The sequence below is a fragment of the Staphylococcus sp. NAM3COL9 genome (genome assembly GCF_001431205.1).
Lineage (GTDB): Bacteria > Bacillota > Bacilli > Staphylococcales > Staphylococcaceae > Staphylococcus.
This window is the reverse complement of record NZ_LGPC01000010.1, coordinates 1-57,671: the sequence shown is the minus strand read 5'-3', so window position 1 is coordinate 57,671 and position 57,671 is coordinate 1. Positions and strand designations below refer to the sequence as shown.

Annotated in this window: 57 protein-coding genes and 1 riboswitch (1 of these 58 running past the window's edge); of the genes, 19 read left to right on the top strand and 38 right to left on the bottom strand. The window is 33.4% G+C overall.

Annotated elements, in window-relative coordinates:
- From ACA31_RS02790 to ACA31_RS02780, 3 genes are all read right to left on the bottom strand, one after another.
- A protein-coding gene (locus tag ACA31_RS02790) for a pyruvate carboxylase (protein WP_057511859.1) crosses the window boundary here: on the bottom strand, nt 1-1,223 show its 5' end (the start). 2,233 nt of this gene lie to the left of the window's left edge; 1,223 of the gene's 3,456 nt are visible here — the first part of the coding sequence; it begins with the start codon at nt 1,221-1,223; its stop codon lies beyond the left edge, outside the window.
- Nucleotides 1,224-1,583: 360 nt separating this feature from the next.
- Nucleotides 1,584-2,819 (bottom strand): cell division peptidoglycan polymerase FtsW, encoded by a 1,236-nt coding sequence (gene ftsW / locus ACA31_RS02785; protein ID WP_057511858.1) that lies wholly within the window; start codon nt 2,817-2,819, stop codon nt 1,584-1,586.
- Nucleotides 2,820-3,207: 388 nt separating this feature from the next.
- On the bottom strand, nt 3,208-3,483 hold the full coding sequence (locus ACA31_RS02780; RefSeq protein ID WP_057511857.1) for a YlaN family protein: 276 nt from the start codon (nt 3,481-3,483) through the stop codon (nt 3,208-3,210).
- A gap of 322 nt (nt 3,484-3,805) precedes the next feature.
- Between ACA31_RS02780 and ACA31_RS02775 the strand changes: the two genes are divergently transcribed.
- Nucleotides 3,806-4,288 (top strand): hypothetical protein, encoded by a 483-nt coding sequence (locus tag ACA31_RS02775; RefSeq protein ID WP_057511856.1) that lies wholly within the window; start codon nt 3,806-3,808, stop codon nt 4,286-4,288.
- A gap of 2 nt (nt 4,289-4,290) precedes the next feature.
- Nucleotides 4,291-4,464 (top strand): DUF2197 domain-containing protein, encoded by a 174-nt coding sequence (locus tag ACA31_RS13055; RefSeq protein WP_081325282.1) that lies wholly within the window; start codon nt 4,291-4,293, stop codon nt 4,462-4,464.
- 267 nt (nt 4,465-4,731) lie between these two features.
- Here the strand turns inward: ACA31_RS13055 and typA are convergent, their stop codons facing one another.
- On the bottom strand, nt 4,732-6,579 hold the full coding sequence (gene typA, locus ACA31_RS02770; protein WP_057511855.1) for a translational GTPase TypA: 1,848 nt from the start codon (nt 6,577-6,579) through the stop codon (nt 4,732-4,734).
- A 98-nt stretch (nt 6,580-6,677) separates the two neighbouring features.
- Between typA and ACA31_RS02765 the strand changes: the two genes are divergently transcribed.
- Entirely contained in the window at nt 6,678-6,869 is a 192-nt protein-coding gene (locus ACA31_RS02765) for a DUF5325 family protein (RefSeq protein ID WP_057511854.1), read from the top strand.
- Between the two features lie 101 nt (nt 6,870-6,970).
- Here the strand turns inward: ACA31_RS02765 and ACA31_RS02760 are convergent, their stop codons facing one another.
- A complete protein-coding gene (locus ACA31_RS02760) occupies nt 6,971-7,789 on the bottom strand; it encodes an inositol monophosphatase family protein (protein WP_057511853.1) in 819 nt (272 codons plus the stop codon).
- A gap of 270 nt (nt 7,790-8,059) precedes the next feature.
- Between ACA31_RS02760 and ACA31_RS02755 the strand changes: the two genes are divergently transcribed.
- Nucleotides 8,060-8,671: a YktB family protein gene (locus tag ACA31_RS02755; RefSeq protein WP_057511852.1), complete on the top strand. Its 612-nt coding sequence runs from the start codon at nt 8,060-8,062 to the stop codon at nt 8,669-8,671.
- Between the two features lie 102 nt (nt 8,672-8,773).
- On the opposite strand, the gene ACA31_RS02750 is transcribed toward ACA31_RS02755, so the two are convergent.
- Nucleotides 8,774-9,289 (bottom strand): DUF4064 domain-containing protein, encoded by a 516-nt coding sequence (locus ACA31_RS02750; protein WP_057511851.1) that lies wholly within the window; start codon nt 9,287-9,289, stop codon nt 8,774-8,776.
- 212 nt (nt 9,290-9,501) lie between these two features.
- Here ACA31_RS02750 and ACA31_RS02745 point away from each other — a divergent pair, with 212 nt between their 5' ends.
- A complete protein-coding gene (locus ACA31_RS02745; RefSeq protein WP_057511850.1) occupies nt 9,502-10,854 on the top strand; it encodes an Nramp family divalent metal transporter in 1,353 nt (450 codons plus the stop codon).
- Between the two features lie 89 nt (nt 10,855-10,943).
- On the opposite strand, the gene auxB is transcribed toward ACA31_RS02745, so the two are convergent.
- The 12 genes from auxB to ACA31_RS02685 form a co-directional block, all read right to left on the bottom strand.
- Entirely contained in the window at nt 10,944-12,173 is a 1,230-nt protein-coding gene (gene auxB / locus ACA31_RS02740; protein ID WP_057511849.1) for a lipoteichoic acid stability factor AuxB, read from the bottom strand.
- Nucleotides 12,174-12,246: 73 nt separating this feature from the next.
- Nucleotides 12,247-13,320: an ABC transporter substrate-binding protein gene (locus ACA31_RS02735; RefSeq protein WP_057511848.1), complete on the bottom strand. Its 1,074-nt coding sequence runs from the start codon at nt 13,318-13,320 to the stop codon at nt 12,247-12,249.
- On the bottom strand, nt 13,320-14,129 hold the full coding sequence (locus ACA31_RS02730; protein ID WP_057511847.1) for an ABC transporter permease: 810 nt from the start codon (nt 14,127-14,129) through the stop codon (nt 13,320-13,322). The genes ACA31_RS02735 and ACA31_RS02730 overlap by 1 nt, the downstream gene beginning before the upstream one ends.
- A gap of 5 nt (nt 14,130-14,134) precedes the next feature.
- Entirely contained in the window at nt 14,135-14,938 is an 804-nt protein-coding gene (locus ACA31_RS02725; RefSeq protein WP_057511846.1) for an ABC transporter permease, read from the bottom strand.
- Nucleotides 14,925-16,025, bottom strand: coding sequence for an ABC transporter ATP-binding protein (locus ACA31_RS02720; protein WP_057511845.1), 1,101 nt, complete (start codon nt 16,023-16,025; stop codon nt 14,925-14,927). The genes ACA31_RS02725 and ACA31_RS02720 overlap by 14 nt, the downstream gene beginning before the upstream one ends.
- 12 nt (nt 16,026-16,037) lie before the next feature.
- Nucleotides 16,038-16,577 carry a helix-turn-helix domain-containing protein gene (locus ACA31_RS02715; protein WP_057511844.1) on the bottom strand — a complete coding sequence of 180 codons (540 nt, stop codon included), beginning with the start codon at nt 16,575-16,577 and terminating at the stop codon, nt 16,038-16,040.
- Between the two features lie 165 nt (nt 16,578-16,742).
- Nucleotides 16,743-17,021 (bottom strand): UPF0223 family protein, encoded by a 279-nt coding sequence (locus tag ACA31_RS02710; protein ID WP_057511843.1) that lies wholly within the window; start codon nt 17,019-17,021, stop codon nt 16,743-16,745.
- A gap of 157 nt (nt 17,022-17,178) precedes the next feature.
- Complete coding sequence (lpdA, locus tag ACA31_RS02705) at nt 17,179-18,585, bottom strand: dihydrolipoyl dehydrogenase (RefSeq protein ID WP_057511842.1); 1,407 nt, start codon at nt 18,583-18,585, stop codon at nt 17,179-17,181.
- Between the two features lie 3 nt (nt 18,586-18,588).
- Nucleotides 18,589-19,884 (bottom strand): dihydrolipoamide acetyltransferase family protein, encoded by a 1,296-nt coding sequence (locus ACA31_RS02700; protein WP_057511841.1) that lies wholly within the window; start codon nt 19,882-19,884, stop codon nt 18,589-18,591.
- A 148-nt stretch (nt 19,885-20,032) separates the two neighbouring features.
- Nucleotides 20,033-21,010 (bottom strand): alpha-ketoacid dehydrogenase subunit beta, encoded by a 978-nt coding sequence (locus ACA31_RS02695; protein ID WP_057511840.1) that lies wholly within the window; start codon nt 21,008-21,010, stop codon nt 20,033-20,035.
- Nucleotides 21,011-21,013: 3 nt separating this feature from the next.
- On the bottom strand, nt 21,014-22,126 hold the full coding sequence (pdhA, locus tag ACA31_RS02690) for a pyruvate dehydrogenase (acetyl-transferring) E1 component subunit alpha (RefSeq protein ID WP_057511839.1): 1,113 nt from the start codon (nt 22,124-22,126) through the stop codon (nt 21,014-21,016).
- Nucleotides 22,127-22,390: 264 nt separating this feature from the next.
- Nucleotides 22,391-23,017 carry a YkyA family protein gene (locus tag ACA31_RS02685; protein WP_057511838.1) on the bottom strand — a complete coding sequence of 209 codons (627 nt, stop codon included), beginning with the start codon at nt 23,015-23,017 and terminating at the stop codon, nt 22,391-22,393.
- A gap of 126 nt (nt 23,018-23,143) precedes the next feature.
- On the opposite strand from ACA31_RS02685, the gene def reads away from it, so the two are divergent.
- Nucleotides 23,144-23,695: a peptide deformylase gene (def, locus tag ACA31_RS02680; RefSeq protein WP_057511837.1), complete on the top strand. Its 552-nt coding sequence runs from the start codon at nt 23,144-23,146 to the stop codon at nt 23,693-23,695.
- Nucleotides 23,696-23,754: 59 nt separating this feature from the next.
- Here the strand turns inward: def and ACA31_RS02675 are convergent, their stop codons facing one another.
- The gene (locus tag ACA31_RS02675; protein ID WP_057511836.1) at nt 23,755-24,027 is read right to left on the bottom strand and encodes a hypothetical protein; all 273 of its coding nucleotides are present in this window, start codon (nt 24,025-24,027) and stop codon (nt 23,755-23,757) included.
- Between the two features lie 504 nt (nt 24,028-24,531).
- Between ACA31_RS02675 and ACA31_RS02670 the strand changes: the two genes are divergently transcribed.
- Entirely contained in the window at nt 24,532-24,747 is a 216-nt protein-coding gene (locus tag ACA31_RS02670; RefSeq protein ID WP_002508008.1) for a DNA-dependent RNA polymerase subunit epsilon, read from the top strand.
- A complete protein-coding gene (gene rnjA / locus ACA31_RS02665; RefSeq protein WP_057511835.1) occupies nt 24,747-26,597 on the top strand; it encodes a ribonuclease J1 in 1,851 nt (616 codons plus the stop codon). Before ACA31_RS02670 ends, rnjA begins: the two co-directional genes overlap by 1 nt.
- A 447-nt stretch (nt 26,598-27,044) precedes the next feature.
- On the opposite strand, the gene ACA31_RS02660 is transcribed toward rnjA, so the two are convergent.
- From ACA31_RS02660 to ACA31_RS02650, 3 genes are all read right to left on the bottom strand, one after another.
- Entirely contained in the window at nt 27,045-27,704 is a 660-nt protein-coding gene (locus ACA31_RS02660) for a potassium channel family protein (protein ID WP_002508010.1), read from the bottom strand.
- 98 nt (nt 27,705-27,802) lie between these two features.
- The gene (locus ACA31_RS02655; RefSeq protein WP_057511834.1) at nt 27,803-28,819 is read right to left on the bottom strand and encodes a cytochrome d ubiquinol oxidase subunit II; all 1,017 of its coding nucleotides are present in this window, start codon (nt 28,817-28,819) and stop codon (nt 27,803-27,805) included.
- Nucleotides 28,819-30,171 (bottom strand): cytochrome ubiquinol oxidase subunit I, encoded by a 1,353-nt coding sequence (locus ACA31_RS02650; RefSeq protein WP_057511833.1) that lies wholly within the window; start codon nt 30,169-30,171, stop codon nt 28,819-28,821. Before ACA31_RS02650 ends, ACA31_RS02655 begins: the two co-directional genes overlap by 1 nt.
- 202 nt (nt 30,172-30,373) lie before the next feature.
- On the opposite strand from ACA31_RS02650, the gene ACA31_RS02645 reads away from it, so the two are divergent.
- Nucleotides 30,374-30,604 carry a glutaredoxin family protein gene (locus tag ACA31_RS02645; protein WP_057511832.1) on the top strand — a complete coding sequence of 77 codons (231 nt, stop codon included), beginning with the start codon at nt 30,374-30,376 and terminating at the stop codon, nt 30,602-30,604.
- A gap of 221 nt (nt 30,605-30,825) precedes the next feature.
- Here the strand turns inward: ACA31_RS02645 and ptsP are convergent, their stop codons facing one another.
- The 5 genes from ptsP to auxA form a co-directional block, all read right to left on the bottom strand.
- Nucleotides 30,826-32,541: a phosphoenolpyruvate--protein phosphotransferase gene (gene ptsP, locus ACA31_RS02640; RefSeq protein WP_057511831.1), complete on the bottom strand. Its 1,716-nt coding sequence runs from the start codon at nt 32,539-32,541 to the stop codon at nt 30,826-30,828.
- Between the two features lies 1 nt (nt 32,542).
- Nucleotides 32,543-32,809: a phosphocarrier protein HPr gene (locus ACA31_RS02635; protein ID WP_002508015.1), complete on the bottom strand. Its 267-nt coding sequence runs from the start codon at nt 32,807-32,809 to the stop codon at nt 32,543-32,545.
- Nucleotides 32,810-32,972: 163 nt separating this feature from the next.
- On the bottom strand, nt 32,973-33,515 hold the full coding sequence (locus tag ACA31_RS02630) for a hypothetical protein (protein ID WP_057511830.1): 543 nt from the start codon (nt 33,513-33,515) through the stop codon (nt 32,973-32,975).
- A 57-nt stretch (nt 33,516-33,572) separates the two neighbouring features.
- Nucleotides 33,573-34,742, bottom strand: a complete 1,170-nt coding sequence (locus tag ACA31_RS02625; RefSeq protein ID WP_057511829.1) for a class I SAM-dependent rRNA methyltransferase — start codon at nt 34,740-34,742, stop codon at nt 33,573-33,575.
- A 203-nt stretch (nt 34,743-34,945) separates the two neighbouring features.
- Nucleotides 34,946-36,247, bottom strand: a complete 1,302-nt coding sequence (gene auxA, locus ACA31_RS02620) for a lipoteichoic acid stability factor AuxA (RefSeq protein ID WP_057511828.1) — start codon at nt 36,245-36,247, stop codon at nt 34,946-34,948.
- A 258-nt stretch (nt 36,248-36,505) separates the two neighbouring features.
- Between auxA and graF the strand changes: the two genes are divergently transcribed.
- From graF to ACA31_RS02605, 4 genes are all read left to right on the top strand, one after another.
- Nucleotides 36,506-36,640 (top strand): glycopeptide resistance-associated protein GraF, encoded by a 135-nt coding sequence (graF, locus tag ACA31_RS13415; RefSeq protein ID WP_216634268.1) that lies wholly within the window; start codon nt 36,506-36,508, stop codon nt 36,638-36,640.
- 300 nt (nt 36,641-36,940) lie between these two features.
- A riboswitch (TPP riboswitch) is annotated at nt 36,941-37,042 on the top strand.
- An 83-nt stretch (nt 37,043-37,125) separates the two neighbouring features.
- Nucleotides 37,126-37,701: an ECF transporter S component gene (locus tag ACA31_RS02615; RefSeq protein WP_057511827.1), complete on the top strand. Its 576-nt coding sequence runs from the start codon at nt 37,126-37,128 to the stop codon at nt 37,699-37,701.
- 12 nt (nt 37,702-37,713) lie between these two features.
- A complete protein-coding gene (locus ACA31_RS02610) occupies nt 37,714-39,135 on the top strand; it encodes an ABC transporter ATP-binding protein (RefSeq protein ID WP_057511826.1) in 1,422 nt (473 codons plus the stop codon).
- Nucleotides 39,128-39,934 carry an energy-coupling factor transporter transmembrane component T family protein gene (locus ACA31_RS02605; protein ID WP_057511825.1) on the top strand — a complete coding sequence of 269 codons (807 nt, stop codon included), beginning with the start codon at nt 39,128-39,130 and terminating at the stop codon, nt 39,932-39,934. Before ACA31_RS02610 ends, ACA31_RS02605 begins: the two co-directional genes overlap by 8 nt.
- 123 nt (nt 39,935-40,057) lie before the next feature.
- Here ACA31_RS02605 and purD read toward each other — a convergent pair whose 3' ends face one another.
- Genes purD through purE form a run of 11 tightly spaced genes read right to left on the bottom strand, consistent with a single transcriptional unit; the run spans nt 40,058 to nt 51,291 of the window.
- Nucleotides 40,058-41,296, bottom strand: a complete 1,239-nt coding sequence (gene purD / locus ACA31_RS02600) for a phosphoribosylamine--glycine ligase (RefSeq protein ID WP_057511824.1) — start codon at nt 41,294-41,296, stop codon at nt 40,058-40,060.
- 23 nt (nt 41,297-41,319) lie between these two features.
- On the bottom strand, nt 41,320-42,798 hold the full coding sequence (gene purH, locus ACA31_RS02595; RefSeq protein WP_057511823.1) for a bifunctional phosphoribosylaminoimidazolecarboxamide formyltransferase/IMP cyclohydrolase: 1,479 nt from the start codon (nt 42,796-42,798) through the stop codon (nt 41,320-41,322).
- Between the two features lie 16 nt (nt 42,799-42,814).
- Complete coding sequence (gene purN / locus ACA31_RS02590) at nt 42,815-43,381, bottom strand: phosphoribosylglycinamide formyltransferase (RefSeq protein WP_057511822.1); 567 nt, start codon at nt 43,379-43,381, stop codon at nt 42,815-42,817.
- 2 nt (nt 43,382-43,383) lie between these two features.
- Complete coding sequence (gene purM / locus ACA31_RS02585) at nt 43,384-44,412, bottom strand: phosphoribosylformylglycinamidine cyclo-ligase (RefSeq protein ID WP_057511821.1); 1,029 nt, start codon at nt 44,410-44,412, stop codon at nt 43,384-43,386.
- Complete coding sequence (gene purF, locus ACA31_RS02580) at nt 44,405-45,892, bottom strand: amidophosphoribosyltransferase (RefSeq protein ID WP_057511820.1); 1,488 nt, start codon at nt 45,890-45,892, stop codon at nt 44,405-44,407. Before purF ends, purM begins: the two co-directional genes overlap by 8 nt.
- On the bottom strand, nt 45,871-48,060 hold the full coding sequence (gene purL / locus ACA31_RS02575; protein WP_057511819.1) for a phosphoribosylformylglycinamidine synthase subunit PurL: 2,190 nt from the start codon (nt 48,058-48,060) through the stop codon (nt 45,871-45,873). The genes purF and purL overlap by 22 nt, the downstream gene beginning before the upstream one ends.
- Nucleotides 48,053-48,724, bottom strand: a complete 672-nt coding sequence (gene purQ / locus ACA31_RS02570; protein WP_057511818.1) for a phosphoribosylformylglycinamidine synthase subunit PurQ — start codon at nt 48,722-48,724, stop codon at nt 48,053-48,055. Before purQ ends, purL begins: the two co-directional genes overlap by 8 nt.
- Nucleotides 48,724-48,984, bottom strand: a complete 261-nt coding sequence (gene purS / locus ACA31_RS02565; protein WP_057511817.1) for a phosphoribosylformylglycinamidine synthase subunit PurS — start codon at nt 48,982-48,984, stop codon at nt 48,724-48,726. Before purS ends, purQ begins: the two co-directional genes overlap by 1 nt.
- Before the next feature lie 3 nt (nt 48,985-48,987).
- Nucleotides 48,988-49,689, bottom strand: a complete 702-nt coding sequence (gene purC / locus ACA31_RS02560) for a phosphoribosylaminoimidazolesuccinocarboxamide synthase (RefSeq protein WP_057511816.1) — start codon at nt 49,687-49,689, stop codon at nt 48,988-48,990.
- On the bottom strand, nt 49,689-50,822 hold the full coding sequence (gene purK / locus ACA31_RS02555) for a 5-(carboxyamino)imidazole ribonucleotide synthase (RefSeq protein WP_057511815.1): 1,134 nt from the start codon (nt 50,820-50,822) through the stop codon (nt 49,689-49,691). Before purK ends, purC begins: the two co-directional genes overlap by 1 nt.
- Nucleotides 50,809-51,291 carry a 5-(carboxyamino)imidazole ribonucleotide mutase gene (gene purE / locus ACA31_RS02550; protein ID WP_057511814.1) on the bottom strand — a complete coding sequence of 161 codons (483 nt, stop codon included), beginning with the start codon at nt 51,289-51,291 and terminating at the stop codon, nt 50,809-50,811. Before purE ends, purK begins: the two co-directional genes overlap by 14 nt.
- Before the next feature lie 204 nt (nt 51,292-51,495).
- On the opposite strand from purE, the gene folD reads away from it, so the two are divergent.
- The 6 genes from folD to qoxD form a co-directional block, all read left to right on the top strand.
- Nucleotides 51,496-52,353, top strand: a complete 858-nt coding sequence (folD, locus tag ACA31_RS02545) for a bifunctional methylenetetrahydrofolate dehydrogenase/methenyltetrahydrofolate cyclohydrolase FolD (RefSeq protein ID WP_057511813.1) — start codon at nt 51,496-51,498, stop codon at nt 52,351-52,353.
- 762 nt (nt 52,354-53,115) lie between these two features.
- Nucleotides 53,116-53,433, top strand: coding sequence for a DUF5011 domain-containing protein (locus ACA31_RS02540; protein ID WP_057511812.1), 318 nt, complete (start codon nt 53,116-53,118; stop codon nt 53,431-53,433).
- Between the two features lie 271 nt (nt 53,434-53,704).
- Complete coding sequence (qoxA, locus tag ACA31_RS02535) at nt 53,705-54,826, top strand: cytochrome aa3 quinol oxidase subunit II (protein ID WP_057511557.1); 1,122 nt, start codon at nt 53,705-53,707, stop codon at nt 54,824-54,826.
- Nucleotides 54,826-56,814: a cytochrome aa3 quinol oxidase subunit I gene (gene qoxB, locus ACA31_RS02530; RefSeq protein WP_057511558.1), complete on the top strand. Its 1,989-nt coding sequence runs from the start codon at nt 54,826-54,828 to the stop codon at nt 56,812-56,814. The genes qoxA and qoxB overlap by 1 nt, the downstream gene beginning before the upstream one ends.
- A complete protein-coding gene (qoxC, locus tag ACA31_RS02525; protein WP_057511559.1) occupies nt 56,804-57,409 on the top strand; it encodes a cytochrome aa3 quinol oxidase subunit III in 606 nt (201 codons plus the stop codon). Before qoxB ends, qoxC begins: the two co-directional genes overlap by 11 nt.
- Nucleotides 57,406-57,671, top strand: a 266-nt coding sequence (gene qoxD / locus ACA31_RS02520; RefSeq protein ID WP_057511560.1) for a cytochrome aa3 quinol oxidase subunit IV, incomplete at its 3' end; no start/stop codon positions are given. The genes qoxC and qoxD, both read left to right, overlap by 4 nt.

The window sequence follows — 57,671 nt, the reverse complement described above, 5'->3', positions numbered from 1 at the left end:
GCTTGCTTAAATGACATCGCATGAGTTGATAGTTTCACGAGTAATGAATCATAATAAGGTGAAATTTCCGCGCCTTGGAAACCATCACCAGCGTCTAATCTAACCCCAAAACCACCACTTGAACGGTAAGCTATGATTCTCCCCGTATCAGGCATGAAATCATTTGTAGGATCTTCAGTCGTAATACGACATTGTATAGCGTATCCTAACGTTTGAATATCTTCTTGTTTTGGCATACTAATTTCATCATCAAATAATACTTCTCCGTCTGCTATAAGTATCTGTGTTTTAACAATATCCACACCTGTAACCATTTCAGTAATTGTATGTTCAACTTGCACACGTGGGTTCACTTCTATGAAATAGAATTCGTCTCCTGATACTAAGAATTCTACAGTACCTGCGTTAACGTATTTTATATTTTCCATGAGTTGGATTGCAGCATCAGAAATACGTTCTCTTAAATCATCAGACAACGCAACTGAAGGCGCTACTTCCACTACTTTTTGGTGACGACGTTGCACAGAGCAATCACGTTCATATAAGTGTACGATATTACCATGTTCATCACCCATAATTTGAACTTCTATATGTTTTGGGTTATCGATGTATTTTTCAATATATACTTCACTGTTACCGAATGATTTTTCAGCTTCAGACTTAGCACGGTGGAATGCATCTTCTAATTCATCTTCTGCATGAACAATACGCATGCCTTTACCACCGCCACCACTTGTTGCTTTAATCATAAGTGGATAGCCTGCTTCGTTTGCAAAAGCTATAGCATCTTTTTGATTATCAATAGGTCCATCAGTACCTGGTATAACTGTTAAATCTGCTTTAATTGCTGTTGATCTTGCTTTAACTTTGTCCCCAAACATATCTAAATGCTCAACACGTGGCCCAATAAACTTGATGCCTTCTTCCTGACATCTGCGTGCAAATGTTTCATTTTCACTTAAAAAACCATAACCAGGGTGAATTGCATCTACATCGGCATGTTTTGCCACTTCTAAAATGCGCTCAATATCTAAATATGATTCTGCAGGACCTAAATCTTCGCCTACTAAGTATGACTCATCTGCTTTATATCTATGTAAAGACCCTTTATCTTCATTTGAATAAATCGCAACTGTTTGTACATTTAACTCAGTTGCTGCTCTAAAAATCCTTATTGCTATTTCTCCACGATTGGCTACCATAAGTTTATTTATTTTTTTCAAAACATGGTCCCCCTTAAAATTTGAATTTTCTAAAAAGTTTGATATAGGAACCATTATAGCAAAATACGAACAATGTATACAAATAAAAGTTTATTCGCTTATTCAAGAAACACTACTTAAACTGTTGAATTGTGATCGCTGTTAGATAAATTTTTATTTGTATGCAGTAGTCTCTAAACATTGTATTATACTCGCATTTCTAAGATTTTATATCATAGCTATAGTATAATAAAAACACTAAGTTTTTCAAAATTAAGATGCCTGTTTATAAAAATAAGCAAACGTTTTCAACATTTTACTGTTGTAACGTTTGCTTTTACAAATTACACTTTCATATTATAGATACCATAATTAATTAACCTATGTTCTTCTAGAAACCCCTACATCATTATTAATTTTTTTTGCTTTTTTCTTTCTTAATTCTTCGATTTTAATTTGCTTCGCTGTAATTAGCAATAGACCCATGGCAATACTTAAACTTATCATTGAAGAACCACCAAAACTTATGAATGGTAATGGTACACCTGTTAACGGTATTGTACCTGAAATACCACCTAAGTTAACGAATGTTTGACTACCAATATAGCTTGCAATACCTACACAGACCAACTTGTAAAAGTAAGAGTTAGTCTTATTTGCAAGTTCAAATGCTCTATAAACTATAAAGAATAGTAAGCATATCACGACGACACAGCCTACCAAACCTAGCTCTTCAGCAATAATCGAAAAGATAAAATCAGTGTGTGGTTCTGGTAAGTATCCTAATTTCATAATACTATTACCTAACCCTCGCCCAAATAGTCCACCATTTCCGATTGCAATCAAGGAGTTAGAAATATGATACCCAGTACCTTCTTCATTACTAAATGGATTTGTTAATGTACTAAAACGGGCAGTCAAGTAATCTGGAACTAATCCTAATAGTAGAAATAGTGAGCCTATAATAAATACACCGATTAAAATCATCAAACCATATTTGAGTGATTTTTGAACACCTATTCCTGCATAAAACAAGATTGAAAAGAAGATAATTAAAATTAATAACGTTTGTCCTACATCTCTTTGTAAAAGGACAAGTGCTATACAAAATGAAGCCAAAATAATCGGTGATGCTAATAGTCTAGGTTCTTTAAAAACTTTTGGTCGCTTCTTTTCTATCATATAAGGTAAATATACAAGTATTGCAATTTTCAGTAGTTCCGAAGCTTGTAGATTCATAAAACCTAAATTGATCCAACTTTTTGAACCATTAATATTACTTCCTACAAGTAAAGTGGCTACAAGTAAACCAACCACTATCATCATCATCCATTTCTGAAATTTGATGGTTTCGAGGAATTTGACATTCATAAAGAATGCCATGAAAAAGACAAGAATTAAACTCATGATTACATACATTAATTGTCTTGTATAAAAGTAAGTCCCAGTCACTGGAACGCCACCTGTCAATGAACCTTTTGTAGCTGCAACCATACTTGCACTATATACCATTACTAAGCCTATTAGACATAATAAAATATATGTAATTACTAACGGATAATCAATATATTTGGCATTTCTACCAATATATCGAAAAAATTGTTTTATGTTATTCATTTGACATATCATCCAATTCTAATTATTAATATCATTTATCATTACCAGCTCAAATTCGTAACATTAAAACGATATTTATTGTTGTAAATCGCCTTAAGATATTGGGTCTGTTTCATAAAAAATAAATTACACTTTTAACATTATATCAAACATCACTATAATATTCCGAACAAATATAACACTAAACACCACTATTTTAACTATTAATTTTGTCATTTGTCTATTTTTAAAAAAAGAAAATGGCTGCGATGCAATCAACAATATATTGATGTCCCAGCCACTCCGAAATATGTTATGTAGTTTTAAAGATACTACTTATACAAGTTGTGTGTAATTTTAAAACTGGTTAAAATCTTCCCAGTCAAAAAAATATATTTATTTAACCATATTAAACATTAGTAAATGCGTCATGCAATTTAGAAAGTTCTTTTTCTAATCGTAGCATTAAATCTTTGCCCACTTCTCTATCGACTAAACCAAGTTGAACAGCAAAATCTACTTCTTTTTGCAATCCAAACATTTGAGTATCGAGTACTTCTTCATATAACGGGCATTGAGGTAACGTCAGATTATCCATTTGTACTTTTATAAGTTGGAGAATCCTATCAGCATCATTATTCAACTGGTCATATGCCGCATTGCTTATTTTTTGATTTTTTACCAAGACATACTCCCCCTATCAATTGTAACTTTATATGTAGAAGTGTATCTTACTGATTCATAAAATGCAAGTGAATTCCTTAATATACTAAACCGTGTTATTTGTGATAATATTGATATTAAAGAAATCTTTATCTCAAATATATTTATTTACGGAATGATTAGCCTGCTGGCATCTATTTTGAAAACGTTTTATTTCAATGTAAATTTTATAGTACAATGCGTATATGAAATGTTCACTTACAAATGAGAAACATTCACAAAATATTCATTTTTATATATTTTTGTTATAAAGATAGATAAGATATACAAATAGGAGTGGGACTATGATTCAAATTAAGGGCGCAGTTAAATTTCCAATATCATTAGATAGTACAACTTGGATTTTTGATGATAGAAAAGTACAAATTGAAGATTTAGAAAAAGGTGTATTCGACGGTACAAAGCCAATCAATTTTGACGATAACCGTGAATGGAATCGTGCAATTTTGGAAGGTCAAACCAATCCACCAACATTAAATTCTGAAATAAAATATAAAAGACGTGCAGTATTGGAACAATCATTTGTTATCAATATGACACCTTTTTTCAAAAATGCTGAACCAAATGATTCTGCAAAAGCAATCCGTTTATATAATGAAAATGATGCCATCGAGGTTCCAATTGATTTATTACCTTACCTTTTTTTCCAATTCGCTAAAGATGGTAAAAGATTATATGATGATTATAGTGTAGATAGCTTTGTTTACATTCCAAAAGAAGGTTATTCTTACCAATTTGCATATGTTACTCATATCGAGGTGATCTAAGCATGAAAAAAGTTCAATGTATTATTTGTGATATGGAAGTATTTATCGATCAAAATACATTAGAAGCGAAAAGACTCAGAAATGATCCGATGCACACATTTATGTGTGACGAGTGTAAAAGTAGACTTGATACACCTAAACAGCGCAATCAAGTAACGACTTATAATCATCTTTAACACAAAGTTTTATATCTCATCAATTTAACAAACTAATTTTATAATTATAATAGCTAATTGTTTAATAATTATGAGCCGTAACTAAAATGCAGCTCAAATTGTTAAAGGATTAGCTATTTTTATATGTTTTAAAACATAATGTACATATGCTGTTAATAACAATATATTTAATTTTCTTAACCACGTTATCTTAAATCCTAATTCTAAAATAAAAAACCAAACTAGACAATGTAATCTAGTTTGGTTCTCACATTAAATCCTATTTAATTATTCACTATCTTGCATCATTTGTTTGACACGTTTAGCTTCTTTTTCACGTGCTGATTTTTCTAAAACTGTTTTTCTAATACGGATACTCTCTGGTGTAACTTCTACAAGTTCATCGTCATTGATGAATTGCAACGCTTCTTCTAAAGTTAAAATTCTTGGACGTTTCATACTTACAGTTTGATCTTTATTAGCAGAACGTACGTTTGTTTGGTTCTTTTCTTTCGTAACGTTAACTGTTAAGTCGTTATCACGATTATGTTCACCAACAACCATACCTTCGTATACGTCTGTACCAGGTTCCATAAAGTTTGTACCACGGTCTTCTAAGCCCATAATTGCATAAGCACTAGCTTTACCTTGATCCATTGATACAAGCGCACCATTTCTTCTGCCACCGATACGACCTTTAACACGTGGTCTGAATTCTTCAAATGTATGGTTAATAATACCGTAACCACGAGTTTGAGACATAAATTCTGTAGTATAACCAATTAAACCACGAGCAGGAACCATAAAGAGAATACGAGTTAAGCCATTATCTGTTGTAACCATGTCAAGCATTTCACCTTTACGTTGGCCTAATGACTCAATTACAGAACCTGTATATTCTTGCGGTACTTCACATTGTACACGTTCAAATGGTTCACATTTCACACCATCAATATCTTTTAAAATAACTTGAGGTTTAGATACTTGTAATTCAAAGCCTTCACGTCTCATGTTTTCTATTAGGACTGATAAATGTAATTCTCCACGACCTGCAACGATCCATTTATCTGGAGTCTCAGTAGGCGTAACTTTTAGTGAAACGTCTGTTTCTAATTGTTGGTCAAGACGTTCTTGAATTTGACGAGACGTTACATAATCACCTTCACGACCTGCAAATGGTGAATTGTTAACTCTAAATGTCATTTCAAGGGTTGGTTCATCAATTCTTAATACAGGAAGTGCATCTTGGTGATCACTTGGAGTTACTGTTTCACCAACGTTAATATCTTCCATTCCTGATACGGCAATTAAATCGCCAGCATATGCTTCGTTAACTTCTTCACGTTTTAAACCGAAGAAACCGAAGATTTTTGTTACGCGGAAGTTTTTAACAGTTCCGTCTAATTTAATTAAAGATACACTGTCACCTACACGCATTGTTCCTCGGAACACACGTCCTACACCAATACGTCCTAGATAATCACTATAGTCTAATAGCGCAATCTGGAATTGTAATGGTTCGTCTCTGTTATCAACTGGTGCTGGTACATAATCGATAATTGTTTCATATAGAGATTGCATATTTTCATCTTGTGCTTCTGCATCTAAACTTGCAGTACCATTAACAGCTGACGCGTAAACGACTGGGAAATCTAATTGTTCGTCAGAAGCTTCTAACTCGATAAATAAATCTAATACTTCATCTACTACGCCTTCTGGACGTGCTTCTGGTTTATCAATTTTATTTACAACTACAACTGGTTTTAAGTTTTGCTCTAATGCTTTTTTCAATACGAAACGTGTTTGTGGCATCGTTCCTTCATAAGCATCTACTACAAGTACAACACCGTCAACCATTTTCATGATACGCTCTACTTCTCCACCGAAGTCAGCATGTCCTGGTGTATCTAAAATATTAATTCGGTTGTCTTTATAATTAACTGCTGTATTTTTAGCAAGGATTGTGATACCACGTTCTCTCTCAATATCGTTAGAATCCATTGCTCTTTCATCTACTTGTTCATTTTCACGGAATATTCCTGATTGTTTTAATAACTCATCTACTAGTGTTGTTTTACCATGGTCAACGTGAGCGATGATAGCTATATTACGAACGTCTTCTCTTCTATTAGTCATTTATACAAATTCCTTTCTCGAGTAAATTCCCACTTTTCTTTGCAACTTTTTTATTATATCATATAATTGGTTAAAGAAAACTATAAAGGTGTGGTAGTATGCAACAAAAAAAATCGAAAGCAATATTTTGGGTACTTGCTATAGTAGCTGTAATATTCTTGCTTTTATTTAGCTTTAGTTTAGCTGCAACAAATGTTCCATTGATGATTTTAACACTTATATTATTCATTGCAACATTTGGTTACGGTTTCACTTTAAAAAAGAAATACCGCGAAAACGATTGGCTATAATCGAGTCAAATTTTATATACAATCTATAAAAGCGTCTCAATTCTAAAAATAGGATTGAGGCGCTTTTCATAGGTTGTTTTTTCTTCTAAAATGATTTTTTATTATTTACTTTTTAAACGTTGTTGCAATAATCCAATGATTTCATTATTTTTTTGAAAATGTTGTTCAATGAGTTCGGCATGCAATTGTTTATTCGCCATAACAATCGAACTAGGTTCATAAATTGATAATGTATTTCCCATTAAATCTGTACCTTTCCCCCCCACTTCATTTAAGACAATGAGACCACCTGCAAAATCCCAAGGTTGTAACCTAGGTGTAATATACCCAGCTAATTTACCAGTTGCGACATGAATGATTTCTAAAGCAGCTGATCCATAAGCTCTGGCACTCCTAGATTCTTCTACTATAGGTTTAAATAATTCACCTAAACGTGGTTTGGTTAGCCAATTAGGATTGATACCAATGATACTTGTGCTTAAAGGTGTCGATTTTATTTCAGGAAGTCGATTTTCATTTTCGAACGCCCCTTCGCCAGCCTTAGCGTGATATAGTGCATCGTTCATCACATCGTATACAAATCCTGCATAAGGTTGCCCATCATTATAAATACCAATAGAAATTGCGAAATTATCTTTTTGATGTACAAAATTCAATGTGCCATCAATAGGATCCACTACCCATACAACACCTGTTACATCATTTAGATCATGACCATGACCTTCTTCACCAATAACATGGTGGTTAGGATATGTCTGTAAAATATTTTCAAAAATATAGTTTTCTGTAGCTTTATCTACATTCGTCACTAAATCATTAGGATTTGATTTTGTTTCTATTTCTATATCTTCTTTCATTATCTTTTTTACATTATTCCCTGCCTCTAATATGAGACCTTTAGCAAACTCGTAAACAGTCATTGTATCAGCTCCTTATTCACTTTCCATTATACAGTAATTAATACTCAAAAAGTTAATGCATAACTTTTCTATTATCTAATATCTAAAAATAATATGTATAAACTTATATTTTGAATATTTTATGGTTTCTTACATATATACCCTATTTTTTCTTTTCTACACGCCCACTATAAAGTTATGTTTTCAGGTACGCATAATAGTCAAAGACACTGTTATTCCAATTTTATTATGCTACAATACAAACGTATATAATATTTACAGGAGGCCCCAATGACTAAGTACATATTTAAACCTAGAGATTTCAAAGCATTCACAGTTGATGGTCTTGACGCAAGAATGGAAGCGTTAAATGAACGTATCCGACCCCAGCTTAATGAATTAGGTGATTATTTCGCACAATATTTAGAAACAGTAACCGGTGAAAAATTTTACCCACACGTAGCTAAACATGCGCGCCGAAAAGTTAATCCACCAAAAGATACGTGGGTCGCTTTCGCTACAAACAAACGCGGTTATAAAATGCAACCACACTTTCAAATAGGTCTATTTGAAAATCAATTATTTGTCATGTATGGTATCATGCATGAAACAAAAGACAAAGCACAACAAATAAAAGCTTTCGAAGACCAATTTGAAATACTTAAAAATTTACCAAACGACTATAGCATTAGTCCTGATCATATGAGCCAAGAAAAATTTTACATTCATGAAATGTCAGATGAAGACCTAAATAAAGCGCTCAATCGTGTTAAAGAAGTTAAAAAAGGTGAGTTTTTTGTAGCTCGTACATTGTCACCAAATGCCGAACAATTACAAAGCGATAAAGTCTTTTTAAACTTCCTTGAAGAAACCTTCGAACAATTACTCAAATTCTATAAATAATCCATCTGAAATATCTAAAAAGCACGCTACTTAAATTCATTTTAAGTAGCGTGCTTTTTCTGTTGTCACTTATTTATCTTTATAAATGATTGCCAGATACATTTAATAAATGTACGGGTCATCATCTTTTTTTCGTTTCATTTCTGCCTCAGGATCCATATCTTGTTGCTGGGGCTTTTGTTTTTCTTTTTCATTATTATAAATATTATAATTTGGCATCTGATTAATTTGATTCCCTTGATTATTGTTATCTTTTTTCACAAATAACATAATACCTACAATTAACCATAAAATCATTGCTATAAAGTTGCCACCAGATATACCAATAATAGACGAAACAATAAATAAACATCCTGCTAATATTCGATTACCTTTAATAGTAAAGACCGCAATAATAGCTAAAATCGTTGAAACAAGTGTAAAAATACCTTGAAGTAGAATAGTAGCTTTAAAGGCTTCAGGGTTCATTTCTGTTCCTTGTCCTTGGTTTAGTTCATTAAAAACTTCTTTAAATTCTGGTACGTTGATGAAAGTATAAACAATCACCATAAATAATAAGTAAATTAAACTAAGACTAATTGCTATCCATGCTAGAATACGTTCTGTTTTCCTACTCATACTCTTCCTCCTATAAATTCATTAATTATATCATAGCAAATTTATAAATAATTAAAAATAATCACGACCTTTCGCTAAATAAACCTAACTTAGAACAATAAAATTAAATTAATTCTGTAAAAGCCTTGGAAAAAAAGGCGTTTTTAGGTTGACCTAATATTTTTTTTAGAGTAATCTATAAAATGTCAAAAGATATTTTGGAGGTGTGGTTAATGAATAAACAAGTTACAAACAAACAAAAAAATAAAAATAAAAGTTTAGATGAAATTAATAATACTGTTACTGTAAATACTAATGGTAAATTTAGCCAAAAACTTTTTTCCTTTTTAGGCCCCGGATTATTGGTAGCTGTTGGTTACATGGATCCAGGCAACTGGATAACATCAATGCAAGGAGGCGCGCAATTCGGTTACATTTTACTATTCGTAATTTTACTTTCTAGTTTGTCAGCAATGTTATTACAAAGCATGACAGTAAAATTAGGAATAGCAACAGGTATGGACTTAGCGCAAGCAACGAGACATTTTTTGAATAAACCAATTGCCTTTATCTTTTGGATTATAGCTGAACTTGCCATTATAGCTACAGATATAGCTGAAGTTATTGGTAGCGCAATTGCGTTGAATCTATTGTTCGACATTCCATTACTCGTAGGTGCTTTAATAACTATATTCGATGTGTTTCTATTATTATTTATCATGCGTTTTGGTTTTAGAAAAATTGAAGCTATCGTTGGAACATTAATCTTCACAGTGCTCTTTATTTTTATATTTGAAGTATTTATCGCATCACCACAAGTCACTGATGTTTTAAACGGATTTGTTCCTAATAGCACAATTGTTACTGATAATAGTGCACTATTTATTGCTTTGGGTATTATTGGAGCGACCATCATGCCACATAATCTATATTTACATTCTTCAATTGTTCAATCTAGGATGTATGATAGAAATGATATTCATTCAAAAGCACATGCCATTAAATATGCAACAATAGATTCTAATATCCAATTAACTATTGCATTTGTTGTAAATTGCTTACTACTCGTACTAGGCTCTGCATTATTTTATGGTGCTAATACAGAACAACTTGGAGGCTTTTATGATTTGTATCAAGCTTTACAGCAAGAACCTATACTCGGCGCCTCAATGGGAGCGATAATGAGTACATTATTTGCTGTAGCATTGCTTGCATCTGGACAAAATTCTACGATTACCGGTACTTTGGCAGGACAAATTGTTATGGAAGGCTTTATTAATCTTAAAATACCTAACTGGTTACGTAGACTTATCACAAGATTGGTTGCAATATTGCCTATTATATTTTGTTTAATTATCTTTAAAAGTAATGAAGAAAAAATGGAACAATTGCTTATATTTTCACAAGTTTTTTTAAGTTTAGCCTTACCTTTTTCATTGATACCTTTGCAGCTCGCTACAAATAATCATCATTTAATGGGTCAGTTTAAAAATAGAACTTGGGTAAATATGATTTCATGGTGCTTAATCATTATTTTAAGTATTTTAAATATTTACTTGATCATACAAACGTTTCAAGAATTATAAACAAACCCGATTGCATCACATACTGTGAGCAATCGGGTTTTATTTGTCGAATACCAAATTGAGTTGTTATAAAAATAATACAATTTTTATTATGATTTGTCTTTTGTTTCAGAATCATTTTGTTCTTTAGATTTTGTATCTTCTGATTCTTCGACATCTTGTGAAGTGATTTTCTTACGTTCTTCGAAATTCTTTCTACGCTGATTTGCTGCACTCGGTTGTTGTTTACGTTTTTCTCTTTCACGTTTTCTGCGTTCTTTTTTCTCTTGTTTAATACGTTCTTTTTCTTCAGCTTTTTCTTGCTTCAATCTTGCCGCTTCTTCTGCCTCTTCTTGTTTACGGCGTTGTTGTTCTTCTTGCTCAGCTTGTTTTCTTTGTTCCGCTTCATATGCTTCTTGTTTACGACGTTGTTCTTCTTCCGCCACACGCTGGTTCTCTAATTCTGTTTCTTTATCTTGTTGTTCTTGTTGCTCATTCGTTATTGCATCTTTATTACTTTGGTCTTCGTTGGCAACTGCTTCACCGTTTTCATTATATACATTGCTAACTTGACCGAATTCATCTTCAGTACTTTGACTGTCATCTTTAACATTATTATGTTTTCTTTGCTTATAATTATATTTTGCTTGTCTAGAAAGTACTTGTGGTTCCTCATCAGATGCATTATTTTCAGAATTTACTTTTTCTGCAACTTCAGAGCTATAACCGCCTCTTCTTAATTGATTATCATTACTTTGTTGTTGTTCTACGTCAGAAGTTTGTTTCTTTTCAATATATTGAGGTGAGTTCGGTTCTGAGTGTTGCTCATAATCTGAATAACGGCCTTGGTATCCTTCTGCATAATATGCAGGCACTGTTTCTACCTTTTCTTTTCGTGCAAACATCATGATTGCCACGATTAAAAATAGAATAGGAATAATTAGCGGTACAAATAGCAACACTAATGGTAACGTCACTATTGTTGCGACTAAGAATAAGAATCCTGATAAAATTCTTATATTCATTGAAATTAAGGCTAAAAATGATAAAAGTAAACAAATGATGAAATATACTATAATCGCCCACACGCCGTTTTGTAGCCATATCACAAATTGAATTGTGTTTAATCCATTGTTCGCTAATATTTGTTGAATAAAATCATTACCATTCAATGAAGTCTCTAAATTTTGTATTGATGCTTCACTACTAAAAGATACTAGTGCAATAAACATCGTAATAATGGTTAGTAATAATAAGAATATCCAACTCAACCAACCTAATACTTTTTCTGCTAGTCGACTCACCGGACGTCTAACTTGAGTATATTGCTCTCCTGACATTTTTTTACAACTCCTTATATTGCTTGTCAAACTATTATATCGAATTAACACTAAAATAACTACTAACTGTGTCTTATTTTAAAGACATTTTAAAATTTAAAAATCTTTCATTATATTCACTTAACGTCTTTTTCCCTAAATCTTTATAAACTTCTAAATTGGATTGTTCTTTCTTTGAAGGATAAAAGCGTTCATCATTTTTTATGCTTGTAGGCAATTGTGCTCTTGCTGCCTTATTAGGCGTCGCATAGCCCACCCATTCTGTATTTTGTTTACTATGCTCTGCATCTAATAAAAAATTCATAAACTTATAAGCACCTGCTTTATTTTGTGTTGTCTTAGGTATAACCATATTATCAAACCACAAATTTGAACCTTTTTTAGGAACTACATAATCAAATTCTTCATTTTGTTGTACAATTGGAGCTGCAACACCGCTCCACACCACTGCAATATTTGCTTCATGCTGTTCTAACATCATTGAAATTTCATCACCTACCACACCTTTAACGTTAGGGCCTAAACGCGTTAAATCTTTTTCAGCTTCTGCTAAATATGGCGAATGTGTCTCATTTAAACTATAACCTAATTTATTTAAAGCTACACCTATCATTTCTCTTGCACCATCTACTAATAATATATCATTTTTATATTTCGCTTTATAAAGCTGATCCCACGACTCAAAGTTATCATTTGGGTATACGTTTTTATTGTAAATAATACCTACAGTGCCAAAAAAATAAGGTATTGAATATGTATTATCTTTATCAAATGGCATATCAAGATAATCTGAATCAAGATTTTTTATATTAGGTAGTTTCTCATGATTTAAAGGTAATAACAATTTTTGTTTTTTTAATTTTTGCACTGTATAGTCACTCGGAAAAGCAACATCATAATGAGTGCCACCATTTTTTATTTTGGCTTCCATCGCTTCATTTGAATCAAATGTTTCATAAACGACTTCAATTCCTGTTTCTTTTTGGAATTGTTGTAATAAACTAGGATCAATATATTCTCCCCAATTATAAACATAAATTTTTTCACCAGTGCCAGAATGATGCTTTGAAGTGAATTTTTGACTGATGAATAAACATATCAAACCAACGACGATAGAAATTATAATTAACTGTAAAAAACGTTTCATTATAACATACCCCGTTTCACTAGTTTTTTATGCTTAAGCATATTTTTAATTAAATAATACCCAAGTATACCTAACATAATTCCAACAAATAAAATGGTAGATATTGCATTTATTTCCATGCTAATACCTTTTCTTGCCATTGCATAAACTTCCACAGAAAGCACACTAAACCCATTACCAGTAACAAAAAAACTGACAGTAAAATCATCTAATGAATAGGTTAAGGCCATAAAAAAACCACCAATAATCGCTGGCATTAGATGAGGCAACATAACCTTATTCAATACTTGAAACTCCGTTGCACCTAAATCACGAGCGGCGTTTAAAGTATGGTTATTCATTTCATACAATTTTGGTAACACAATGATGACCACAATAGGTATACAAAAAGCAATGTGTGAAATAAGCACCGTTGTGAATCCGAGACCCATACCAGTAAAATGCCCAATGGCAGTAAACATAATCAAAAATGAAGCACCAATAACAACATCAGAAGATACCATCAATACATTATTTAATGTAAGTAGTGAAACTTTCAATTTTTTGTTTTTTAAATGATATAATCCAATCGCACCGAACGTCCCTATCACAGTAGCAAATGCAGCAGCTAATAACGCTACCGCAATTGTATTAAAAATAACTGACATTAATCGATCATTACTAAATAACGATTGATAGTGGTCCAAAGTAAATCCATCAAATTGAATCATATTACCAGCAGCGTTAAATGAATAAACCATTAAAAATAAAATTGGGGCATATAAAATAGCAATTAATATGCCGATATATATTTTGCCATACCATTTCATATGATTCACCTTTTCCCATTTGTAGCTTTAGTATTTGTAATAATTAAGATGAGCGCCATAAAAAAGATTAAAAACAAAGCAATCGTCGAACCCATTCCATAGTTTTGTATCACTAGGAATTGTTCTTCTATGGCCGTCCCAATATTAATCACTTTATTTCCTGAAATTAGTCTCGTAATCATAAAAAGCGACAATGCCGGTATAAATGTGATTTGAATTCCTGTCAATACACCTTGCTTCGTGAGTGGTACAATAATCTTTCTAAATGTTGTTAGCGGGCTCGCGCCTAAATCACTTGAAGCTTGTAAAATATTATTAGGAATATCCTTCATACTATTGAAAATAGGTAAAATCATAAATGGAATGTAAATATAACTTGCTACTATTAAAAAAGCAGGAACAGTAAATAACAATTCCGTTTTAGGCAAATGTAAAAAATTCAGTATTTGATTGATAATACCATCATGACTGAATATACCTATAAATGCATAGGTCTTCAGTAGTAAATTGATCCAAGTTGGTACAATCAGTATAAGTAACCATACATTTTTATGCTTAGATGAATTTATAAAGTATGCAGCAGGGTAGCTTATTAATAGCGTTATACATGTAATCGCTATAGCAAAACATACCGATTCACAAATCATTATGAAATATTTCAATGAAATCATCAGTTTATAATTTTCTAATCCAAAATGTCCTTTTATATCAATGAGCGAAAAATAAAAAAGAAGTATCACAGGAACAATGATAAATAAAATCATCCACAATATGTAAGGTATAAAGAGCAATGCATTAATCTTGCGCATGATCTATTTCCTCATAACTTTCAATACGCTTATCAAATTCAGCTTCACTCTCACCTGGCACCATAATATGAATTGCTTCTGGTTCAAAGTATAAACCAACTTTACTATCAACTTTGGCTTTTTTAGTAGAATGAATCAGCCACTCATAACCTTTACTGTCAATGCAATTGATTTCATAATGCACACCTCTGAAAAGCATAGAAGTAACTGTCACTTCAAATAAACCTTGCTCCGCTTGAATCAATGATATATCTTCTGGCCTAATCACTACTTCTACCTGTTGTTGTGATGGAATACCCCTATCTACACATTCTAAATCTTGATCATAGATGTTCACCACATAATCCTCAATCATAGTAGCTACAATAATATTTGATTCTCCAATAAAATCGGCAACAAAGCGATTGACTGGTTCGTCATATATATCAGTGGGTGTTCCAAATTGTTGGATTTCACCATTTTTCATTACAAATATATAGTCACTTAGCGCTAAAGCTTCTTCTTGATCATGTGTAACAAAAATAAATGTTATACCTAATCTAGACTGTATTTCTCTTAATTCATATTGCATTTGCGTTCTTAATTTTAAATCCAGTGCTGATAAAGACTCATCTAATAATAATATTTCTGGTTCATTCACAATCGCACGTGCAATTGCAATACGCTGTTTTTGTCCCCCACTCATACCTTCAATTGTTCTATATTCATAGCCAGTGAGTTTAACAAGATTTAATGCTTCTTTCACTTTTTTATTAATGGCGCTTTTGTTCATTTTCTTTAGTTTTAATCCAAAAGCAATATTATCATAAACATTTAAGTGCGGAAATAATGCATAGTCTTGAAATACTGTATTCACCCTACGTTTGCTCGCTGTTATATGATTAATTGACTGATTTCGATATATAATATCGCCTTCATCGACTTGTTCAAATCCTGCGATAAGTTTTAAAATTGTTGTTTTACCACAACCAGAAGGTCCAAGTAATGTATAAAAATGACCTGACTCAATATCTATATTGATTTTATCTAATATTGGTATGTCATCATAGATTTTACTCACTTTGTTAAAAGATAATAATGAATCCATTTATTCTTCCTCCTATAAATATGATGCGGTTGCAACAATCATAACTCGAGTTTCATTTGGTGTAGGATTAATTAATTTATGTTCTTGCTTTGCTTTAAAATAAAGCGCATCTCCCATTTCAGCATGAAATACGTTATCACCTAAAATGAGTGTAACTTCCCCCGCTAAACAATATATAAATGTGTCCGAATTCGAAGGTTCAAAATTTTTATATGAAGTATTTCCATTTAAAGTAATTATAAGTGGTTCCATTTCAAACTCGTTAGATTGTGAAACTGGCCAATGAAGTATATAACCTTTTTCATATTCATCATAAGTAACTTGTGATGCCTTTTTATATAATACTTTCGGTTCTTCAGGCTCTTTGAAAAAATCACTTGCTGTTGTACCTAAAACATCTAAAATATTCAAAAATGTTTCCATACTAGGTGAAGCATATTGGTTCTCAATTTGAGAAATATAGCCTTTTGATAAATCTGTGCGTTCACCTAACTCTCCTTGAGTTAAATTTTTAATTTGTCTTAGTGTTTTAATCTTCTTACCTATATCCATCATGACATCCTTTATATAAATTAACTTTGTAGGATTCTGTGAAATTTTATGACGTGCGCTACAATAAAATTTCACAAAAAGAAAAAGCTATATACTGTTTACTTTTATCAAACATTTTGTTTAATGCTTAATAAAAATATCAGAATATAGCTTATATGACAATAGTTATTTTTTAGTTGCACTAAAAAATTTTTGATTATTGTCAGTTTGGACTATTTTTACAGCTTGGTAACTATTATATCCACTACTTTTTTCAAATTCTTTAAAAATCTGTTTTTCTTCTGCTTTCCCAGGAACGATTGTTTTGAATTGTCTGTAACGATTTAATAATAAACTACCTTCTACTTTTGATTCATAAAAAGATTCTACAGCATTGAAAAACGATACAACTTGCATCATTTCATCATTTGACCAATCAAGATCTATCGGATATTGATACTCCATATAAACATGCCTCCTACCTTTTCATTGAATATTTATAATTTAGCTTCTTTTAGATATAACATTTTAATATAAAAAAGGGAGCGGGACAGAAATCAAAATTTGATTTCGTATTCCCGCCCCCTACAAGGCTATCGTTATATCTGTTACAACAATGAAATTACATTGTGTGTACTGGTAAACCTATAGCTTTTTCAGCTGCTTCCATAGACATTTCACCTAATGTCGGGTGAGCATGTACAGTTAATGCTAAATCTTCAGCATTCATACCAGCTTCGATTGCTAATCCTAGCTCAGAAATAATATCAGAAGCACCAGTACCAACTACTTGGGCACCTACTAATGTATTATCTTCTTTAAGCGTAATAAGTTTAACAAATCCAGTAGTGTCATCTAATGATAACGCACGACCATTAGCTGCATAAGGGAATTTAGAAGCAGTGATTTTTAATCCTTCTTCTTTAGCTTGAGCTTCTGTATAACCTACTTGAGCAAGTTCTGGCTCAGTGAAACATACAGCAGGCATACCGATGTAATCTACTTCTGATGCTTCACCAGAGATTACTTCAGCTGCAACTTTAGCTTCATAGCTTGCTTTATGCGCAAGTGGTAAACCAGGAACGATATCACCAATTGCAAATATGTTTTCAATTGAAGTACGGCTTTGTTTGTCTACTTCGATTAATCCACGTTCTGCAAATTTAAGACCTAATTCTTCTAAGCCTAATTCATCAGTGTTAGGACGACGACCTACAGTAACTAACACATAATCAGCATCGATTGTTTGTTCTTCACCTTTTACTTCGTAAGTTACTTTAACGCCGTTTTCAGTTTCTTCAGCAGATTTAGCCATAGCTTCAGTTACAATGTCAACGCCTTTTTCTTTCATACCTTTTTTAACAGGTTGTGTCATTTGTTTTTCAAAACCACCTAAGATATCTTTAGCACCTTCTAAAATAGTAACTTCAGAACCAAAGTTTGCAAAAGCAGTTCCAAGTTCAGAACCAATATAACCGCCACCAACAACTACTAATTTACCAGGAACTTCTTGTAAATTTAGAGCGCCAGATGAATCAATTACACGATTTCCAAACTCAAAATTAGGGATTTCAATTGGTCTTGAACCAGTTGCAATAATCGCGTTTTTATAGTTATATGTTTGAGCACTTTTCTCATCCATAACACGTAAGCTATTGTTATCAACAAAGTAAGCTTCGCCCTTAACGATTTCTACTTTGTTACCTTTTAACAATCCTTCAACGCCACCAGTTAATTTTTCAACTACTGATTGTTTGAATTCTTGAACTTTATTAAAATTAAGTGAAACACTTTCAGCAATAACACCTAAATTTTCTGAGTTCTTAGTTTCGTCATAACGGTGTGAAGCGTGTAGCAATGCTTTAGAAGGAATACAACCAACGTTAAGACATACGCCACCTAATGTACCTTTTTCAACGATTGTTACTTTTTGACCTAACTGTGCTGCACGAATTGCTGCAACATAGCCTCCTGGTCCTGCTCCGATTACAATAGTGTCTGTTTCAATTGGGAAATCTCCAACTACCATATTTTACCCCTCCATTAATAATAATTCTGGATTATTCAATAAACGTTTGATATGATTCATAGCATTTTGTCCAGTAGCACCATCAATTTGTCTGTGGTCAAAGCTTAATGATAATGATAATACTGGCGCAGCTACTATTTCTCCATCTTTAACAATTGGTTTTTGTGCAATACGGCCAATACCTAAGATAGCTACTTCTGGGTGATTGATTACTGGAGTGAACCATTGTCCACCAGCTGAACCGATATTACTAATTGTACATGTAGCATGTTTCATTTCATCTGCCGCTAATTTTCCGTCACGTGCTTTAACAGCAAGTTCGTTAATTTCGTCTGAGATGCTGAACATTGATTTACGGTCTGCATGTTTAACAACAGGAACTAATAGTCCTCTGTCAGTATCAGCAGCAATACCAATGTTCCAGTAGTGTTTGTGTACGATTTCACCAGCATCTTCGTTAAATGAAGTGTTAAGCGCTGGATATTTTTTAAGTGCAGAAACAAGTGCTTTAACAACATAAGGTAAGAAAGTTAATTTAGTACCTTGTTCAGCTGCCACTTCTTTGAATTTTTTACGGTGATCCCATAACTCTTGAACATCAATTTCATCCATTAATGTTACATGAGGTGCAGTTTGTTTTGAATTAACCATTGCTTTAGCAATTGCTTTACGCATTGCAGGTATTTTCTCAGTTGTTTCTGGGAATTCGCCTTCTGCAGAAACTGGTGCTGATTGTGTTGCACTTGAAGTTTCTTCAGTTGCTGTAGCTGCACTTTCATTTGAAGCTGCTTCTCCGCCACCATTTAAGTATGCGTCCACATCTTCTTTAGTTGTACGACCATTTTTACCTGAACCTGAAACAGCTTTAATATTAACGCCATTATCACGAGCATATTTACGAACTGAAGGCATCGCTTTAACACGTTTACTTTCATCTACTTCTTCGTCTTTAGATCCTTGTGTAGATGCTTCTTCTTTAGTGCTTTCTTCAGCAGGTGCTTCTGCTTCTTCACTAGATGAATCGTCACTTTCACTACCTTTGAATTGCATTTCTTCTGCATCTGGTGAATCGATTTTTACGATTGTGTCACCAACAACTGCTACAGTACCTTCATCTACTAGTACTTCTTCAATAGTACCTGAAACAGGTGATGGAATTTCAACAACTGATTTGTCGTTTTGTACCTCAGCTAAAATATCGTCCTCTTCAATTGTATCTCCAGATTTAATAAACCATTTTACAATTTCACCTTCGTGGATACCTTCACCAATGTCGGGTAATTTAAATTCAAATGCCACGTTATTATCCTCCTAAAAATTCATATTAAGTCAAAAATTAGAAATTGAGCAATGGACAATTAAGTCACTATCTCATGCTATAAATATAAATTTGGATGAAGTAGGTGTATCAACTAAACTGATATCATCCTACTTCATTAAATATATATTAAAATTCTAAAGTTTCTTTCGCTTTTTCAATGATGTCATTTTTGTTTGGTAACCAAACATTTTCAGCTTGTGTAAACGGATAAACTGTATCTGCCGCTGCAACACGAGCGATTGGCGCTTCTAATGAAAGAATAGAACGTTCTGCTAATTCAGAAACAACTTGTGCTCCAACACCAGCTTGACGTTGCGCCTCTTGTATTACTACAGCACGTCCTGTTTTTTCTACTGAAGCAACAAGTGTTTCGATATCAATTGGTTGAACTGTACGTAAGTCAATAACTTCTACTGAATAACCATCTTTTTCTAACTCTTCTGCCGCTTTTAATGACTCTTGTACCATTGCACCATATGCAATAAGCGTAATGTCATTACCTTCTTGTTTCACACTTGCTTTACCAATTTCGATTGTGTACTCTTCTTCAGGTACTTCATCACGGAATGAGCGGTATAATTTCATATGTTCTAAATATACAACTGGGTCATTACTTCTGATTGCTGAGATTAATAATCCTTTAGCATCATATGGATTAGACGGAATTACAACGTGTAAACCTGGTGATTGAGCTAAAAGACCTTCTAAGTTGTCAGCATGCAATTCTGGTGTATGAACGCCGCCACCAAATGGTGCACGAACAGTAACAGGTGATTGTTTAGAGTTACCAGAACGGAAACGCGTACGCGCAATTTGTCCTGCTATAGAGTCGAATACTTCAAATACAAATCCTAAGAATTGTACTTCCATTACTGGACGGTATCCTTGAGTAGATAGGCCTAAAGCTAGACCACCAATACCAGATTCAGCTAAAGGTGTATCAAATACACGGTCTTCACCGAATTCTTTTTGTAAACCTTCAGTTACACGGAAAACACCACCGTTAACACCGACGTCTTCACCGAAAAGTAAAACATTTTCATCGTTTTGTAATTCGGTTTTAAGCGCGTTGTTAATCGCTTGAACCATTGTCATTTGTGCCATCGGTTACTTCGACTCCTTCTCTTTATAGATTTCATATTGCTCTGCTAAATGTTGAGGCATTTCTTCATACATGTTTTCCATCAAGTCAGTAACTTTTTGTTTTTCAGTATTATCTGCCTCTTTAATAGCAACTTTAATTTCAGCTTTTGCACGGTCGATAACTTCATTTTCTTTATCGCCAGTCCATAAGCCTTTATTTTCAACATATTTTCTAAAACGAACTAATGGATCCTTTTTCTCCCATTCAGAATCTTCATCAGATGTTCTGTATTTCGTTGGGTCATCTCCAGCCATAGTATGTGGACCATAACGATAAGTAATTGTTTCAATTAACGTTGGGCCTTCACCATTAACAGCACGATCACGCGCTTCTTTAGTTGCTTGGTATACTGCTAAAGCATCCATACCATCAACTTGAATACCTGGGATACCAACTGCAATAGCTTTTTGAGCTAATGTAGTAGCAGCAGTTTGCTTGCTACGTGGCGTTGAAATCGCATAGTTGTTATTTTGTATAACGAAAATTGCAGGTGCTTTATATGCAGAAGCAAAGTTAATACCTTCGTAGAAATCACCTTGTGACGAACCACCATCACCAGTATAAGTAATTGCTACAGCACTTTTACCACGTTTTTTAATACCAAGCGCTACACCAGCAGTTTGAACATACTGTGCACCGATAATAATTTGTGGGCTTAATGCGTTAACGCCTTCAGGCATTTGGTTACCTTTATAGTGACCTCTTGAGAATAAGAAGGCTTCAGTTAAAGGTAAACCTTGCCAGATTAATTGTGGAACATCACGGTAACCTGGTAATATAAAATCTTCTTGCTCTAAAGCGTATTGTGAAGCTAATTGTGAAGCTTCTTGTCCTGCTGTAGGAGCATAGAAACCTAATCTCCCTTGTCTATTTAATGAAATAGAACGTTGGTCAAGAATACGTGTCCAAACCATTCTCTCCATTAATTCAACTAATTGCTCGTCTGATAAATCTGGTACTAGATCTTCATTAACGATGTTACCATCTTCATCCAAGATTTGGATCATTTCAAATTGAGATTCAGTATCTTTCAATACTTTCTCTGCATCGAATTGGGCTTTCAATTTCGGAGCCATTCAATTCACCATACCTTTCCCGTATAATAGAAACTTATTTTATCCTTCAATATTATACCACAAAACTGTTACACTGTTAAATAATTTGAAAAAGTTCTGTAATACTTAAGATAAGTACAGTTTTCAATCTGTACCACTGTTTTTCATAGCACTGTATTACTCAAAAATCGAGTCGCTATAAAGTAATCCTCTTGAAATTGTAAGCGCCATCATATCTTATGCTATAACGTAGCTATTTAAAATTCAAATTTACCGCTTTTAAATTTAAGAAAGATTCTCTACATCTTCTTTTTCCTTATTCACTTTATTCATTGCATCAGAGTATTTTTCAAATGCTTGATTCATGTTTTTATATGATTTCGAAACCGCTTCTGCTTTATTGTCTATTTGATCTTGATTCACTTGGTCACCGGAAGTATATCCAAACATATCTTTTTCCTTATTCAAAATATTTTTATATGCTTTGGCATATTCATCATGTGCTTTGTATTTGTCTTTAAGCGCTTGATTCAATTGTGTTACTTCTTTTTTCTTATCTTTATCGCTTATATTATCAACATGCTTTTCAGCTTTTTTAAATTCTTTTTCTGAGTTATCTATAGCTTTTACTTCCTTTTTAAATGCTTTTTCTCTTTCTTCAACATTTTCCACGACTTTTTTCGAAGTATCTTTCACTTCTTCTTGGTCTTTACCATTAATTTTCTTAACTAATTTTTGCTTGTCTTGTTCAAGGCTATTTAATTTCTTCCCTACTGAAGACATAGGCTTCTCTTCATCAAATGCTTTTTGTACTTTCTCATTATAATCATCTATTTCACCTTTGTCTGTTGTACACCCCGCTATTAACATTGTAGAAGCGAGTATCGCACCGATGCTATACTTTAATTTCATTTTTTGAGAAATCCTCCTTTATTTGTGTGTTATATTATATAATATTTTATAAGAAATCAAATGTATCACTGTATTTTAAACATTGAACTTTGGTATATTTTATATTAAGGAAGGTGTATGAATAAAATGATAACAATGAAAGATATTATCCGAGATGGTCACCCCACACTTCGTGAAAAAGCAAAAGATGTAACAATACCGCTTTCTGACGAAGATCGTGAAACTTTAAAAGCTATGCGTGAATTTCTAATTAATAGCCAGGATGAAGAAACAGCTAATAAGTATGGACTTCGCTCAGGAGTAGGACTTGCTGCTCCACAAATCAACATTGCAAAAAAAATGATAGCAGTTTATTTACCAGATGATGGTGATGGCAAAAGTTATGATTTAGCATTAGTTAACCCTAAAATCATGAGTCACAGTGTTCAAGAAGCTTATTTACCAACTGGCGAGGGTTGTTTAAGCGTAGATGAAAATATTCCAGGACTTGTCCACCGTAAATATCGAATCACAGTAAAAGCAACAGATATAGATGGTAATGACGTGAAATTACGTTTGAAAGGTTATCCTGCTGTTGTTGTTCAACATGAGATAGACCATATTAATGGCGTAATGTTTTATGATCATATTGATCCAAACAATCCACTTACGCCACATGAAGATGCAGTAGAAGTTTAAGCTATTAAAAATATTATGCCGTTAGCACATTGAGAATTTCTCAAAGCTAACGGCATATTTTACATAAAGTCATCTCTTCGTTCAGTAAACAGAATGTCTAATTTTTTAAGTTCTGTTTTTAAGTCGTTTAATTCTTTAATGTCTATAAATTCTGGATCATGATTATGTTTTACGTAATTTTGATCACCATTTACAGTATCAATTATTTCATAATAATTAAAAAACATGATTACTTGTTCTGTGCGGATTTCAAAAGTGATATCTTGAAATATTTTATCGTTTCGATTTTTTTCTTTTTTAACATCTTCTATAATTCTTTTCACTTGATCCATTTCTATCACCCTTACCCATCTATCGTTTCTATAACTTAATATATCACTTTATTAAATATTTAATAATCTTCTTTCATCATAATTAACTTTCAACGCGCACTCAAGTTTTATGATGATTTGTTGCGGTTTTTTACATAACTTAAGATTTGAATTTGTAGATTAAATAATAATTATAATAAAAATCGATATTATTTGTACTTATTAAAAGAGGTACTAAAGATAAAACTGCTTTATTTATTCTACTACATCATGTAAAATGAGAAGTAACTGAAAATATATGAAACATTGTGTTTGTAGTTTTCTAAACGAACGAACTGAAGATCTCCCTAGAAACATACTGGGCAAAAACTAGTATGTTCTATTTATATACAGTATCAGTGTCCATGCATAATTAGAAATGCAGTTAATTTTAAATAACCAGTGGATACTTTAATCTTTTATATTACTAGGGTTTTACTATACAAAATTAAAAATCATACATGATTTTAGGAGGAAATATATAAAATGGCAGTATTTAAAGTCTTTTTTCAAAAAACCAAAGAAGAAGTAATTGTACGTGAACACACACAAACAATTTACGTTGAAGGACAAACAGAAGAACAAGTAAGAAGATATTTAAAAGATCGTAACTTTAACATTGAATTTATCACTAAATTAGAGGGCGCACATTTAGAATACGAAAAACAATCAGATCACTTCAATGTGGAGCAAGCTGAATAATGAAACAAATTCATAAAAATGAAGTCGCGGTTTATGCGCTTGGTGGCTTAGGTGAAATTGGTAAAAATACTTATGCCGTTGAATATCAGGACGAAATCGTTATTATCGATGCAGGTATCAAATTCCCTGATGATAATTTATTAGGTATTGACTATGTCATTCCTGATATTACTTATTTAGAACAGAACCAAGATAAAATTGTTGGCCTGTTTATCACTCACGGACATGAGGACCATATAGGTGGTGTGCCCTACCTATTAAAGCAAATTAATGTGCCTATATATGGTGGACCATTAGCTTTAGGTTTGATCAGAAATAAATTAGAAGAACATCATTTATTAAGAACTGCAAAACTTATCGAAATTGATGAAAGCAGTGTCATAAAATCTAAGCATTTTGAAGTTTCATTCTATCTAACTACACACAGTATTCCAGAAGCATATGGTGTTATCGTTAACACACCAGAAGGAAATATTGTTCATACAGGTGACTTCAAATTTGATTTTACACCAGTTGGTGAACCTGCAAATATTGCTAAAATGGCTAAATTAGGGGAAGAAGGCGTACTTTGTTTGCTTTCTGACTCTACCAATTCACTCGTGTCAGACTTTACTTTAAGTGAACGTGAAGTCGGTCAAAATGTTGAAAAGATATTCCATGATTGTAATGGACGAATCATATTTGCTACATTTGCATCAAACATTTACCGTGTGCAACAAGCAGTTGAAGCTGCAATTAAACACAATCGTAAAATTGTTACGTTTGGTCGTTCAATGGAAAACAATATTAAAATTGGTATGGAATTAGGCTATATCAAAGCACCACCAGAAACGTTTGTTGAACCAAATAAAATCAATACCGTGCCTAAGCATGAATTATTAATTCTGTGTACAGGTTCTCAAGGTGAACCAATGGCAGCTTTATCTAGAATTGCTAACGGTACACATAAACAAATTAAAATCATTCCTGAAGATACAGTTGTGTTTAGTTCTTCACCTATTCCAGGTAATACGAAAAGTATTAATCGCACAATAAATTCACTTTATCGTGCAGGTGCAGAAGTTATTCATAATAAAGTATCTAACATTCATACCTCTGGTCATGGTTCTAAAGGCGACCAACAATTAATGTTACGTCTGTTACGGCCTAAGTTCTTTTTACCAATCCATGGTGAATACCGTATGCTAAAAGCGCACGGTCAATCAGGTGTTGAGTGTGGTGTTGAACCAGATAATGTATTTATCTTTGATATCGGTGATGTCTTAGCACTGACACATGACTCTGCTAGAAAAGCTGGAAGAATTCCATCAGGCAATGTATTAGTAGATGGTAGTGGTATTGGTGATATCGGTAATGTAGTCATTCGTGATCGTAAATTATTATCAGAAGAAGGTTTAGTGATTGTCGTTGTAAGTATAGACTTCAAAACAAACAAACTACTTTCTGGACCCGATCTTATCTCTCGTGGTTTCGTATACATGCGTGAATCTGGCCAATTAATTTATGATGCACAACGTAGAATCAAAACGGATGTTATTTCAAAATTAAATCAAAATCCAGAGATTCAATGGCATCAAATTAAATCATCAATCATTGAAACGTTACAGCCTTATCTATTTGAAAAGACTGCACGTAAACCAATGATTTTACCAGTTATTATGAAAGTAAATGAAGATAACAACCAATCATTTGCTAAAAAATCTATCCCTAAAAATGATAAACCTAAAAACAACAACACAAAGGGACCAGTAAAAAATCAAAAACCTAACGATAAAGACAAGAAAAAAGCAAACACCACTCCAAAACCTAAACCTAAAAAAGATGAAACAAATCAATCATCTGAATCATAAGAATTAAAAACAGGAAATGGGATAGAAACCTAATTTTACAAACAAGATTTCTTCATCCCACCCCGGCAAAGCTGACTAGAAAATGGATTACAAGAGCTGAAACTCTTGCATAAGAACTACTTTTCTTCATAAACGAAGTAGTAGTTCTTTAATAGCTTGATATAAGCGCATTTTCAATTCAGTCAGCCATTTCCAATAACAAATAGAGGCTAAGACATGTATTTATGTCTTAGCCTCTATTTGTTATGACTACTCTATTTTAGGCCAATAATACTTCTACTATGTAAATATAGTTTTATAATTTTTTACTTATCATTGCACTTTTCAAGTCTTAAATCATTTATTAATATTTCCTCGTTTATGTAGAAGTATTTTAATGATTTAACAATCGACTTAGATATAATAAAGAAGCCACCAGTTTTTGGAGACTTCTTCAATATCGTACTTTTATCGAACGACTTTTTTCTCAAAACGATTTAAGTCATTATCATGCCCTATCATAATTAATATATCACCAATTTCAATACTAATATTAGGGTCAGGAGAAACTAAGATTTCTTTCCCCCTTTTTATAGCAATAATACTTATCCCGAATTGCGCTCGAATATCTAATTCTATAATGGTTTGACCAGCCATTTTTTCACTCGCTTTAATCTCTACAATTGAATGTTCATCTGCAAGTTCTAAATAATCTAACACACTTGCACTTGCGACATTGTGAGCGATTCTTCTCCCCATGTCTCTTTCAGGATGAACAACCGTGTCCGCGCCGATTTTATTTAAAATTTTTGCATGATAATCATTTTGCGCTTTAGCTGTTACTTTTTTTACACCTAACTCTTTTAAAATTAACGTTGTTAAAGTACTTGATTGTATATTTTCACCTATTGCTACGATGACATGATCAAAATTTCTGATACCCAAACTTTTCATAACAGCTTCATCTGTTGTGTCAGCAATGACAGCATGTGTAGCGATATCGCTATATTCGTTTACACGTGCTTCATTCATATCAATTGCCATAACGTCCATATCTAATGCGTTAAGTTCTCTTACTATACTGCCACCGAATCGACCTAAGCCGATAACCACATACTCTTTGTCCATATGCGTCCTCCAATTTAAAAAATCTCAGATAAGGTAGCTATTCATCAGTTTAGACGAACTAATGAATAACTATCAATACCTCTTTTTAAAAAATTAATTTATTTTTTTCCTTCAACATAATCTTTGTCGAAAACAAATAATCTTAATAATAATATTAACGATGGAATGAGTAAAAGTAAACCTAAAACAAATGCAATAATTAAAGCAATGGCCATGCTGCTATTAACAATACCTTCATCTATACGAACATATGGGTATAAGATGTATGGCATTTTGCTGGCACCATATCCGAAAAATGCAAATGCCATTTGTAAGATAACAAGGATAAATGCAAATCCGTGCCATTTTTTCATCAATGTAAGTACCATGACACCCATAAAACATATAAAGCTTAGTAGGAACATCCACCAGTAATCGGTTACTGCGCTTAAGAAATGTACTTCGTTTTGTAGTCTTAATGATACAAATACGAATAATGAAATTGCGATCATCGGTGGTCCCCAGAACAAGAACCAATATCTTAATAAATCATATGCTGGTTTGTCTTTAGCTTTTGAAGCATAGTACGTAAGGAAGCCTGAAGAAATGTATAGCACTGATATAACAGCTAAGAATACAACAGACCATGAATAAGGACTCAAGGCTAATTCAAGCCAATCCAAATCTATATTATCACCTGAACCTGTAATAAAGCCCCCTTCTGATATTGTTAGCGTTGTAGCAAGCGCCGCTGGGATAAACAATCCTGACAAGCCGTACATTGCTAACCAAATGAGTTTTGAATCAGGGCCATAATTTTCAAATGCATAAAAACTACCTCTAATTGTTAGTAATATTAATGCTATTGAAGCCGGTACGAGTAGTACCGTACCAAAGTATTTTGCCGCATCAGGGAAAAAACCTACGATGCCAACGAAAAAGAACACAAAGAATACGTTTGTTACTTCCCACACAGGGTTTAAATAACGACCTATTAAATGGTTAATTTGTTTATCTTGTTTAGTCACTTTTGCGTGAAGTGTAAAGAAACCAGCACCAAAATCAATGGAGGCAATAATAATATAAGAGAATAAGAATATTCCAAGCACTGTAATACCTATATAAGCAAATATCATTACTCATCACCTCTTTCTGGTGTATTTTCTTCTACATCTTTATATGCTGGTTTATTTTTGAACATACGAATTAACACATATGCTGTAGTCACGATTAATATCATATATAAGATACCGAATAATATGGTCACGAGTGTTAAACCGCCTGCTTGAGTTGCAGCATCAGCTACTTTAAGGTAACCACGAACTAACCATGGTTGACGACCTTGTTCAGTTAAGAACCACCCAGCTTCTATTGCAATCATTGCTGCTGGTCCAGTTAACAATGCACCGTACAACATTGATTTTGAATAAGTGAATTTGCGTAACTTCTTAAATATAAGCGTTAATATAAACGCACCTGATATAATCAAACAGAATACACCCATAGAAACCATAATATCAAAGTAATAGTGTACAATCATCGGTGGATGCAGTTCTTCTGGAAAATCATTTAATCCTTTTACTTCAGTGTCTATATTATTATCAGCCAAGAAGCTGAGTATGCTAGGGATTTTTATGGCACCTGATACTTCTTGTGTTTTTTCATCTAAAGTACCAAAGAATATTAAGTCTGCATTAGACTCTGTTTCAAAGTGCCATTCGTAAGCAGCAAGTTTTTCTGGTTGTTCTTGATGTAGAAACTTAGCTGATAAATCTCCAGCTAGCATAGATCCTAAAGTAAATACTACTCCAAGAATCATTGTTAGTTTTAATGCTTTTTTATGATATTCTGTGTCTTTCTTGAACTTATTTTTCAATAATTTGAATGCAGCAATTGCAGCAAGTACGAATGCCATCGTCATAAGCGCTGTGGCAACAACGTGGAATGATCTAATTAAGAACGATTCATTAAACATTGCTACCCACGGTTGGACGTTAACCATTTTACCATCTTTCATTTCAAAGCCGGCTGGCGTATTCATAAATGAATTAACCGCTGTAATGAAGAATGCTGAGAAAGTACCACCTATAATGACGGGAATACTAATAAGAAAATGTGTCCATTTACTCTTAAATCTATCCCATGTATATAAATAAATACTTAAGAAAATTGCTTCAAAGAAGAAAGCAAATGTTTCCATAAATAATGGTAATGCAATCACATGACCACCCATTTGCATAAATGTTGGCCATAATAGTGATAATTGCAATCCAATAATTGTACCTGTCACAACACCAACAGCTACCGTAATGGTATATCCTTTAGACCATCTTTTGGCTAATGTTATATATTTTGGATCATTTCTTTTTATACCTAAAAATTCAGCAACAGCAAACATTAATGGCACGCCCACACCAATCGTTGCGAATATGATATGAACCGCGAGTGTCATCGCAGTTAAAAAACGGGCTAATTCAACTGAATCCATAATATCACCTTTTTTATTTATTTGTGACAAAAATCACAACGTTCATTCATTATAAACTGCTTTACGTTGTATTGAAATAAGTTGTGTTCAAAATATAGTGACAAATTAATGACCACTTGCATGTAAGTCAAAGATTTGTAATAATTTAAAAAGTTTCTTATATTAAAGTATAAAGTATTTAAAATAGGAAGGATGAGTTGTAATGAATAAAATAATAATTTATACACAAAATGATTGCCCACCTTGTACTTTCATTAAAAACTACTTGTCAGACAAAGGTGTGTCATATAGCGAAAAAAACATTTCAAATTCCCAATATAGAAATGAAATGATAGACTATGATGCTTTCGCTACACCTTTTATCTTGTTGAATAACGAACCGATGTACCAAATTGACATTGATAAACTCAATCATACTTTAAATTTAAAATAATCATTAAGCAATGTAGTTCTCCCACATTTGAATTAGTAAATCTTTCACTTCCTAATCTATATGATTTTCAGTATTACTACAAAGATACTGTTTAACAACATGAAGTGATCTGCTACGTTAATTCTTAATATTTTTTAACTCATAGCAAAATAAAAAAGCTGATAGCCCCACTATAAATGGTCTATCAGCTTTTTCGAACTCAAATATTCAATTAATATTTATTATTTAGCATATTGCTCAACTAATTCTTTTACTTCTTCAGAAGTTGCACAATTAATTGCTCTTTGTGACAATTCTTCCATTTCATTTTGGCTTAAACCTTTGATTTGACGACGCGCTTTAAGTACTGATGTAGCACTCATTGAGAATTCATCTAATCCTAAGCCTAATAGTAATGGAATAGCGATTTCGTCGCCTGCCATTTCGCCACACATACCAGTCCATTTACCTTCTTTATGTGATGCTTCAATCACTTGTTTTACTAAACGTAAAATTGAAGGATTGTATGGTTGATACAAGTATGAAACGCGTTCAGACATACGGTCAGCCGCCATCGTATATTGAATTAAATCATTCGTTCCAATACTGAAGAAATCAACTTCTTTTGCGAAGACATCTGCTAATGCAGCCGTTGAAGGAATTTCAACCATGATACCTAATTCAATATCATCAGAAACTTCTGTACCTTCTTGTTTTAAGTTTTCTTTTTCTTCAAGTAATAATGCTTTAGCATCACGGAACTCATTGATTGTTGCAACCATTGGGAACATGATATTTAATTTACCGTAAACAGATGCACGTAATAATGCACGAAGTTGTGGTCTGAAAATATCAGGTTGGTCTAAACATAAACGAATCGCACGATAACCTAAGAATGGATTCATTTCTTCAGGTAAATTTAAATATGGTAACTCTTTATCGCCACCAATATCTAATGTACGTACAACAACACGTTTATCTTCCATCGTTTCTAGAACTTTTTTATAGGCCTCGAATTGTTCATCTTCAGTAGGCATTTCATCTCTACCCATATATAAAAATTCTGTTCGATATAAACCAATACCTTCTGCACCATTTTCAATAACACCTTTTAAATCATTAGGCGTACCGATGTTTGCAGCTAATTCAGCATGTTTACCATCAATTGTTTTTGTTTCTTCATTGCGCAATTTTTGCAATTCTTTTTTATCTTCGAAGAAACGTTCACGTTTATTTTCATAAGCGATCACTTCATCATCTGTAGGGTCAATAATTACTTCACCCGTTAATCCGTCAACGATAATCATATCGCCTTGTTTAACATCTTTAGTAATAGATTTTGTACCTACAACCGCAGGAATCTCTAAAGAACGGCTCATAATTGCTGAGTGTGATGTTCTTCCACCAATATTTGTTACAAAGCCTTGCACGAATTCTTTATTTAACTGAGCAGTATCTGAAGGTGTTAAATCGTTTCCGATTATAACAACACTTTCATCAATAATACTCGGATTTGGTAACTCTACACCTAAAATATGTGCTAACACACGTTTAGAAACGTCACGGATATCAGCAGCACGTTCTTTCATGTATTCATTATCCATATTTTCAAATATAATAATGAATTGTCCAGTTACTTCAGATAATGCAGTTGGTGCGTTAACTTGTTCATTTTTAATTTTGTCTTCAATCGGTTGAATTAACTCTGGATCATCTAAGACTAATAAATGTGCATCAAAAATCGCTGCTTTATCAGCACCTAGATTTTTTTCGGCATTATTTCTTATTTTTGTTAATTCAACTTTAGATGTTTCAATGGCATCATTGAACTTAGCAATTTCAGCGTCGATATCTGTAATCTTTTCATTATTATATGAAAGATCTGGTTCAACTAATAAATATGCTTTAGCAATCGCTACACCATCAGATGCAGCAATACCATTTATATAATTAGACATATTATTTAGTTAATCCTTCTTTAGATAATATCTCAGTGATTGCTTCGATTGCGTCTGTTTCGTCGCTACCATCAGCGTAGATAGTGATTTCAGCATCTTTACCTACACCTAAACTCATAACACCCATGATTGATTTCAAGTTAACTTTTTTACCGTTATATTCTAATTGAATATCTGAATCAAATTTTGAGGCAGTTTGAACAAGCATTGTCGCTGGACGAGCGTGAATACCTGTTTCATCGATAATTACATATGATTTTTGTTCCATAATTTATTTCTCCTTCGTATAGTTAGAATCGTTAGTTTATTATAAAACCTAACATAGTTTTATATAATAAGATTACCAAATTATATATATAAATTCAATTCCTTGCACCCATGACATGACAATATTCAGCGATTATTTAGCAATTTATGAAAACGCTGTAGTTTTACACAAGTGATTTAACAACTTTTTCACATTTTTGAATATGATCATTGCCTATTTTTTTCATAAAATAATAACTTATAGAAGCAGTGATTGCTTGACCTACAACTGGGAACCATTTCGTTTGTTTTGCTGCTGTACGTTTCGCTACATCACGAATAACTACTTTGAGGATTGCACTTGATACTTTTTTACCGATAAATTGGCTACCTTGAATTGCCGCAGTAGTTAGCACACGTTCTTTCATGTCCTCTCCCATTGTATTAACTTGTTTATGATCAAGACCATAAATCTTATTTACATCCTCAATAATATCTTTCATAAGCTTAATGTCTACACTGAAACCTAAACCTGGAATAGGTACTACGCTTACGCCAGATGATAGCATAGATTTTTTTCTCACTAAAGCCTCTGCACGTTGGCGACGTTCTTCAATTTCATTATGTGTTGTTGGTATTCTACCTTTATTTTTTATATCTTCTATATTTAAAAATTTGTTTCCTACTTTTTGTGTAACGTTATTTGTGATTTTATTTTTAAAACTCATTATGTTCACTCCTTAGTTAATTCTATACACTAAGAATAATACCCGTTTTTTCACACTTTACTGTATTTTTACAAAAATCGCTTTTAAATATTTTGAAGGTTTATAGTGTGCATGCGTCTTAAAATCTTTTGGCAAGCCCATGACATCAATAATTTCAAAGTTCACTTCTTCTTTAGTTAATGTTTCTGTCACTACATTTTTAAATGCTTTTAGTGAAAATGTACTATTGTTTGTACATAATAGTAATGTACCTTCAGGACCAAGTATATCAAGTGCACCAACGATTAATTTATCGTAGTCTTTTAATACAGAAAATGTTTTTTTCTTATTTCTCGCAAAACTTGGCGGATCAATCACAATTGTATCGTAGAAGAAATCATGACGACGTGCATAATTATAGAAATTAAAAGTATCCATAACATAAATATATTGTGACGCTGGGTCAATAGAATTTAAACCGAAATTACTTTCAGTAAGTGCACGAGAACGGTTAGCTAAATCAACGCTTGTTGTCATCTCTGCATTTTCTGCAGCTACAACTGAGAACGCTCCTGTATAACTGAATAAATTCAGTAAATTTTTATCTTGCGCGTATTGATCTTTTAATTTCTTTCTTACTTCTCTTTGATCTAAAAAGATACCGGTCATTGGCCCATCATTTAAATGCACATTATAAAATGTGAAGTTTTCTTCGATCACAATTGGAAACTCTGGTGCATCTCCGTCAACGAAGCCACCTTCTACGTTGGCATCTTTAAAACGTAGTTTTTCAAAAATTGATGTATAACCGAATATTGCTTTCAGCGCATTCAAAATATTATAACGGAACTTATAGATTCCTTTAGAGTACCATTGAACTAAGTAATGACCGTTGTAGTTGTCTATTGTGAGACCGCCGACACCATCACCTTCTCCATTGAATACTCTAAATGCATTTGTGCCGTCTACATTGTAAAAATACTCCCGTTCTTTTTTCGCAATATCAAATAATTTTTCAAAAAATTGTGTGTTAACAACTTCATCACGCGAGTAACTCAATACCCAACCAATGCCTTTATGCTGACGTCCAACATATGCTGTTGCAATATACTGATCTTTATCGTTTAATAGCTGAAATAAATCTCCTTCATGTAAGTGATCGTGTGCGTAAATATCATCTTCGCTTACCAATGGATATTCATTTAAATATTTTGTTTCTTTACCTCTATTTAATGTGGCAGTTTTCATAAAATTATGTCAGCCTTTCTACTATTTTTTTATATTTATCTGTCGCTTACCTATTTTATCATTTCAAGTGCATCGTAACATCATTAATATTTATTTAAATCAAACGTTTTGACTAAGTATTTATCATTCTTGAACTTTCTTAATAAAAAACCTATCTTCCAACCGATTGGAAGATAGGTTTGTCAAACAACATTATTAAGTTTTTAATCTCTAGAAGGTTCTCGCAATTTAATTATAAACGTTATCACAACTGCAATTAACATCATAAATAGAATCGGTGTAATGAAAATTGAAAGTAATAGCCCGTGAACCATGATGTTCATAAATTCAGTGAATAATTTAAAGAATAATAAACTTACCATAAATAATTGTAGATAATAAAATCGGCCTTTCAAATAATTCGTCAATGTCGTTAAAATATAAATAATGATGATAATCATTAAGATAAACAACGTTATCCATTCAATAACATATTGTGTTTGGCCAATCTCCCAATCACCAGAAACGAATAATGAATTTCTATTATTAAATTCAATTAATGTGAAAAATAATAAAACTGCACCACAAAATAATTCTACATAGCTAGGTTTAATCCATTTCGGTTTCTTCATCCAGTTTGGAACATCATCTTCTTGTATATCAATAATGTTCTTCCATTTTTCAATAAATTTATCTCTCTTATCTCTTACTTTCTGAATATCTACACTTCTGCGAGTCTTACGCGTAAATTCTGTCGTTTTGTCTTGTAAAGTTTTCCAACGTTCCATAGTTTGGTTCGTTACAGTGTCTTTACTCGTTCTAGATAATTCCGGTTCTTCTTCGCCTAATTCCTGTTTTGTTAATGGTAACGATCTTCTTAAGAATAAGAAATTCCAAATTGACATTTGTCCCAGTAACCACATAATTATGAAAAATGTGTTAACGCTTAAGATGTCAATTGGTATAATTTCATCACTCTCAATTCTTCCATATAACACCAATTGTGTTATCAAATAACTAAACCCATAACTGAAAATAATCAATAAATAATGATATTTTCTATGTTCTATATTTAGCTCATCTTTATAAACGATATAACCAATGTGAATTACAAATGGTATTACGAAAATAATAGCGAAAAAACTATAAACTTGGGTCATTAAAATTAGCGTTATGATAAAGAATAGAATACCAATAACTAAAAAGAATATTGAAATATCATAGTCATATCGTGTTGTTCTAAATAAAGTAATTCCTAGCATAATTAATCCAATGCCAAATATAATTATTAAAATGGCGCTAACTACTGGAAAATTCCCTATGTAATTGCTCATTACTCTAATTATTTCAGCAAAAAATGCATTTATAAAATCCCATACATTATGAATATGTAAATCAATTTTACCTTTGCCATTTAATTTATGAATCATTGGTAAATTGATTAAAATGATGAGACCTGTGAAAAGCGAAACGATGCCTATAATATAACTATATAATATCTCAGCGTGTTTCTTCATAAAAGACATACCATTCACCTCAAAGTTATTATATATTAACATTTAGCTCTTGTCTTTAATAATCTCAATAAATAAGTCTATAGTATGATATAAATTAGTTGTATAGTCAAATTTCCACTTATACCTTTACTCTAAACAATTTATTTAATATAACTTTTAATTTTGCAGTTTTATCCTTTATTTTTATAACTACTTTTGTTTAACTTTTTTCTCTTTGTGGTATTTATGTTGTATAAGTTATTAAAAACATGAAGGAGTGTTTTGTTCATGAGTAAAGAAGAATTAAATAAAAAAGCAGCTAAAAAAGCTAAAGAAACTGAAGATAAATTAAAAGATAAAAAAGATTTGGCTGAAGAAAATAGCGAAGAAACGCGAAAAAACATTCAGGATAGTTTTGATTAATTAAAACTTAACTTAAGCATAAATACATGTGTCAGACTTAATTATATACTAGTAGTAGTTGTCTGATAGCTGTTCTACTTTGAGAGAGCGAGAATACAGTGTCAATTTTTTGATTGCTGTTCCGCTCTCTTTTTGATCTTTCTGCCATATTCCCTCATGTTTCATTTACCATGTATATCTAGGTTTTTTAAATAGTGGAAGGCTAAAAATATTTTGAAATATATAATATTTTTGATTTATTTCATTGGTGACCTTGACAGAAGTGATTAAAAATCATACATTAGAGTTAAATTAAATAATCATTCGCACTAGGGGTGTTTAGTGACTGAGATGAGGTATACCCTCAAACCCTTTGAACCTGATCTAGATTAAACTAGCGTAGGAAAGTGTACTGCGATACTTATTAAAAAATGGTATCCGTATGCCTGTATTTAACGCGCACCTTTCTAGAAGGTTGTGCGTTTTTTTATATAGGAGGAGTATATATGTCAAAAGGATTAAAACTTTCTGAGATACTAGTAACTGTATTAATAGCAGTAGTTTTCGCTGTCATTTATAATATTTGGAATTTTGTCTATAAAGCGCTACAAGTTACAGGTCTTCATTTTGAAGAACTAACTTATGGGGCTTGGTTTATGGCAGCTATTGTAGCTTATCTTATTATTCCTAAAGCAGGTATCGCTATCTTAGCCGAATTTGCTGCAGGTGCTGGCGAAACCATAGTCATGGGCCGATTTGATATCACTACAATGATTTATGCTTTAATACAAGGATTAGCATGTGAACTCATCTTTGCACTTTTCAGATATAAATCTCGCTCAGCAATGGTTGCAATATTAGCTGGTTTCTTAGCCTCAGTATCAACTTTGCCATTGGACTTTGCTTACGGTTATCTCGGCGAAATAGCTGGTTGGAACCTTACGTTATATATAGTATTTAGACTTATAAGTGGAATTGTTGTGGCAGGACTTTTATCTTACTATATTGTGAAATCCTTAGACCAAACCGGTGTCACTAAATTATTCAGACCTGCAACTCAGAGCGATTACGACAATTTATAAGGAGCAATAAAGTTGATAGTTACAAAAAATTTACGCTTAAAATACCCTAACGGTCATAATAAAATATTTGATAATTTAACACTTCATATAAAAGACAAAGAAAAAGTATTGCTCTTAGGTCCTTCTGGTTCAGGTAAAAGTACATTATTAAACGTTTTAAGTGGTATCGTTCCTAACCTTATAGATTTACCTATGAAATATGACGAATTACAAATTGACGAGGATTGTGGCGTTATTTTCCAAGATCCAGACACTCAATTTTGTATGCCTAAAGTATATGAGGAACTCGCTTTTGTTTTAGAAAATTTGCAGGTACCACGCAATGAAATGGAAAGCCGTATACAATCTGCCTTGTCAGCAGTTGATTTAAACGTCGATAAACATCAACATATTAACCAATTGAGTGGTGGAATGAAACAAAAATTAGCAATTGCAGAAACATTGTTACAACAAGCAAGCACCCTATTTTTAGATGAGCCAACTGCAATGCTGGATGTGGATGCAACTGCAGATTTATGGCAAAAAATAAAATCATTGTGGCATGATCAAACTGTGTTAATTGTAGAGCACAAAGTAGAACATATTTGGCAATATGTTGATCGTGTTATTCTATTAAATTATGATGGTGCCATAATAGCCGATGCACCTCCTTATAAGATATTGTATGACTATGAACACCTATTAACAGAATATGGCGTGTGGCATCCTAATGCGTGGCAATCTGCGCCACCATCATCTAAAGTACAAAAGAATTCGACTGCTCAACAATCAGAGGATGCTTTTAAATTTAAAAATGGCTTGATTAAACGAGGTAAACAGCAACTGATTAACATACCAGAATTAAACATCTGTGCTGGTGAATGGATTACCATCACCGGCTCAAATGGTAGTGGCAAAACTTCCTTATTAGAATCGATGATGCAACTCATTAAATATGATGGGAAAATGTGTTTTAACAATCATGCTTTATCAAAAATTAAAAATGCCGCAAAGCATATGTATTTAGTTTACCAGAACCCCGAATTACAATTTATTACACATTCTGTATATGATGAAATTTACATTCAATATAAGAATAAAACACGTTCAACCGTTGCAGCTGAGCAAGAAACTCAAAACATGCTTAAAATACTTAATTTACAAGCAGTTAAAGCACAGCATCCATATGAACTGTCTATGGGCCAAAAAAGACGTCTAAGCGTTGCAATTGCACTAAGTTCATCTTCTGACTTTATTTTACTTGATGAACCTACTTTTGGTCTCGATAGTCATAATACATTTAACCTTATTAAATTATTCCAAACACGTATACAAAATGGACAAACGATTGTAATGGTAACGCATGATTCAGAAATTATTGCACGTTATCCAACCCGAAGACTCCATGTCGATCAACATCAATTAACTGAATTAAAAGGTGATACTTATGTTTGAAATGTGGAAAAAACATTATTCTTTTGTTGATGACGTCAACATTATTACTAAATTAGCAATTGCAGTCATTTTGTTTTTCTTTGTTATCTTTGTACATCAATTTGATTACATGCTCTATATAACTTTATTAATGTTGATATTTCTACTTTTATTTAATGGATTAAAATTCAAGATCACTTTTATTTTCATACTCTTTACTGTCACTTTTAGTTTGATATCTGCTTTATTCATGATTTTTTATGGTGATGGAATACACACGATATTTAAATTAGGCTTTATTCATATTACTACCGAAAGTTTATACCGTGGTTTGCACTTAGCAATGCGTACCACAACGATTTCTCTTTTTGGAATTTTAATTGCTTTCACATCACAAATCGTCATGATTTTCTATAGTCTTATGCAACATCTCAAAGTTAAACCTAAAGTAGCTTATGCATTTATGGCAGCAATTAGAATGGTTCCTTTAATGTTCACTTCATTATTCGAACTCCGAAAATCATTGAAAATGCGCTATCAAATGATTGATTCACGTAATTATAGAGGCTTTAAACGTTTAAAACATCTTGTAATACCACTACTAAGTCAAAACATCAGAAAAGCGCATCAATTATCAGTTGCTATGGAGAAAAAAGGATTTAAAGACGGACCTAGAACATACTATTATTATGCACCTTTCTCGTATAAAGATTTTTTATTAATCGTGGTTGTAAGTTCTATTTTAATCGTTGCATATTTCCTAGCACTATATATTCCAATCACAGGAATTAATGATGTGCGTATTACAAGTATTTACTGAATCTCATTACGATCCGTGTAATATAAATAAAAAAGCGTTAAGACAAAACTTAAACCACTTTGTCTTAACGCTTTTTTGATAACTTATTCAATGTTCTTTATCATATATAGATTGCTTTAATTGTTATTTAAGTGCTTTATCACTAATGTCCTTTCGGTAAAACAATGCATTACTTTTAATTTTATCGACTGCTTCATAAGCTTTAGCTTTTGCACTTGCAATATCTTTGCCTTCACCTAAGGCCAGGATGACACGGCCACCAGATGTCACATATATATCTTGTTCTTTTTTTAATCCACTCACAAAGTATTGCCCATTTAAATCGAAGCCTGAAACAGTTTTACCCTTTTCATATTTAGCTGGATAACCTTTAGATGCAAGCATAACACCTACTACAGAATCAGCTTTCCATTGAAATTGAATTGGTTTTTTAGCTTCTAAATCTAAAATATGCTGCATTAAATCACTTTCCATACGAGTTAAAAGTACTTGAGCTTCAGGATCGCCGAAACGGGCATTAAACTCAATTACTTTTGGTCCTTCATTTGTAATAATTGCTCCAATGTATAGTACACCAAAAAATGAGTAGCCTTCACTAACCAATGCTTGTGCAATAGGCTGTGCAATTTCTTCATTTGTTCGTTTGATAATAGAATCCTCAATGTGAGGAACTGGACAATACGCACCCATACCTCCAGTATTCGGACCTAAGTCACCATCAAACGCACGTTTATGGTCTTGAGCTATACAATCAAACGGCACAGCATAGTCATTATTTACGAAAGTCATTAACGAGAATTCTTCACCTTCAAGAAATTGTTCAAAAACTACAATGCCTTCTTCTTCTGGATAAAGTTCTTCTATACCTGATAGTGCTTCCTCATAACTTTCCGCAATGATAACCCCTTTACCTGCTGCTAACCCATCTTTTTTCAATACGACTGGATATTCACATGATCGGATATAAGTTAATGCATCTTGCTTATTTGTAATTTGTGTATATTCAGCAGTTGGAATACCATATTTTTTCATTAATTCTTTAGCAAATAATTTTGAACCTTCAATTTGTGCTGCTGCTCGATTAGGTCCAAATACTTTTATTTGTGCAGCTTCTAATTTGTCAGCTAATCCTTCTGTTAAAGGTTGCTCAGGGCCAATGATTGTCCATGTAATATCATGTTGTTGTGCAAATGCTACAATTTGTTCATGTGCTGTTTCTGCTATTTCACTATGTACCTGTGCAACTTTCGACATTGCGTCATTACCTGGGATTGCAAATATTTCATTAACAAGTGGTGATTGCTTCAATTTGTGCGCTATAACGTGCTCTCTACCACCTGCACCAATTACGAGTACTTTCATAAAGTATATTGCCTCCAATTCCCTTAATGTTTAAAGTGTCGAACGCCTGTAGTTACCATTGCAATACCATATTTGTTTGCCATATCAATAGATGCTTGATCTTTAATTGAACCGCCTGGCTGAATAATTGCTTTGATACCTGACTTAGCTGCTAATTCAACTGTATCATCCATTGGGAAGAAACCATCTGATACCATTGCAACTTGATCATTCATTTCTATCGCACGTTCTATGGCGATTTCTGCTGACCCAACACGGTTCATTTGTCCTGCGCCAATTCCGACTGTTTGTTTCGCATTACTTAGAATGATTGCGTTACTTTTCACAGATGCAACCACTTTCGATCCTAATAACATTGCATCCCATTGCACTTCGGTAGGTTCAACTTCTGTGACTACTTTCATATCGTCACGTGTTAATTTCACATTATCTTTATCTTGTATTAAATAACCACCTGAAACAGACACGACTTCTTGTTCACTATTATCAATCGTCATATCAATTTCTAAAAGTCGTATATTTTTCTTTTTACTTAAAATGTCTAATGCTTCTTGTGTGAATTTTGGAGCAATAATAACTTCTAAGAATATTTCATGTAAAGTTTCTGCCAACGTGCTATCTACAGATCTATTTAAAGCGACGATACCACCGAAAATAGATTGACTATCTGCTTCAAAAGCATACTGATAAGCATCATTGATTGTTTCTCCAACACCTACACCACAAGGATTCATATGTTTTACTGCTACTGCTGCTGGTTGTTCAAATTGCTTTACAAGTGATAAAGCTGCATCTGCATCTTTAATATTGTTATAGCTTAATTGTTTACCATGTAATTGTTTAGCGCCTCCAAGTGTGTGCGCTGCACTAGATGTACGAATAAACTGTGCTGATTGTTGTGGATTTTCGCCATAGCGTAGACTTTCTTTATTATCTTTAAAGAATTCCACAATCGCTTCGTCATATTGATTTGTGTGATCAAATACTTTAATCATGAGTGACTTACGGTATACTTCATCCAAATCGTCATTTTTCAATTTTTCGATAACTTCATTATAATCTGCTGGATGTACGACTGTCGTAACATGCTTATAGTTTTTAGCCGCAGCACGTAACATAGTTGGTCCACCGATATCGATGTTTTCGATTGCATCGCTTTCTGTAACATCAGGATTCGCTACAGTTTCTTTAAATGGATATAGATTAACTACAACCATATCTATAAGATCAATATGTTGCTCTTTTAATTGTTGTAAATGCTCTGGCTTATCACGATCAGCTAGTATGCCTCCATGAACAGATGGATGTAATGTTTTAACTCTTCCATCCATAATTTCTTCAAATTGTGTTAATTCTGAAATTGATTTTACTGGAACGTTTGCTTCTACTAAAGCTTGCATCGTGCCACCAGTAGAATATAACTCATAACCTAATTGGTTTAAGGATTGGGCAAATGCTACAACACCACTTTTATTAGACACACTTAAAATTGCTTTTTTCATTTTATATTGGCACCTCTTATTGAATGATTTTGGATATCACTTTCGGATATAATTCATGTTCCATCACTTTAATTCTTTCTTCTAGTTGTTCTTTCGTATCGTCCGGATATATATCACATGTCCATTGTTCGATAATTTCTCCTGTGTCCATCCCACTGTCCACATAATGCACGGTTGTACCTGTAATCATATCGCCGCTCTCCAAAGCTTGGCCTACTGCGTCTTTACCTTTATATTTAGGTAACAGTGAAGGGTGTATATTTATAATACGTCTATTGTATGCTTTTAATATATTTTCACCAATCAGCTTCATATAACCAGCTAGAACAACCCATTCTACTTGTTCTGAGGTAAGCCATTCGATGATTTTACGCTCGTAATCTGCTTTAGAAGGAAAATTTTTAAGTTCATTAATGTGAACATCTAAATTATATTTTCTAGCACGTTCAATGCAATAAGCACTTACTTGGTCTGTGTACAAGGCAGTGACTTCTATATTAGGTAAATTACCTTCTTCGATTTGAGTCATGATACTTTCAAAGTTACTGCCTGATCCTGACGCAAAAATAGCTATTTTAGTCACAGTTATACCCCCAATAATTGAATTGGTTGATCACCTTTAACGATTTCACCAATTTGGTATGCCTTAACTTGTTGTTGTTCCAATATATTTAGCACCGCTGTTTCATTTTCTTTGTCGACAATCAACGTAAAACCAATGCCCATGTTAAAAACATTATACATTTCTTCAGTTGGTATTTCCCCTTGTCTTTGTAACCAATCAAATATTTGTGGTGTTGGGAATTGTGACACATCAATTTTTGCTGTAACTCCTTCAGGTAATGCTCTAGGAATGTTTTCATAGAAACCGCCACCAGTAATATGCGTCATTGCATGTATTTTCACTTCATTTTTTACAGCAAGCACAGGTTTAACATATAAGCGTGTAGGTTCTAAAAAGACATTTAGGTATGTGCGTTGTGCATCGAACTTATTATTTAAGTTAATGCCTGATTTTTCAATTAAATTTCTAACTAAACTATAACCATTTGAATGAATACCACTAGATTCAAGACCTATAATGACTTGTCCTGGTGCTACTGAAGCGCCATCTATATATTCATCTTTTTCTACAGCGCCTACAGCAAAACCTGCTAAATCATATTCTCCTTCGTGATACATTTCTCCCATTTCAGCTGTTTCGCCACCAATAAGTGCAGTGTTTGTTTCTTCACAGCCATCGCTTACCCCTTTGACAATCTGTTCAACGACTTCTGGAATTACTTTATGTGTTGCAATATAATCTAAGAAATAAAGTGGCTCTGCACCGGTTGTTAAAATATCATTCACACACATTGCAACGGCATCGACACCTATCGTATCGTGCTTATTGTTATCTATAGCTAACTTTAACTTTGTTCCAACACCATCAGTTCCTGATATAAGTAAGGGTGCTTTCATATTCAATTGTGACAAATCAAATGTTGCGCCGAAACCGCCAAGTCCACCAAGTACTTCCTTACGCATCGTTCTTTTAACATGACTCGACATACGTTCTACCGCTTCATAACCTGCGTTAATGTCGACACCTGCTTGTTGGTATGCTTTAGACATTTAAATTCCCCTCTTTATCAAAGTATTGTGTATGATTTGCTAAATATTCTTTTTGACGTTCACTTAAATGCTCTAGATAGTCTGACTCATAGTCATAAAGTCCTGCTGGGTAATCTCCAGTAAAACTTTCTACACATAAACCACTGTATGGTGCATCTTCATTCAGACCAATAGATTGAATAAGTCCATCGACAGTTAAGTATGCTAAAGAATCTGACCCAATATGGTCGCTAATTTCTTGAGGCGATTTATTCGCAGAAATCAGTTCAGCTGTAGTCGAGACGTCTATGCCATAAAAACTTGGGAACATAAACTCTGGTGATGCGATACGAACGTGTACTTCATTTGCACCTGCGTCTTTTAGCATTTGTACAATACGTCTACTTGTCGTACCTCTTACAATCGAATCATCTACAAGTACAATGTTTTTATTATGAACGATATCTTTAACTGCAGATAGCTTAACTCGTACGCCTTGTTCTCGCAATTCTTGTGTAGGTTGGATAAATGTACGCGCTACGTATTGATTTTTAACAAGACCCATCTCGTAAGGTAATCCGCTTTCCTCTGCATAACCTGAAGCTGCAGATAGAGAAGAATTCGGCACACCAATGACCATGTCAGCATTGTCAGCTGGACTTTCTTGGGCAAGTTGTTTGCCTGATTGTTTTCTAATCGCATGAACATTTTTGCCAGCAATCGTAGAATCAGGTCTTGCGAAATAAATATATTCCATTGCTGAAATTGCAGTTGTCGTATGTCTTGTATAAGACTCTACTCTAATACCCTCGTCATTAATCACAACATATTCGCCTGCATGAATATCTTGCACAAATTCTGCACCTAGTACATCAATCGCACATGTTTCACTAGCAATGATATATGCACCAGTCTTCATTTTTCCTACAACTAACGGACGAATTGCATTAGGATCAACTGCACCATATAATGCATCTTTTGTTAATAATGCGAAAGTAAAGCCACCTTTGATTTTTCTCAAGCTTTCTTGAAGTGCATCTTCAAAAGTTGGCGCCTTACTTCTACGTATTAAATGCATAATTACTTCTGTATCTGATGAAGAATGAAAAATAGATCCCTGATGTTCTAACGATCTTTTTAAACTTTGTGCATTAATTAGGTTACCATTATGACAAACTGCGGCACTCATATCATAAAAATGATATAAAAATGGTTGGATATTTTCTATTCCTTTATTACCAGATGTTGCATAACGCACATGGCCAATTGCATGTTTATAGGATTTAAAAGATTCAAGTTGGGTATCTGAAATTGCTTCAGTAAGTAGACCCATACCGCGTTGTCCAACAAGTGATTCACCATCCGAACACACGATACCAGCGCCTTCTTGGCCACGGTGTTGCAAACTGTGTAACCCCATATATGTTAATTGTGCAGCTTCCGGATGATTCCAAATTCCAAATACACCACACTCTTCATTTAATCCACTGTAGTCATACATTTAGGAATAGCTCCTTCCCATAATTCATTCAGATTTTTAACTTCTCGTGATACTTGGACTTCCTTGTTTGATACGAAGAATTTGCCATCTTGAGTTAATTTACCAATTTCTACTGCATTTTCTACATCGAACGTTTGACCTTCTTTAACTGCAACAATATAACGTCCTTGTGTCTCACTAAAGAGTTGTTCGTTTGTAACGTCTAAATTAACGTTCATGCCTAATTGATAATGCGCACTTATACGAGCCAATGTCACTAATAGACCACCCTTACCAATTGTTTGTACATGTGAAGCAATCCCATCACGAATCGCTTGCTTAATAGATTCGCCTTTACGTACTTCGTCTGATAAATCAATCGCTTCAAACTCATGATTGACCTCTTTGTAAAGTAGTTTCTCAATTTGACTTCCGCCAAAATCATCTTTAGTTTCACCAACAATGTATAAAGTGTCCCCTAAATGAGGAGTAAATTCATTAAAATATTGAATATCTTCAATTAAACCAACCATACCTACAACTGGTGTTGGGAAAATAGATGTTTCTCTATTTTCGTTATATAACGAAACGTTACCAGACACGACAGGGGTGCTTAATACTTCACAAGCTTCTGCCATACCTTTTGTTGAATCTGCAAGTTGCTGATAAATTTCTTTATTCTCTGGAGAACCATAATTTAAACAATCTGTCATCGCTAGCGGCGTGGCACCTACAGATATTAAGTTACGATATGCTTCAGCAACAACCATTTTCCCGCCTTCATATGGATTATTAAAAACGTAACGTGCTTCACCATCGATTGTGGATGCAATAGCTTTATTTGTACCTTCAACACGTACTACGGATGATTGTAATCCAGGTTTAACAATTGTATTTGCACCGACTTGTTGATCATATTGTTCATACAAATAACGTTTCGATGCAATCGTAGGATGTTGTAGTAATTGATCAAACACATTTTCTACATCAATATTGCTGTAATCATTTTTTACTGTATTATATTCTGGTACTTCACCTTCTAGAATGTATACAGGCGCTTCGTCTGATAATGGTTGTATTGGTATGTCAGCATACACTTCGTCTTCATAAGTAAGAACAAAGCGGTCTGTATCTGTCACTTCACCAATTACTGCGCTATCTAGTTCATGTTTGTCGAATAATTCTAAAAATTTATCTTCTGTACCTTTTTCAACAACAAGCAACATACGTTCTTGTGTTTCAGAAAGCATCATTTCATATGGTGAAATGCCTTCTTCTCTAGTCGGGACTTTTTCAAGTTTAAGATGTAAGCCACTGCCACCTTTTGCTGCCATCTCTGAAGATGAGGAAGTAAGTCCGGCTGCGCCCATATCTTGTATACCTACAAGTTCGTCAAAAGTAATTGCTTCAAGCGTTGCTTCCATTAATTTTTTACCAACAAATGGATCACCAATTTGAACAGATGGTCGTTTACTTTCACTATCTTCACTTAGTTCTTCAGATGCGAATGTAGCACCATGAATACCATCGCGACCAGTTTTTAATCCAACATAAATCACTGGATTGCCTTCACCTTTTGCAGTCCCTTTTTGAATCATGTCATGGTCGATAACACCTACACACATAGCATTAACTAAAGGGTTGCCATCATATCTACTATCGAACTCAATTTCGCCTGCAGTAGTTGGGATGCCAATACAGTTACCATAGCCCCCAATACCAGCGACAACACCACGTAATAAACGACGGTTTTGTTTCTCTGTTAACTCACCGAAGCGTAAACTATTTAATAAATTGATAGGTCTCGCACCCATAGAAACGATATCTCTGATGATACCGCCCACACCTGTAGCTGCGCCTTGATAAGGTTCTACTGCTGAAGGATGATTATGTGATTCAACCTTGAATACTACTGCTTGATCATCGCCAATATCCACGACACCAGCGCCTTCACCTGGCCCCATCAATACATGTTTACCAGAAGTTGGAAATTGTGTTAAAAATGGTTTTGAATGTTTGTATGAACAATGCTCACTCCACATTACAGAAAAAATACCTATTTCAGTAAAATTAGGTTCACGTCCTAAGATTTCACAAACTTTGTCGTATTCTTTATTAGTTAAACCCATATCTTTATATAAGCATTCTAATTTAATTTCCTCTGAACTTGGTTCTAAAAATTTAGACATTTTGTTCCCTCCAACTATTTACCATTGCTTCAAATAATTTCACTCCACTATCAGTGCCTAAAATCGACTCAATTGCGCGCTCTGGATGCGGCATCATACCGCACACATTTCCTTTTTCATTAATAATTCCAGCAATGTCATTATATGAACCATTCGGATTGTCCAGATATTTTAAAATAATTTGGTTATTTGCTTCTAATGCTTTATACATTTCTGGTGTACAATAATAATGTCCTTCACCATGTGCAACTGGATAAATTACTTCTTCATTCGCTTCATATAAATTGGTATACATGGTTTTATTATTTACAACTTTTAAAGTTTCATTACGGCTAACAAATAAGTGAGAATCATTGTTCAATAAAGCGCCTGGTAACAGTCCAATTTCAGTTAAAATTTGAAAACCATTACATACACCTAAAACCGGTTTCCCTTCATTTGCAAAACGTTTAACTTCTTCGGTAATCGGTGCAACACTCGCCATCGCACCTGAACGTAAGTAATCCCCAAATGAGAATCCGCCAGGTATAAGTACACCATCAAACCCTTCTAAAGAAGTATTTCTATAATCAACAAATTCTGCTTGGACACCAGATTTCACTGCCGCGTTACACATATCTCGGTCACAGTTAGATCCTGGAAATTTCAACACTGCAAATTTCATTAAGCTTTCTCTCCTTCATCCAAAACTTTGTAACTATATTCTTCAATTACAGTGTTAGCAAATAATTTTTCACTTAGTGTTGTAATCACGTTGTGTACAGCTTCGTCTGTTGCTTCATCAATTGTCATATATAAAACTTTACCTACACGAATATCATTTACTTGTTTATATCCTAAATCATGTACTGCGCGGTTCAATGCTTGTCCTTGTGTATCAAGTACTTGTGGTTGTAATGTGATGTGTAATTCGATTGTTTTCATATTTTATAGTGCCTCCAATTTATTTAAGAAAGTTTGATATGTTTCAATAATTGATCCTGTGTCTTCACGATATACATCTTTATCAAAATTTGTATCGCTATATTTATCCCATATGCGACAAGTGTCTGGTGAAATTTCGTCAGCTAGTATAATTTGACCCTCTGTCGTACGCCCAAATTCAATTTTAAAGTCTACTAATCTCAAATCTATTTTATTCATTAATTGGATGAGTATCATGTTGATCTCTTTAGCCGATTCTTTTAAAATAGCAATTTCATCATCTGTCGCTATGTGTAATAACTTAATATGATCTTCTGTAATCAATGGATCATTTAAATCATCATTTTTGTAGAAGAACTCTACAAGTGGATCATCAAATTCATGGCCTTTTTCAAAACCTAATCTCTTTGTTATAGAACCAGCTGCAATATTTCTTACTACTACTTCCAAAGGAATAATATCTACTGATTTCACGAGTTGTTCAGTTTCAGAAGTTTGTTCAATAAAGTGACTATTTACACCTTGAGCTTTTATAAAATTAAATATTCTAGAAGTAATTTGATTGTTCAATCGCCCTTTACCTTCTATAAAGTCTTTTTTCGCCCCATTTCCAGCTGTCACTTCATCTTTATATTCAACGCGTAGTATTTCAGGTTCTCCAGTTGAGAAAATTCTTTTCGCTTTTCCTTCATATAACAAAGACATTAGTTGTATCTCCCTTCAAATGTGTTTAGCAATGTTTCTTCAGAACGAGTCACATCATTAGTTAAAACAGTTAAATGACCCATTTTTCTATCTGCTTTACGTGTACTTTTACCATATATATGCACATGCCAATCTGGATGGTCAGCAAATTGATCTTCTAAAAGATCTAAATCTCTACCTAATAAATTCATCATTACCGCAGGTTTTAGCAATTCAATGGATTGCGGTAATTTTTGTCCTGTAATTGCCAATATATGTGTGTCAAATTGAGAGTAATCACACGCTTCTATGGAATAGTGTCCCGAATTATGTGGTCTCGGCGCAATTTCATTAACATATAAATGATTTTGCGCATCGACAAAGAATTCTACTGTAAATGTGCCTACAAAATGGATATGGTCAATAATTTTTTTAACTTCATTTTGTGCTTCTTGTTCTTTTTCGATATCTGTACGGGCTGGTACAATTGTTTTAAAAAGCATTTGATTTTGATGTTCATTTTCTTGGAGTGGAAAGTACGTAATTTGGTTATCATTGCCAATCGTTACTGTAAGTGAAACTTCTTTTTGTAAGTCTAAGAATTGTTCGGCTACACATTCTTGTTCGTCAACAAGTAACTTTGCTTCCTCAATATAAGTTGCGTCTTTAACTAAAACTTGGCCTTTCCCATCATAACCACCGAAACGTGTTTTTACGATAAATGGATAACCAATTGTTTCAATTGCTTTTTTCAAATCACTTGGTCCAGATAATTGAACGAATGGCGCAATTTGAGTTTGTGCTGCTTGCAATGTTTGTTTTTCTGTCAATCGGTCTTGTAGCAACTGAATTGCTTGATAGCCTTGAGGAATATTGTATTTTGAGACTAGTGTTTGCAGTTGACTAGCTGAAATATTTTCAAATTCGTAAGTAATGACGTCTGATGATTCACCAAGTTGATTTAATGCCTCTTGATTATCGTAAGCAGCATTAATAAATCCATGTGCAACATATTGACATGGGCATTCTTGATCTGGATCGAGTACGATGACCTTAAATCCCATTTTTTGTGCAGACTGTGCCATCATTTTACCTAACTGGCCTCCGCCAATAATGCCAATAGTGGAACCGAATTTTAATTTACTGAAGCTCATGTTGCATTTCACTCACTTTCTCAACTAATGATTTTTCGAAATTTTCCAAATTCTTTTGGACTTTTTTATTACCAATGCTTAAAATCCTAGCAGCTAATACGCCTGCATTTGTAGCGCCAGCTTTACCTATCGCAGTTGTTGCTACTGGTATTCCTCCTGGCATTTGTACTATAGATAATAGCGAATCTAATCCTTTTAAACTTTTGGACTCAATTGGTACACCAATCACAGGTAATGTTGTCATTGAAGCTACCATACCTGGTAAATGTGCTGCGCCACCTGCTCCAGCAATAATGACATCGTATCCTTTTTCTCTTGCTTCTTTAGAAAATTCAAACATTAATTGTGGCGTACGATGCGCTGAAATTACTTTTTTGTCGTAAGGAATTTCTAATTGATCTAGCATAAGGCAACTTTCTTTCATTGTCTCCCAATCAGAAGAACTCCCCATTATAACTACCACTTTCACACTGAACACCCTTTCAGAAATTTGAAATGTTACTACTATTAGATGTATATTACAGATATAGCATAACAACTAAACAATGGTTTTTCAATCAAAAATCGAACTTTAAATCAAAAAAATGATTCAATCTACGTCTTTTGATTGATATCCATCAAGTTTTTTATGTTAAAGTTAAGTAAAGTACACATATTGGAGGAGGATTTTTTCATGGTCGCTAAAATTTTAGACGGAAAACAAATTGCAAAAGAATACAGACAAGGTCTTAAAGATCAAGTTGAAGCATTGCAATCTAAGGGTTATACACCTAAACTATCTGTAATACTCGTAGGTAACGATGGTGCAAGTCAAAGTTATGTGAATTCTAAAAAGAAAGCAGCAGAAAAAATTGGTATGATTTCTGAAATCGTACATTTAGATTCATCAACATCTGAAGAAGAAGTTTTAAACGAACTCAAACGTTTAAATGAAGATGATACTGTGAGCGGTATATTAGTACAAGTACCTTTACCAAAACAAGTAAGTGAACAAAAAGTTATAGAAGCTATAGATCCAGCAAAAGATGTGGATGGCTTCCACCCTGAAAATATTGGTAAACTTTATATAGACCAACAAACTTTCGTTCCATGTACACCGTTAGGTATTATGGAATTATTGAATCATGCTGAAATTGATTTAGAAGGTAAAGATGCAGTTGTTATCGGACGTAGTCATATCGTAGGACAACCAATATCTAAATTATTATTACAAAAAAATGCATCTGTTACGATTCTTCATTCAAGAACTAAGGATATGCACAGTCATTTAAAAAATGCTGATGTCATCGTTAGTGCTGTCGGTCGTCCGGGATTAGTTACAAAAGAAGATGTCAAAGAAGGCGCAGTTGTGATTGATGTTGGTAACACACCAGACGAAAATGGTAAATTAAAAGGTGATATCGCATACGATGAAGTAAAAGAAGTTGCAGGCGCAATTACTCCAGTTCCTGGTGGCGTCGGCCCAATGACCATCACAATGGTTTTAAATAATACGCTTGTGGCGGAAAAAATGCGTAGAGGCATTGAATAATTATTAGTGAATGCTAAGTGCGCATTGTTACTATTAATATATAAATAAAGAGATTTTAGATATCACTTTGTGACATCTAAAATCTCTTTTTATATAATATTCAAAATTCAAATGTTCCTTTTAAATAATAGTTGCGTAACGACACTTATTTTAAATATAAATCATTCAAAATGTATTTTCGATTCATCTGCGCCTGTTGCTCATGAAGTTGTGATAATAGATTTTAAGAAAAAGCTTCCTCTATATACATATATTTTTGAACATTTTGTAATAAACTGTTACAGATGAAATTTTACTATATAATATTGCGCAGTTTAGTAATGAATAATATATTCAACATTTTCTTTCGCTGTTGCTATGTTTTCTAACTTACTATTAAATAATTGCAGTGTAGACATATTAATAAAATAAAGATGTCTACTGTTGCAGATAAATAAATAAAGTGACCTACCTTAAATTCATCATTTATTATTGTAGAAACTTCATCTTCTTAACCCATATCAACATCTCTTTGGACAGTAAAAGTAAATAATTTAAACTCACCTTCTACTATTTAATAGTGTTTTTTACATGATATTCCAATTTTCTAATTTCTATATCTACAATAATATATTACCTCGATAAAAATTAACTGAATGTTTACTGAAAATTACAACTAGATTCAAAGTCATAAGTTATATTAGGACTATAGTACGATGTATTCTAAACTTATTTAAAGTATAGTTGAATAAAATAAATGACGGTCATACGGAGGTTAACGTTATGAACAAACTAATACAGTCATTATCAGCATTAGGTGTATCTGCTACGCTAGTGTCACCTAACTTAAGTGCAGAAGCTACTGATAATTCAATACCAGAACTAAAAGGTACTAATGATACAATCATCGAAAAAGGTGACGATTACAATTTATTTAATGGTGTAAGTGCCTTTGATAAAGAAGATGGCGATTTAACTCATAAAATTACCGTTGATGGAGATATAAATACAAACAAAACTGGAAAGTACAAAGTTGAATATAAAGTTGAAGATTCAAATGGCGCTATAAAAAAATCTATACGCTATGTTGAAGTTAAGTAGCACATAGATTCCATACATAGTCTCATGAAATTATAAATGATAACGATTATCATAGTTTTTAAGACAAAATTACTCTTTCGACTTAATTATGACACTTTTCACAAAATGTACACATAATTTTAACAAATCTTTAAAAGCCCGCCAGACATTGGTTCTGTTGGGTTTCCTTTAATTTTACAATATTTTTTTTCGCACAAACACTTGTAATAATTGCGTAATATCTTAAAATTGATGTTAAGCCCTACAATTGTAGTATTAGGAGGTCAAAAAAGTGTCAAAATTTAAGTCTTTGCTTCTACTCTTTGGCTCGCTAATTTTACTTAGTGGTTGTGAGAATGTAGAAGTTTTAAACCCAAAAGGGCCAATGGCAAGTGATTCGAAGTTCTTGATTATGTATTCAATCATCTTCATGCTTGTTATCGTTGCCGTCGTAATTCTCTTGTTCACAGTCTTTCTATTCAAATATAGAATCAGTAAGACTGAGGAAACAGGTAAGATGCACCACAGTGTTTTAATGGAAACCATTTGGTTTATCATTCCGGTCATCATTCTAATTGCTTTAGCCATTCCAACGGTTAAATCACTTTACAATTATGAGGAAACGCCAGATAAAAAGGATGATCCTATTGTAGTTTATGCTACAAGTGCTGGTTATAAGTGGTTCTTTAGTTATCCTGAAGAAAAAATCGAAACGGTTAATCACTTAACTATTCCGAAAGATCGCCCTGTTGTTTTCAAACTCCAATCAATGGATATGATGACAAGTTTCTGGATTCCACAACTTGGTGGTCAGAAATATGCGATGACAGGTATGACTATGGACTGGACGTTAACAGCTAGCGAAGAAGGTACGTTCCGTGGACGTAACTCAAACTTCAACGGCGAAGGGTTTGCTCGTCAAACTTTTGATGTTAATTCAGTAAGTCAAAGTGAATTTAAAGATTGGGTCAAAGATGCTCAAAGTAAAAAAGAATTAGATCAAGATACCTTTGATAAGCAACTTTTACCAACTACTGAAAATGAAAACTTAACTTTCAGTGGTACTCATCTAGCATTTGTTGATGCTGCAGCAGATCCTGAGTATATTTTCTACGCTTATGATCGCTACAATTACGTACAAAAAGATCCAAACTTTAACACTGAAAAAGAATTAACTGAAGATGTGTTAGATAAACCAGATCAACCTGCACGTAAACCGCAAATCACAAATGCGAACTATGAGAGACATGGTATGAAAGCCATGATTCTTGGCAACAACGAACCATACGATAGTGAATTCAAAGACGAGGAAACACATAACGTCGATGAAATGGACAAAATCTCTAAAGGTGCTAAAGACGAAAAAGCATCTGAATTAGAGAAAAAAGAGCATGAATCTGGAGGTGGACATTAATGGATTTTCCATGGGATCAGTTACTCGTTAAAGGTTCTTGGATGATTACAATGGCACAAATCGGTGCCCCATTTGGAATCATTGGACTAATCGCAGTAATTACTTATTTTAAATTATGGAAATATTTATACAGAGAATGGTTCACATCTATCGACCATAAGAAAATCGGGGCAATGTATTTAATCTGTGCCGTATTAATGTTCGTTCGTGGTGGTATTGACGCATTAATGATGCGTACACAATTAGCGATTCCTAACAATACGTTTTTGGACTCAAATCACTATAACGAAGTTTTTAGTACACACGGTGTTATCATGATTATCTTTATGGCAATGCCTTTCATATTTGGTTTGTGGAATGTCATTGTACCTTTACAAATTGGTGCTCGAGACGTTGCATTCCCTGTATTAAATAGCGTAAGTTTCTGGTTATTCTTCTCAGGTATGATTTTATTCAACTTGTCATTTATAATCGGGGGCTCACCTGCAGCTGGTTGGACTAACTATGCACCACTGGCAGGTGAATTCAGTCCCGGACCAGGTGTCAATTATTACTTAATTGCAATTCAGATTTCTGGTATCGGTACACTGATGACAGGTATTAACTTCTTCGTAACCATACTTAGAATGAAAACACCTACAATGAAATTTATGGAAATGCCAATGTTTACGGTTACTACTTTCATTACAGCCTTACTCATTATCTTGGCTTTTCCAGTATTAACAGTTACATTAGCACTATTCACAACAGATAGAATCTTCGATACTGCATTTTTTGCAGTAGCAAATGGTGGTATGCCAATGCTTTGGGCTAACTTCTTCTGGGTATGGGGGCACCCTGAAGTTTATATTGTTGCCCTTCCAGCATTCGGTATATACTCTGAAATTATTCCAACATTTGCGCGTAAACGCCTATTCGGCCACCAAAGCATGGTTTGGGCAACGGCAGGTATTGCGTTCTTAAGCTTTTTAGTTTGGGTTCATCATTTCTTCACAATGGGTAATGGTGCGTTAATCAACTCATTCTTCTCAATTTCAACCATGCTTATCGGTATACCAACTGGTGTTAAAATATTTAACTGGTTGTTCACGCTTTACCAAGGCCGAATTACGTTCGAGTCACCAATGTTATTCTCACTAGCATTTATCCCCAACTTCCTAATAGGTGGAGTAACTGGTATTATGCTTTCTATGGCAGCAGCAGATTACCAATACCACAACACATACTTCCTAGTGGCGCATTTCCACTACACGTTAGTATCCAGTGTTGTACTTGCCTGTCTAGGAGCTTTAATATTCTGGTGGCCTAAGATGACTGGATTTAAGTTAAACGAAACGTTAAACAAATTCTGCTTCTGGTTCTTTGTAATCGGTTTCAACATTTGTTTCATACCTCAATTTATACTTGGTCTTGACGGTATGCCACGTCGTTTATATACTTACATGCCAGAAGATGGTTGGTGGTTATTAAACGTAATCTCAACTTTCGGTGCTCTATTAATGGCATTAGGCTTTATGTTCTTAGTTGCAAGTATTGTTTACAGCTTCTTCAAAGCACCACGTGAATTAACTGGTGATAACTGGGATGGTTTAGGTCGTACACTAGAATGGTCAACTGCTTCAGCGATGCCACCTAAATACAACTTTGCTATCACGCCAGATTGGAACGACTACGATACATTTGTTGATATGAAAGAACATGGTCGTCATTATTTAGATAACCATAATTACACAGATATCCACATGCCGAATAATACCCCAGTTGGTGTATTCATGGGAATATTCTTCACTATTGGTGGTTTCTTCCTAGTATTTGAAACATTACTACCAGCTATTCTTTGCTTAATTGGTATCTTTGGCACTATGATTTATCGTAGTTTCCAAGTAGATCACGGTTATCACATTCCAGCTTCTGAAGTAATGGAGACTGAAAAACGTTTACGTGAAGCACGAATAAAAGAAAAGGAGGCTGTAAGTCATGAGTCATGATGCAAACACAATTGATCAACGTTCGCATGAAGGTGAATTAAATAAGCTTGGCTTTTGGATTTTCCTTACAGCTGAATTCTCATTATTCGGTACGTTATTTGCAGCGTTACTAACACTGCAACATGGTGGCGATTATGCTGGTAAAATGACTACCGAGTTATTTGAATTACCGCTCGTTTTGATAATGACATTTGCTTTATTAATTAGTTCTTATACATGTGGTATTGCAATTTACTACATGAGAAAAGAAAAAGAAAAATTAATGATGATTTGGATGATTATCACTGTACTATTAGGTATGGTATTCGTAGGCTTTGAAATCTATGAATTCACACACTATGTGCATGAGGGTGTTAATCTTTCGATTGGTTCTTATTGGTCTAGTTTCTTTATACTATTAGGAACGCATGGTGCCCACGTATCGTTAGGTATCGTCTGGATTATCTGTTTATTAATCCAGATCGCAATGCGAGGATTAAATAAAGACAATGCTCCTAAATTATTTATAGTAAGTTTATATTGGCACTTTTTAGATGTTGTATGGATCTTCATCTTCACTGCCGTATATATGATAGGGATGGTGTTTAGCGGATGAATACAATAGTAAAACACACAGTAGGTTTTATTGCCTCAATCGTTCTGACAATATTAGCAGTGTTTGTAACTTTATACACATCTATGGAACTTAACGTTAAGATTACCATCATTTTTGGTTTTGCTTTTATACAGGCTGCAGTTCAATTATTAATGTTTATGCACTTAACTGAAGGTAAAAACGGAAACTTACAAGCATTTAAAGTTGTATTTGCGATTATCATTACTTTAATTACTGTTATTGGTACTTATTGGGTAATGCA

Coding starts and splice junctions, on each gene's coding strand:
- ACA31_RS02630 (WP_057511830.1), bottom strand. CDS start 33,515: ATGAGTTTTAAAAATAAAATCACAAATAACGTTACACAAAAAGTAGGA.
- purF (WP_057511820.1), bottom strand. CDS start 45,892: ATGTATGACTACAGTGGATTAAATGAAGAGTGTGGTGTATTTGGAATT.
- ACA31_RS02655 (WP_057511834.1), bottom strand. CDS start 28,819: ATGATATTTGCTTATATAGGTATTACAGTGCTTGGAATATTCTTATTC.
- pdhA (WP_057511839.1), bottom strand. CDS start 22,126: ATGGCTCCGAAATTGAAAGCCCAATTCGATGCAGAGAAAGTATTGAAA.
- ACA31_RS02735 (WP_057511848.1), bottom strand. CDS start 13,320: ATGAAACGTTTTTTACAGTTAATTATAATTTCTATCGTCGTTGGTTTG.
- ACA31_RS13055 (WP_081325282.1), top strand. CDS start 4,291: ATGAAAAAAGTTCAATGTATTATTTGTGATATGGAAGTATTTATCGAT.
- ftsW (WP_057511858.1), bottom strand. CDS start 2,819: ATGAATAACATAAAACAATTTTTTCGATATATTGGTAGAAATGCCAAA.
- lpdA (WP_057511842.1), bottom strand. CDS start 18,585: ATGGTAGTTGGAGATTTCCCAATTGAAACAGACACTATTGTAATCGGA.
- qoxB (WP_057511558.1), top strand. CDS start 54,826: ATGGATTTTCCATGGGATCAGTTACTCGTTAAAGGTTCTTGGATGATT.
- purM (WP_057511821.1), bottom strand. CDS start 44,412: ATGTCTAAAGCATACCAACAAGCAGGTGTCGACATTAACGCAGGTTAT.
- folD (WP_057511813.1), top strand. CDS start 51,496: ATGGTCGCTAAAATTTTAGACGGAAAACAAATTGCAAAAGAATACAGA.
- typA (WP_057511855.1), bottom strand. CDS start 6,579: ATGACTAATAGAAGAGAAGACGTTCGTAATATAGCTATCATCGCTCAC.
- qoxC (WP_057511559.1), top strand. CDS start 56,804: ATGAGTCATGATGCAAACACAATTGATCAACGTTCGCATGAAGGTGAA.
- ACA31_RS02540 (WP_057511812.1), top strand. CDS start 53,116: ATGAACAAACTAATACAGTCATTATCAGCATTAGGTGTATCTGCTACG.
- ACA31_RS02775 (WP_057511856.1), top strand. CDS start 3,806: ATGATTCAAATTAAGGGCGCAGTTAAATTTCCAATATCATTAGATAGT.
- ACA31_RS02730 (WP_057511847.1), bottom strand. CDS start 14,129: ATGAAATGGTATGGCAAAATATATATCGGCATATTAATTGCTATTTTA.
- purH (WP_057511823.1), bottom strand. CDS start 42,798: ATGAAAAAAGCAATTTTAAGTGTGTCTAATAAAAGTGGTGTTGTAGCA.
- rnjA (WP_057511835.1), top strand. CDS start 24,747: ATGAAACAAATTCATAAAAATGAAGTCGCGGTTTATGCGCTTGGTGGC.
- purQ (WP_057511818.1), bottom strand. CDS start 48,724: ATGAAATTTGCAGTGTTGAAATTTCCAGGATCTAACTGTGACCGAGAT.
- ACA31_RS02645 (WP_057511832.1), top strand. CDS start 30,374: ATGAATAAAATAATAATTTATACACAAAATGATTGCCCACCTTGTACT.
- auxB (WP_057511849.1), bottom strand. CDS start 12,173: ATGTCAGGAGAGCAATATACTCAAGTTAGACGTCCGGTGAGTCGACTA.
- ACA31_RS02765 (WP_057511854.1), top strand. CDS start 6,678: ATGCAACAAAAAAAATCGAAAGCAATATTTTGGGTACTTGCTATAGTA.
- ACA31_RS02725 (WP_057511846.1), bottom strand. CDS start 14,938: ATGCGCAAGATTAATGCATTGCTCTTTATACCTTACATATTGTGGATG.
- def (WP_057511837.1), top strand. CDS start 23,144: ATGATAACAATGAAAGATATTATCCGAGATGGTCACCCCACACTTCGT.
- ACA31_RS02755 (WP_057511852.1), top strand. CDS start 8,060: ATGACTAAGTACATATTTAAACCTAGAGATTTCAAAGCATTCACAGTT.
- ACA31_RS02660 (WP_002508010.1), bottom strand. CDS start 27,704: ATGGACAAAGAGTATGTGGTTATCGGCTTAGGTCGATTCGGTGGCAGT.
- ptsP (WP_057511831.1), bottom strand. CDS start 32,541: ATGTCTAATTATATAAATGGTATTGCTGCATCTGATGGTGTAGCGATT.
- ACA31_RS02685 (WP_057511838.1), bottom strand. CDS start 23,017: ATGAAATTAAAGTATAGCATCGGTGCGATACTCGCTTCTACAATGTTA.
- ACA31_RS02710 (WP_057511843.1), bottom strand. CDS start 17,021: ATGGAGTATCAATATCCGATAGATCTTGATTGGTCAAATGATGAAATG.
- graF (WP_216634268.1), top strand. CDS start 36,506: ATGAGTAAAGAAGAATTAAATAAAAAAGCAGCTAAAAAAGCTAAAGAA.
- ACA31_RS02625 (WP_057511829.1), bottom strand. CDS start 34,742: ATGAAAACTGCCACATTAAATAGAGGTAAAGAAACAAAATATTTAAAT.
- purD (WP_057511824.1), bottom strand. CDS start 41,296: ATGAAAGTACTCGTAATTGGTGCAGGTGGTAGAGAGCACGTTATAGCG.
- ACA31_RS02720 (WP_057511845.1), bottom strand. CDS start 16,025: ATGGATTCATTATTATCTTTTAACAAAGTGAGTAAAATCTATGATGAC.
- purS (WP_057511817.1), bottom strand. CDS start 48,984: ATGAAAACAATCGAATTACACATCACATTACAACCACAAGTACTTGAT.
- ACA31_RS02650 (WP_057511833.1), bottom strand. CDS start 30,171: ATGGATTCAGTTGAATTAGCCCGTTTTTTAACTGCGATGACACTCGCG.
- ACA31_RS02675 (WP_057511836.1), bottom strand. CDS start 24,027: ATGGATCAAGTGAAAAGAATTATAGAAGATGTTAAAAAAGAAAAAAAT.
- purK (WP_057511815.1), bottom strand. CDS start 50,822: ATGAGCTTCAGTAAATTAAAATTCGGTTCCACTATTGGCATTATTGGC.
- ACA31_RS02635 (WP_002508015.1), bottom strand. CDS start 32,809: ATGGAACAAAAATCATATGTAATTATCGATGAAACAGGTATTCACGCT.
- ACA31_RS02750 (WP_057511851.1), bottom strand. CDS start 9,289: ATGAGTAGGAAAACAGAACGTATTCTAGCATGGATAGCAATTAGTCTT.
- ACA31_RS02605 (WP_057511825.1), top strand. CDS start 39,128: ATGTTTGAAATGTGGAAAAAACATTATTCTTTTGTTGATGACGTCAAC.
- purL (WP_057511819.1), bottom strand. CDS start 48,060: ATGTCTAAATTTTTAGAACCAAGTTCAGAGGAAATTAAATTAGAATGC.
- purC (WP_057511816.1), bottom strand. CDS start 49,689: ATGTCTTTGTTATATGAAGGAAAAGCGAAAAGAATTTTCTCAACTGGA.
- ACA31_RS02615 (WP_057511827.1), top strand. CDS start 37,126: ATGTCAAAAGGATTAAAACTTTCTGAGATACTAGTAACTGTATTAATA.
- ACA31_RS02715 (WP_057511844.1), bottom strand. CDS start 16,577: ATGGATATAGGTAAGAAGATTAAAACACTAAGACAAATTAAAAATTTA.
- ACA31_RS02760 (WP_057511853.1), bottom strand. CDS start 7,789: ATGACTGTTTACGAGTTTGCTAAAGGTCTCATATTAGAGGCAGGGAAT.
- ACA31_RS02745 (WP_057511850.1), top strand. CDS start 9,502: ATGAATAAACAAGTTACAAACAAACAAAAAAATAAAAATAAAAGTTTA.
- ACA31_RS02695 (WP_057511840.1), bottom strand. CDS start 21,010: ATGGCACAAATGACAATGGTTCAAGCGATTAACAACGCGCTTAAAACC.
- ACA31_RS02670 (WP_002508008.1), top strand. CDS start 24,532: ATGGCAGTATTTAAAGTCTTTTTTCAAAAAACCAAAGAAGAAGTAATT.
- auxA (WP_057511828.1), bottom strand. CDS start 36,247: ATGTCTTTTATGAAGAAACACGCTGAGATATTATATAGTTATATTATA.